The sequence below is a fragment of the Paraburkholderia tuberum STM678 genome (assembly GCF_902833905.1).
GTDB lineage: Bacteria > Pseudomonadota > Gammaproteobacteria > Burkholderiales > Burkholderiaceae > Paraburkholderia > Paraburkholderia tuberum.
The window spans coordinates 1-57671 of sequence record NZ_CADFGP010000015.1 but is presented as its reverse complement, the minus strand read 5'-3'; the positions used below and the strand labels follow the sequence as shown (position 1 = coordinate 57671).

Below are 57671 nucleotides of genomic sequence, written 5' to 3'. Positions count from 1 at the left end.
ACCCGTCACGCTGTAATTCGTGACAAAAATGCCACGTTCTATTGCAGCGCAATTAGCCGCATTTCTGCTTAAGAGTTCACGAAAAGTAACGATCCATACATAGCCTAAATTTTTTATATCGATGACAATGGATCTGCATGCCCTGACGCAATCGGGGCCTACGCTTCCGCTTAGGATAAGGTATTGAGTCAATTCGCTGTGAACTCGATCCGAATATCCGCCGCAAATCATTATTAACAGATATAAATCGTTAAATCCCGCTCTGCTAAATTCAATTTAAATCACATTTGTCAAATGCGTCCGGAGTACCGCATCTTTAACCAAATGCTTCGGCGAGCGCAGCAATTACGGCGCGAAACCGGCGCCGTGCCCGCGGACGTCGGCCCCGCGCTACGCGAAGACGCGGATGCTGCCGGCGTATCGCAGGGACGGCGGCGCGCGCTGAAAACGCTCTGGGGGCTTGCGATCGCCGCGCCCGCGGGCTGGCTCGCGAGCCGCTTGCCGTGGCAGATGTGGACCGCCGAATTCCACACCGCGACTGGCGAACTGGACGACGTGCTGCTGGCGGACGGCACTCATATCACGCTGGGCAGCGCGAGCGCGATCAACGCCGCGTTCGAGGCGAAGGTTCGGCGCGTCGATCTGCTCGGAGGGGAAATCATGGTGCGGCCCGTGAGCGATGTTGGCGGCGCACCGGGCGCCCGAACGACTCATGCGCCTTTGCTCGTGCAGACGGCCGAAGGCGTCGTCGAAGCGCGCGGCGCGCAGTTCAGCGTGAGGCAAGGGGATGGTTTCACACGCGTGGCCGCGTTTCGCGGCGACGCGCTGGTGAGGCCGGCATCAGGCGCGGCGCTGGTGCTGACGCAAGGCCAACGGTGCACGCTGACACGCTTCGGCGTCGCGGCGCCGCAAGCGCTCGACCCGCGCGAGGCGATGTGGACGCGTGGCCTGCTCTACGCGAACAACATGCGTATCGCGGATCTCGTCGACGAACTCGCGCGCTATCACGCCGGCGTATTGCGCTATGCCGACGACGTCGCCGATCTGCGCGTGTCGGGCATCTATCAGCTCACCGATACCGACGCGACGCTCGCGCTGCTGCAGCGGACCTACCCGATCCGCTTGCGCTCGATCACGCCTTACTGGACCCTCGTCGAAGCGCTCGACAGCGCGGGAATCTGACGCTCAGGCCGCGACGGCCTGCGGCAACGCGAACCCTTGCTCGCCCTGCTCGCCGCCCAGCGCATCGAGCAGATCGCGCAGCATGCGGTCGAGCTCGGCCGTCATCAGCGCGACGTCGGAATCGAAGCGCTCGTCGTCGTTCTGCGCGGTCGGGTCGCTCGCTTCCTTGAGCACGTCGAGCGGCGCGACGCGCTTGATCGTCAGCGACGGCGTCAGCACGAACGACACGCGATCGTTCCACGTCATCGCAAGCCGCATGCATTGCTTGCCCGCCTCGATGTGGCGGCGCATGTCTTCGGCGTCCAGCGCATGCCCGACATAGCGCACCGTCGCGTTGCCCTCGGCGGGCGAACGCAGCTCGGTGTCCTGATCGAGCGTGAAACCCGCCGGCGCGTCGCCGTCGAGCAGCCAGCCGGTCATCGCCGCGACCGGCGACTGCGCGACGCGCACCGTCATCAGCGGCAACTGGTCGATCGACTTCACGAGCAGACCGCGCACATCGTCGGCGACCGCCTGCGACGCCGCGTCGATCACGAGCCAGCCATTCGTGCAATCGATCCACACGCGCGTATCGCGGCGGATGCTGAACGCGCGCGGCCGCAGTTCGTCGGTGACCTGCTCCTTCAGATCGCGCATCTGCTTGCGGCCCGGCTTGAAGCCCTGCTGCTCCTCGAGCTCGGCCGCGCGCTCGCGCGTGACCTGGGTGACGACCGACGCGGGCAGCAGCTTCTTCTCGGCACGGAACGTCAGCAGCATCTGACCGTTCATTGCATAGACCAGCGAGTCGCCGTCGCGCGGCGGCGCCCAGCCTTGGGCCTGCATCTCGATGCTCTGGCCGGGCGCGAACGCGTACGGCGCGAGCCACTTCTGCATCTGTTCAGGGTTAACGGACCACGGCGCGGGCAGACGGTGCAGCTGAAGGTTTTTGAACCACATGAGCGAAGTCGGATTTAGGCAAAGCGCAACATTTTATCCGAGGAGAACCAGCCGGGGCGTTCTGGCGGACGCGATCCTGCAGACCGCCTAATTTCAAAAATTAAACGAAAATCTCTCCAACTGCGGCCCAATTATCAAAACGTCGCCGATCTCAGCAGAATGCGCTTCATCAACCCACTTCCCAGGAGCGCCTCACTTCCCAGGAGCGCCTCCATAGTCGAAGCCGTCATGGTTTGGCCGTAGCCGGCGGCCCGCGCGTTTTGGCGGCAAATCACCTAGACTTTTGGACAGGACAGACCCAGACGGAGGCGGTCATGGCCGACCAAACCGCAAGCTGGCAGACGGTGCAATACGAAGGCTTCGAGATACACGTGTCACCTGTCGCGAAGGATCCGCCCGACCCGGCGCATGCCGCCGATGCGGCCGCGAAAAACAGCCGCTACACGTATCTAGGCTACGTCTGCCATCCGGGCGCCAACCCCCAGCTTCCCGGCCATGCGGTGCCGTTTCACGCGGACGGCGAGGAGAGCTTCGCGAGCCTGGCCGACGCGCTCTCCGAAGCGGTGCACGTGGGACGCAGCATCGTCGACGGCACGCATCCGGATCTGACGGTGCTGCCGCTCGTAACGCGCGGCGTTTGACACACGCAGCGCGTCAAGCAGCCGTTTTCGGCTCGACGCCCGTCAGCCCAACGCGCGCTTGATGCGCGACTTCAGCAGCGCACGGCGCAGCCGGCCGGTGCGCTCGGGCTCGCTGACCGCGAGCGCGCCGTCGATGGCGGTGCCGCGGCGCAGGTAATAGCGGTCGAAGGTCGCCTGTGTCATCCCCCACTTGTTGAGGAACTGGCGACGCCCGTCGTTCTTCACGATCTTGCCGGTGCTCTTCTGCTGGAAGTGATAGACGAGACTGTCGCCGACGCCGACGAACACGCGGCAGCCCGCGTCCCACAGCTTCATCGAGAAATCGTTGTCGCTGCTCATGCCGGGACTCAGTTCGCTGCTGTAGCCGCCCACCTTGAACCACCAGTCCCGATGCACGAGCGTCGGCGGCCACGTCGCGCCGCGCCAGTCGGCGCGCACGAGACCGGCCGCGGCGGCGACCAGCTCGTCGACGCGAAACGCCTGCGCGTCGCGGCCGAAGTCGCGCACGACCACGCATGGATTGCCCGAATCGACCGGCTCGATCATCGTGCCCGACAACATGAACAGGTTGTCGGCCGGCATCTGCGCGAGACGCTTGACGAGCGCGTCGTCCCAGCCGGGGCAGCAGTACATGTCGTCGTTCATGTAGACGATGTAATCCTGCGTCGCGCGCGCCGCCGCGATATTGACCGCGTGGCAGATGCCGATATTGCCGGGCGACGCCGTGTGCTCGATGCCCTCGTCGCGCACCCACGCGAGCGTGCCGTCCGAACCGTCGTTCACGTGCACGATGAGCTGGTGCGGATGCGTCGAATGACGGCGCAGGCTTTTGATCACGAGGCGCAGATAAGGCAGGTTGTTCCAGGTCGGGATGATGATTGAGAACATCGAGTCGGTCCGTTGAGCTGGGCGCGGGGCGCGGCATGCGCCGCGCCCCGGCCATGAATGTCGCGCGATTGTACCGCCCCCGCCTGCTCGCACGACAGACGCCGCCCGCGCCCGCCCCACCCGCATGCCGCGGACCAGCGCAACCTCCCCGCGTTCGGCAGCAAGCATTTCGCAAGGAAGCGCATGGTTATAATCCGGATCGCTCTACCGTCTTGAGAAACTCAAATGGTCCGGCGTCCCCCTGCAATTTCACCACCGGAACGGTAGTGTTTTCATCGATAACGTAGACCTATGATTTTTGCTTCCAGTCTGGTCTGGCTCACGTCGGCTCTGCTGTTTCTCGCGCCGGCAGTCAATCTGGTGTGGCGCGGCGGCACCGGCTACTGCTTTTTCGCGCTCGTCGCGCTCGCGCTCGGCGCGGCCATCGTCAACCGGCGCATGCCGGGCTATTTCTCCGCGTTGCGGACCTACCGCTGGTTCACCATCGGCATGCTCGCGTTCGTCGTCGGGATCGGCGCGCAGCAGTTGGTGCTCGGCTACTGGCTGCCACGCGAGTTCGACAATGCGTCGCGTTTCGTGCTCGCGCTTCTGGTGTTCCTGCTGCTGCGGCAATTGCCGTCGCGCAATCTGCGCTTGATCGGCTGGGGCTGCGCGGCCGGCGCGCTCGCGGTCGGCGCATGGGCGTTCATCGATCAGCCGCCCGGCGGCTGGACCGACGCGAACCGGCTGAACAACTCGTACACGAACGCGATTCCGTTCGGCGATACCGCGCTGCTGCTCGGGTTCCTGTCGGTGTTCACGCTTGGCTGGGACAATCCGCGCGACTGGCGCGTGCTGGTGCCGCGCGTGCTCGCGCTGGTGTCGGGCGGCTATGCATCGTTTCTGTCGGGCTCGCGCGGCGGCTGGGTCGCCGTGCCGGTGTTCGTCGTGCTGCTCGGCATGCAGTACCACTGGTTCACGCACAAGAAGCGCCTGCTGATCGCGACGCTCGTCATCGTGATCGGGGCGGGCGGTCTGTTGTCGACCGAACGGGTTCAGAAGCGCTTTGCCGAGGTGCCGAACGACGTGTCGATGATGCGCAAGGGCGAGGACGACACGGCCACCGGCCTGCGCCTGCAACTGTGGAACGCGTCGCGGATGATGTTCGAGCGGCATCCGGTGTGGGGCGTCGGCAAAGGCCATCTGGTAGACGAGCTCGGCGTGATGGCGAAGCGCGGCGAAGTGAAGGCCGAGATCGTCAACGAGCGCGCGCATAGCGACTTTTTCTCGACGCTCGCCGAGATGGGCGCGGTCGGCGTGATCTGCCTGTTGCTGTTCTACTACGGGATCACGGTGTATTTCTGGCGACACCGGCATGCGACCGATCCGGCGATTCGCGCCGCGTCGTACGCGGGTCTCGCGGTCGCGGCGAGCACGGTGATCTTCGGGCTCACTATCGACGTGCTGGTGCCGATGATGGTGGCGGTGCTGCTCGCCTCGCTGGTGGCGACGCTGCTGGCGGTGATCGATGCACGCAAGCGCGAGTTGCGAAGCGATGCGCGGACCACGCCGGCGCCAGCCGCGCTCGTGCCCGAGACGCAGCCGCGCGATTGATTTTGATTTGACGAGAAGCGGCAACCCGAGCGCGGAGCGCCGCCCTCATCCCCGCGTGAACACCTCGTAAAGCGCCGCGACGTGCGCGTCGACGCTCGGGTCGTACACGAGGCTGTCGCGCGGCGTCGCGATGCGCGCGGCGCCGCTCTTCACGCGCTCGACCGCCTGCTCGATCGCGCGCTCGAAACTGCCCGCGGTCTGCCGCGAGAACTCGATCTTCGCGGCACCGGTCACCGTCTCCGCCGAGCCGACGTTGTCGGCGATCACGAGCGGCGTGCCGCACATCACCGACTCCACGCCGACGAGCCCGAACGGCTCGTACGCCGACGCGACGACCGTGAAATCGGCGGCCGCGAACAATTTCTCGATCTCCTTGCTGTAACCCGCGTAACGAATTGTGTCGCCGGTTTTCGGCACCGGGCGTCCCGCAACAACGAGGCAGACCGGCAGCGTCGTGCGCGAGAAAAACGCTTCGAGCAGCGGATAGCCCTTGCGCTCGTGACTCGTCGACGAGAACACGAACATCACGCGATCGTCGGGCACGCCGAGCTGGCGGCGCACGGCCGCGCGCGCGGCGGGGTCGAGCGGCCTGAAGCGTGCGGTATCGACCGGCGGATAAAGCACGTCGATCCGCGCGGCCGGCACGTCATAAAAACGCTGCAACTCGCGGCTCATCAATTGCGAATGCGCGACGATCGAGCGCGCCCGCGTGTAGACGCGCCGCTCGAGCTCGATCTGCCATTCGTCGCTGCGGCGCGGCGCGCGGCCCGCGGCTTCGAGCGAACCCGGATGCGTGCCGCCGCACAACGCGACGTCGGCATGCGTCGAGTGATTGATCGAGAACACGCACGCCGGACGATGCCGCTTCAACCGCTGCTTCAGACGCCAGTCGAACGCGAGGTTGCGCAGCTTGCGCGGCGCCCAGCGTACGTCGAGCGGCTGCGCATCGATCCACGCGGCCTCGGGCAGCGCGCGGTCGATCTCGCGCGCGAACAGCGTCGGGCGCAAACCCATGCGATGCAGGCCGGCGATCACGTCGCGCGTGTAACGCTCGGCGCCGCCGCTGTTCTTCAGCGCCTGGGCGGTCAGCGCGATGTCGGTGAGGGGGCGGCGGTTCGGGTCGAGGGCTGCGTCGCGGGTTGGCTCTGACAAGGATCGGTCTCGTTGAGGCGCACGCGCGGGCGAGGCCGTGGGTGCACAGTTTCGGGGCAGCGGCAATTGTAAAGGATGGGTTTCGCCGGGCTCAGCTCGGGGTGCCCGGGTTTGCCGCGTGCGTCGCGCGGCGCGGCCGTCAGCGGCTAGAATCTAGGCCAATCGCCTTCGTCCCGACTCCATGACCGATAGCCCGCCGTCCGCCGCAACCGCCGACACCACCCGCCCGCTCGTCTCGATGCTGCTGATCGCCTACAACCAGGCAGAGCAGATCGGCGACGCCGTGCGCAGCGCGCTCGCGCAAACCTACGAGCCGCTCGAAATCATCGTCTCCGACGACGCGTCCAGCGACGCCACCTACGCCGCGATCGAAGCGGCGCTCGCCGGCTACGCGGGCCCGCATCGCGTGATCGCACGGCGCAATACCGTGAACCAGGGCATCAGCGCGCACCTGTCGCAACTCGCGCAGCTCGCGCACGGCGAACTGCTGTTCGTCGCCGCCGGCGACGACATGTCGACGCCCGAGCGCTGCGAGCGCGTCGTCGACTGCTGGCTCGCGCATGGGCGCCGCCCCGACCTGATCGCCACCGATCTCGCCGACATGGACGAAGCGGGTCACGTGCACGAGCGCGTGAGCCCGACCGAGCTCGATCGCTATCGCAGCTTCGACGACTGGCTCGTCGAGCGTCCATGGCTGATCGGCGCGGCACATACGTGGTCGCGACGCCTGATCGAGCGCTTCGGGCCGATGCTGCCGGGCGCCGCGGCCGAGGATCAGATCATGGTGCTGCGCGCGATCCTGTCGGGCGGCGCGATCAGTCTGCGCGAGCCGCTGGTGCGCTATCGGCGCGGCGGACTTTCGCGCAAGCGCCGCTACCAGTCGGTCGACGAGCTGATCGCGCGGATGCGGCAAAGCAATCGCTACGGACTCGCGGAGCTCGCGCAACTGCAGCGCGACGCTCAGATCGCCGGTGTGGGCGAACGCATGCGCGCGGCGATGGCGCCGAAGCTCGCGCGCGAGCAGTTCATCCATGCGATGTTCGAAGCGGGCAGCCTCGGCGAACGCCTCGGGCTGGTGACGCGCAGCGCCGGCGTGAAGCTCGGGCTGCGGATTCGGATGTTCCTGTATGCGAGTTGCCCGATGGTCTACGCGCCGGGCATCTGGATCAAGCGGGTCGTGCGGGGCAGAAAGGCCTGAAGACGACGATACGGTCTCGCGGTGCCTGGCGACGCCACATCGGTCACGAAAGTCCGCGCGACGCACCCCGCCGCTGCCGCAAGCGTCGCGCGAGACTCGGCCTTCGCACCTCGACGCCGAAGCTCAGCACGCTCGCGCGCAAGCGCCGCAGGATCTTCACCGAGCGCACGAAGGTCTCGCCGGTGTGGCTGATCATCACGAACTCGAATGCGCCGCGCCAGCTCGCGACACCGCGCGAAAACGCATACATGTCGTGACGCGCATCGACGGGCAGCTCGGCGCCGAAGCGTCGCACGAACACCCGCACCTGATCCGCGATGGCTTCGATCTGCCGCTGCCGGCTCGCGCCGCGCCGTCGTGCCGCCTCGGCGCCGCATTCGTCGCGCGCCGGGCCGCGCTCGTTGGTCGCGCTTGCGCCGACCGCATTGCCGTCATGCTGCCGATACTTCAGATGCGGCGCCGCGACGTGGCGAATCTCGCCGAACGACGCGACCACCATCGCGAGCCACCAGTCGTGCATCACGATGCCGGGCGGGAACGGCAGCGCGCGTTCGAGCGTCGCGCGATTGACGAGCATCGCGCAGCCGGGCACATGGTTGCTCAGCAGAAAATCGCGCAGTCGCGTCGCGCAGCGCGACTTCGCGGTGATATCGAACAGCGAGCGTGACATACAGCACAGCGTCGAGTCGACGAGCTCGATGTCGCAGAACGCGAGCGCCGGCGTCGCGGCGGCGTCGCCCGCGCTTTCCACGCGCCGCAGCTCGCGCATCAGATCGGTGACCTTCTCGGGCGCCCAGACGTCGTCCTGGTCGGCGAGCGCGATGTAGTCGCCGCGGCAGCCGGCGAGCGCGCGCTCGAAATTGCCGACGATGCCGGCCCGCGTGCCATCGCCGACGAGCCGCACCGGCACGCGTCCCGTATGGGACGCGAGCAGTTCGCGGGTGCCGTCGCAGGAGGCGTCGTCGGATACCACGACTTCGAGATGGGGCCAGCTCTGCCCTTCGAGCGAAGCCAGCAGCTCGGGCAGATAAGTGCGGCCGTTGTACGTCGCGAGCGCGATGGAGACGAGCGGCTTGCTCGGATCGTCGTGAGACATGGGCAGTCGATTTCCGCGAGGCGGACCGTGATTGCCCGCCAGCATGCGATTAGCGCCGAAAAAGCGCAATAAATTGAGACTTAAACGCAACACCGGCCCGCGCTCCCGTTCGCAATGTGCCGGATCAAACCGGGCTTTGCTGGAACTGGATGCGATGCAGATGGGCGTACAAGCCGTCGTGCTCGAGCAGCTCGCGATGGCTGCCGCGCTCGACGATCCGCCCCGCCTCCATCACGAGGATGCGGTCGGCGCGCTCGATCGTCGACAGGCGGTGCGCGATCACGAGCGTGGTGCGGCCTTTCATCAGCGTTTCGAGCGCCGCCTGCACGTGGCGCTCGGACTCGGAATCGAGCGCCGACGTCGCTTCGTCGAGAATCAGGATCGGCGCGTTCTTGTAGATCGCGCGCGCGATCGCGAGACGCTGGCGTTGGCCGCCCGACAGCATCATGCCGTTGTCACCGACGAGCGTCTCGATGCCCTGCGGCATCGCCTGCACGGTGTCCCACAGGTTCGCCGCGCGCAACGCCGCCTTGACCTTCTCCGCATCGACTTCCTGACCGTACGCGACGTTGTGCGCGATGGTGTCGTTGAACAGCACGACGTCCTGGCTCACCATCGCGATCTGGCTGCGCAGCGCGTGCAGGTCGTACTCGGGCAGCGCGACGCCGTCGACCAGAATCGCGCCGCCGGTCGGATCGAAGAAGCGCGGCAACAGGTTCACGAGCGTGGTCTTGCCGCTGCCCGACGGCCCCGCGAGCGCGACCATCTCGCCCGGCGCGATCTTGAACGACACCTGGTCGAGCGTATGGCGGTTGTGCGTGGAGTTCGTGCCGTAGATGAACGACACGTCGCGGAACTCGACCTCGCCGCGCGCGTGAGCGAGCGGCTTGCCGCCGCCTTCCGGCTCGGCCGGCTCGTCGATCAGGCCGAAGATCAGCTCGGCCGCGGTCATGCCGCGCTGCAACGGCTGGTTCACGTCCATCAGATGCTTGAGCGGCGAGATGATCAGGAGCATCGACGTGACGAACGCGACGAAGCCGCCGACCGTCGTCTGATCCGACGACGACTGCACCACCGCGATCGTGATCACGACCGCGAGCGCGATCGACGCCAGGAACTGCGTCAACGGCTGCGCGAGGCCACCGGAGACCGTCATGCGCATCGCGTAGCCGCGCAGGCGCCGGCTCATCGCGGTGAAGCGGTCCGTCTCGTATTGCTCGCCGTTATGCACCTTGACGACCTTGTAGCCGCCCACCGTTTCTTCGACGATATACGACAGCTCGTTGGTGAGCAGCTGATGCTCGCGGTTCAGTCGCCGCAGCCGGCGATTGATCTTGCCGACCAGCCAGCCGATGCCTGGCAGCAGCACCGCGACGATCAACGTCAGGCGCCAGTTCAGATAGAACAGATAGCCGAGCAGGAAGATCACCGTCAGCGAGTCGCGCACGAGCGTGACCATCACGCTCAGCAGCACGTTCAGGATCTGATTGACCTCGAAGACGATCGCGTTGATCACCGTGCTCGCGGTTTCGCGCTGGAAGAACGCGACGCTCGTGTGGATCATGCGGTCGAACATCTTCAGACGCAGCTCGAGCAGGATCTTGTTCGACACGTACGCGAGCAGATAGCCGGACGCGTACTGCGACACGCCGCGAATCAGCGCGAGGCCGATCACCGCGATCGGCACGAGCCACTTGGTCTTGTCGACTGCGTGCGAGCCGAAGCCCTTGTCGAGCAGCGGCTTGAGCAGCGCGGGAATGGCGGCGTCGGTGCCGGCGCTCACCGCCATCGCGATGATCGCGCCGACCCCGACCCACAGCAGCGGCTTGATGAAAGGCCACAGGCGCCGCAGGACGACGGCCGGCGACGACGCATCGCCTGCCCCCATGGGTTTGCTTAACGTTGGCTTCGCGCTCAAGGAATCCTCTGGAAATGCGGAACGGCGAGCACGCGGCGCATGATCGGACGGCCGCGTGAAATATCAAAAAAGAGCATTGTAATCGGTTGCAGATGACGGCCGGCGCTCGGCGCGCGACGGCATGCGCGCAACGCCCGGCGGATCGGTGCCGTGGTGTGGGGACGGATGAGATGTGTATACTCGCTGCTCGATTGCCGGGTCGCGACCCGCTCCGTCACTTCGTCCTCCACGCAACTCAGGTATGCAAGAAACCACTCTTGGCGTTGCCATCATCACCCGGAACGCGGCGGCGCGGCTGGCCGAATGCCTGCAGGCCGTGGCCTTTGCCGATCAGATCGTCGTGATCGACGGCGGCAGCACCGACGGCACCGCCGACATCGCCCGCGCGCACGGCGCGCGTGTCATCGAACAGACGGACTGGCCGGGCTTCGGCCCGCAAAAGAACCGCGCGGTCGATGCACTGACCACCAGTTGGATCCTCTCGCTCGACGCCGACGAAATCGTCACGCCGGAACTTGCCGCATCGATTCGCGCGACGCTCGCCGCGCCCGCCGCCGACGTCTACGCGGTGGACCGTCTGTCGAGCTTCTGCGGCCACTGGGTTCATCACAGCGGCTGGTATCCCGACTGGATTCCGCGCCTCTTCAAACGCGGCACCGCGCGCTTCTCCGACGACCTCGTGCACGAGCGCCTCGTGTTCGACACGCCCGCGCAACGCCTGACCGGCAAGCTGATGCACTACTCGTACGAGGACTACGAGGGTGTGCTGCGCAAGCTCGACGCGTATTCGACGGCCGGCGCGCGGCAGCGTTACGAAGCCGGGCAGAAAGGCAGCATTCGCCTCGCGCTCGGGCGCGGCCTGTGGGCGTTCGTGCGGACTTATCTGCTGCGGCGCGGTTTTCTGGATGGCCGCACCGGGCTGATGATCGCGCTGTTCAATGCGGAGACGGTGTACTACCGGTTTCTGAAGCTGGCGCGCCTGGAAAAAACGGGCGGGCGGTAAGGCTAGCCGGTACACGCGGCACTGGCCCATCCACACCGCGGACCGCGCTCAATACACGATTTCGATCGAGCTTCCCGCAAACTCGCCGCGCAGCGCGGCGAGCAGTTCATCGGTCGGCTTCACGCGCCACGCGTCGCCCAGACGCATTTCGCCTTGCGCATGCTCGCTGCGATAAACGACCTGCACCGCGAGCCCGTTCGGAATCTGCACCGCTTGACGCTGACGGCCGCCGTCGCCGCCGAAGCCGCCACGCCCACCGCCATTGCCGCGCGGCGCGGCCGCCGGCGCGGCTGTGGCGGACGGCTCGTCCTTGCCGGCGGTGTGCGCTTCGAGCACCCGGCGCAATGCCTGCGCGTCCGCGTTGCCGTTCATCTGCACCTTCAGCGAATCCGCGTAACGGCAGCGCGCGCGGCCGAGATCCATCACCGTTTCGACCGTGAAGCGGATGCCGCCCGTGAACGCGTCGTTGCGCGCCTGGCCCTGCACGACCAGCAGCTCGTCTTCCTTGAACAACTGCTTGTGCTCTTCGAAGACCTCGTTGAACACCGTCACTTCGCACTGGCCGGTGCCGTCGTCGAGCAGCGCGATCAGCATCTTGCCGCGCTGGGTCATCTGCGTGCGCAGCGACACGATCACGCCCGCGACCAGCTTGTCGCGCCCTTCCTTCAGCTCGCCGATCTTCTGGCGCACGAAGCGACGCACTTCGTCCTTGTATGCATCGAACAGATGGCCCGACAGGTAGAAACCGAGCGCGGCCTTCTCTTCCTGCAGCTTGCGCTTTTCCGGCCACTCCGGTTCGTCGACGAGTTCGTGGCCTTGCGACGGCGCGTCGCCCATGTCGAACAGGCCGGCCTGCAGCGCATTGGCCGCCGCCTGCTCGGCCGCTTCCATCGCGAGCGACACCGACGCGATCAGCTGCGCGCGGTTCGGATGCAGCGTGTCGAACGCGCCGGCGCGAATCAGCGCCTCGATCGTGCGACGATTGACGATGCGCCGATCGACGCGGTTGCAGAAATCGAAGATGTCGATGAAGCGGCCTTCCTCGCGCGCGCGCAGGATTTCTTCGATCGCGTTCTGGCCGCTGCCCTTGATCGCGCCGAGACCGTAGCGGATCGTGCGCGAGCGCTTGCCGTCGGCTTCGGCGACCGGCTCGAAGCGATACGCGGACAGGTTCACGTCCGGCGGCAGCACGGCCATCTTGTTCGCGAGGCAGTCTTCGAACAGGATCTTGACCTTGTCCGTGTCGTCCATCGCGAGCGACATGTTGGCCGCCATGAATTCGGCCGGATGGTGCGCCTTCAACCACGCGGTGTAGTACGCAAGCAGCGCGTAGGCGGCCGCGTGCGACTTGTTGAAGCCGTAGCCCGCGAACTTCTCCATCAGGTCGAAGATTTCGTCGGACTTCTCGCGCGTGAGGCCGTTGGTGGCCGCGCCTTCCGCGAAAATTTCGCGGTGCTTGGCCATTTCCTCGGGCTTTTTCTTACCCATCGCGCGACGCAGCAGGTCGGCACCGCCCAGCGAGTAGCCGCCGATGATCTGCGCCATCTGCATCACCTGCTCCTGGTAGACCATGATGCCGTAGGTCTCTTTCAGAACAGGTTCGACGCGCGGGTCCGGATATTCCACCACCTCGCGGCCGTGCTTACGCGCACAGAAGCTCGGGATCAGGTCCATCGGACCCGGGCGGTACAACGCAACGAGCGCGATGATGTCTTCGAAGCGGTCGGGCTGCGCGTCCTTCAGCATGCCCTGCATGCCGCGGCTTTCCAGCTGGAACACGGCGACCGTATTCGCTTTCTTCAGGATCGAGAACGACGCCGGATCGTCGAGCGGCACCTGGGCGAGCGACCAGTCCTGCTTCGACGGATCGAGGCGGCGAATGTAGCGCTCGGCCCAATCCAGAATGGTCAGCGTGGTCAGGCCCAGAAAGTCGAACTTCACGAGGCCGACCGCTTCGACGTCGTCCTTGTCGTACTGGCTGACGACGCCGCTTTCGTCGCCCTGCGTGTACAAGGGGCAGAAATCGGTCAGCTTGCCCGGCGCGATCAGCACGCCGCCCGCGTGCATGCCGACGTTACGCGTCAAGCCTTCGACGCGCTGCGCGAGTTCGAGCAGCTGGTGCACTTCGTCTTCGTTGTCGAAGCGCTCCTGCAACAGCGGCTCTTCCTTCATCGCGTCGGCGATCGTCACGTGCTTGCCCGGCTTGAACGGGATCAACTTCGCGATGCCGTCCGTGAACATGTAGCCGAGATCGAGCACGCGGCCGATGTCGCGCACCGCCGCCTTCGCCGCCATCGTGCCGAACGTCGCGATCTGCGACACCGCGTTCGCGCCGTATTTCTCCTTCACGTACTGGATCACGCGATCGCGGCCGTGCTGGCAGAAGTCGATATCGAAGTCGGGCATCGACACCCGCTCCGGATTCAGGAAACGCTCGAACAGCAGGTTGTAGCGCAGCGGATCGAGATCGGTCACGCCGAGCGCATAGGCGACCAGCGAACCCGCGCCCGAACCCCGGCCCGGCCCGACCGGCACGCCGTTGTTCTTGGCCCAGTTGATGAAGTCCGCGACGATCAGGAAGTAGCCCGGAAAGCCCATCTTGATGATCGTGCCGCACTCGAATTCGAGGCGCTGGTAGTACGTCGGGCGTTGCGCGTCGCGCTCGGCCTCGTCCGGATACAACTGTTCGAGCCGCTTTTCGAGGCCCTCTTTCGATAGCTGCACCAGGTAGTCGTCGAGCGACATGCCGTCGGGCGTCGGAAAGAGCGGCAGCTTCGGCTTGCCGAGTTCGAGCGTCAGATTGCAGCGCTTGGCGATCTGCACCGTGTTCGCCAGCGCCGAAGGAATGTCCGCGAACAGCGTGGCCATTTCCTGTTGCGTGCGGAAATACTGCTCGGCCGTGAAGCGCTTCTGGCGACGCGGATTCGCCAGAATGTCGCCTTCGGAAATACACACGCGCGCTTCGTGCGCGGTGAAGTCGTCCGGCGTCATGAACTGCATCGGGTGCGTCGCGACGACCGGCAGTTTCAGCGATGCCGCGAGCGCGACCGCCTGCTGCACGTACTGCTCGCCGCCAGGCTGGCCGTAGCGCTGCAGCTCGATATAGAAGCCGCCTGGGAACACCTTCGCCCAATGCTGCGCGTGGCGCTTCGCCGCCTCTTCGTTGCCGGCCGCCAGCGCGAGACCGATGTCGCCCTGCTGCGCGCCCGACAGCGCGAGCAGCCCTTCGCCCAGACCGGATTCGAGCCAGCCGGCTTCGATTTCCGCGCGGCCGCGATACTGGTTCGTCAGCGAGGCCTTGCTGAGCAATTCGCAGAGGTTCAGGTAACCGCGGCGGTCCTTGACCAGCAGCAGCAGGCGGGAAGGCTTGTCGCGGTCGTCAGGATTGGTGATCCAGACGTCGCAGCCGGCAATGGGTTTGATCCCTTTGCCACGCGCTTCCTGGTAGAAACGGACGAGGCCGAACGCGTTGCCGAGGTCGGTAAGCGCGAGCGCGCCCTGACCGTCTTTGGCCGCCGCCGCGACGATGTCGTCGAGACGCACGATGCCGTCGGCAATCGAGAATTCGGAGTGAACGCGGAGATGAACGAAGCGGGGATCTGACATGGGCGACATTGTAACTCCACCCTTCCGCGGATTTCAGGTCAAAACGGCGCGTTGGCCATGCGGCCAGGACGAGGTCGGCGCGAGCGCTGTTTGCGCTAGCGCAACTCGTTAGCCATTCGGCCAGGTCGGGGAAAATGCCGGGTTGAGGGATAATAGGGATTTCGCCTCTCTCGACGTGGCCATTTAACCGGCAAACGCGCGGCAAACGCGAGGCAAACGCGCGGCAAACGCGCGCGAACCCGCGCGTCAAACCCCGGGTCTCCCCGGGTCTCATACGGGGCGCAACAGCGGCGGCACATCCCGCCGCCCCTCGCCACGCCGGCCATCTTTACCGCAGAACACACATGAGTATCGTCAATCTCGCCGCGTATCAATTCGCGACCATCGAAGACACCGCCGCCTGGCGCCCGTTCGTCACCGAACGCTGCAATGCGCTCGGCCTGCGCGGCACCATCCTGCTCGCGCCGGAAGGCATCAACCTGTTCATCGCCGGCACGCGCGAGAACACCGACGCATTCATCGACTACATTCGCCACGACGCGCTGTTCGAAGGCAAGTTCGCGAATCTGCAGTTCAAGGAAAGCCTGTCGGACAAGCAGCCCTTCACGCGCATGCTGGTCAAGCTCAAGCGCGAGATCATCACGATGAAAAAGCCGGCGATCCGCCCCGAGCTCGGCCGCGCACCGTTCGTCGACGCGCCGACGCTGAAGACCTGGCTCGACCGCGGTCACGACGACGAAGGCCGTCCGGTCGTGATGCTCGACACGCGCAACGCGTTCGAAGTCGACGTCGGCACGTTCGACAACGCGCTCGACTATCGGATCACGAAGTTCAGCGAATTCCCCGAGGTAATCGAGAACAACCGTGCCGATCTCCAAGACAAGACCGTGGTGTCGTTCTGCACGGGCGGCATCCGCTGCGAGAAGGCCGCGATCCATATGAAGGAGGTCGGCATCGAGAACGTGTACCAGCTCGAAGGCGGCATCCTCAAATACTTCGAGGAAGTGGGCGGCGCGCATTATCACGGCGACTGCTTCGTGTTCGACTACCGCACCGCGCTGAATCCGCAACTCGAACCGACCGCGACCGCGCAATGCTTCGGCTGCCGCGCGGTGGTCACGCCCGAGCAACAGCAATCGCCGATGTACGTCGCGGGCAAGACCTGTCCGGCGTGCCATCCGGACAGCAAGGCCGCGTGCGCCGCGTAATGACAGCCGGGGGGCTCCGTGACGCGGGCGCCGCACCTGTCGTCCCCAAACCATGACCTATCGCGGACGCTTCGCGCCGTCGCCGACCGGCCCGCTGCATTTCGGCTCGCTGGTCAGCGCGCTCACGAGCTGGCTCGACGCGCGCGCGCAGCGCGGCGCGTGGCTCGTGCGCGTCGAAGATATCGACGGACCGCGCACGGTGCCGGGTGCCGCCGAGGACATCCTCGCGACCCTCGAACGCTTCGGCATGCGCGCGGACGAAACGCCGGTCTGGCAAAGCCAGCGCATGGCGCGCTATCAGCACGCGCTGGAGCAGTTGAAATCGACCGGTCTCGTCTATCCGTGCGGCTGCACGCGCAAGGAAATCGCCGATTCGCTGCTGCACGCGCACGCGCGCAACACCACACTCGCCTACCCCGGCACCTGCCGCACGGGTCTGCATGGCAAGCCGGCGCGCGCGTGGCGCCTGCGCGTGCCCGACGGCGAGCCCGCCGTGATCACGTTCGACGACCGCTGGCAGGGTCCGCAGACGCAAAATCTCGCGACCGAGGTCGGCGATTTCGTGCTGCGCCGCGCGGACGATCAGTGGGCATATCAGCTGGCGGTGGTGGTGGACGATGCGGACGCGGGCATCACGCACATCGTGCGCGGCGAGGATCTGATGGATTCGACGGCGCGGCAGATTTATCTGCAGCGTTGTCTGGGTGTGGCAACGCCTGAGTATCTGCATGTGCCGGTCGTCACCAACGAGCACGGCGAGAAACTGAGCAAGCAGAACGGCGCGACCGCGCTCGATAGCGACAAGCCGCTCGAAGCACTAGGCGCGGCGGCACGGCATCTGGGACTGAAGTTGGGAAGCGAGCCGCCCACGACGCTGGAGCAGTTCTACAGCGCCGCGACCGCGGCCTGGGCAAAACGGATGAACATTCGCGCATCCCGATGATGCGCACGCGTGAAGCCTGCTGCGTTTTCCGAGACATCGAACCGCGCGGCCCCACCGTTTTTACGCTCGAGGCGTTGCACCCCGAGCTCTGAACCCGACAGCCCGTCTTACGACGACGAAGGCGTCTTCCTCGGCATTCCGAAGCCACCGAGCAACGCGGCCAGTTGCCGCTTCGGCGCCGTCTTTTGCGGCGCGGAGTTCGACGCGGCCGTCTCCTCGATCTTGAGCACCGATGCCGGCGACGGCTCGTACGGCTTCAGGAAGAAATCGTCGACCGGTTGCGCGCGATGATGATGCGCACGGTCATACGAACCCGACGCCCCGCCCGGGCGACGGCGGCTGCGCTCGTCGCGCGATTCGCTGCGCTCGCGGCGCGGCGGACGGTCCTCGTGATGATGGCGCACCGGCGCCTCGACGGTCAGGCGCTGCAAGTCGAGCGGACGCTTGATCAGCTTCTCGATGTCGGCCAGTTGCTTGCGCTCGTTCGGGCTGCACAGCGACAGCGCGTCGCCCGATGCGCCCGCGCGGCCCGTGCGGCCGATACGGTGCACGTAGTCTTCGGCGTTGAACGGCAGGTCGAAGTTGATCACGGTCGGCAGTTCGACGATGTCGAGACCGCGCGCGGCGACATCCGTCGCGACGAGCGCCTCGACTTCGCCGCGCTTGAACGCATCGAGCGCCTGCATGCGCTCGCTCTGCGTGCGGTCGCCGTGAATCGCGGTCGCGACCACGCCGTCGCGTTCGAGACTGCGCGCGAGCCGGCTCGCGCCGATCTTGCTGTTGCAGAACACGAGCACCTGCTTCAGGCCACGCTCGCGGATCAGCTGCACGACCGCGCCGGTCTTGTCGCCCTCGGCGACTTCGTAGACGATCTGGGTGACATTGGTCGCGGTCGAGTTGCTGCGCGCCACTTCGATGGTCTGCGGGTTGCGCAGATACGTCGCGGCGAGCTTCTTGATTTCGCCCGAGAACGTCGCGGAAAAGAGCAGCGTCTGGCGCTCTTTCGGCAGCAGGTTCAGGATGCGCTGCAGGTCGGGCAAGAAGCCCATGTCGAGCATGCGGTCGGCTTCGTCGAGCACGAGCATCTGCACCTGGCCCAGGTTCGCGGTTTTCTGCTGCACGTGATCGAGCAGACGGCCCGGCGTCGCGATCAGGATTTCGACGCCGCGGCGCAACTGGTCCGACTGCGGATTCATGTCGACGCCACCGAACACGACCGCGCTGCGCAGCGCCGTGTGCTTCGCGTACGCCTGCACATTCGCGGCGACCTGGTCGGCCAGTTCGCGGGTCGGCGTGAGGATCAGCGCACGGACCGGATGGCGCGCCGGCGACGCGCTCGTACTGGCCTGCGGCAGCAGACGCTGGATGATCGGCAGCGAGAAGCTCGCGGTCTTGCCGGTGCCGGTCTGCGCGGCGCCCATCACGTCACGGCCCGCCAGCACGACCGGGATCGCCTGCGCCTGGATCGGCGTGGGCGACGTGTAGCCCGATTCCTTGATGGCCTTCAGGATGTCGGGCGCGAGGCCGAATTGATCAAAAGTCTCGGTGCTGGGCGTGACGGCTGTGTCGGACATGGTGGCTTTCGCTAAAAAGGCGCGTGGCGCGATGCGCGCGGCAGCGGTCGGGACCGCGGAGGGCATCAGGATGAAGGCGGAGCCACGTCGTTCCGCGCGAGACCCGTCTGAGTTCGGATAATGCGGCCGGCTCCGGCTGGCGGAAGCATCCGCCGAAAGCCGAGTATTGTAGCACTTCAGCAAAAACGCTCGTGACGGCTGGCCGGCCGGCGGCTCGCGGCCGTTGCTTCGGTCGCAGCGTAGTGCGCACAGACGACAGTGGCGTGACAGCCGGGCACTTCGGCGGGCGGCACGCGGCGTTCGTCAGCCGTCCCCGCGCCCGCACCGGCCCCATTGCGAACGGTCGCCCGCCCCCGCTCACGTCAGCTCGCCCCTCACCACGTCTCGCGCATCACCATCAGCCGCATCTCGGTCATGTCCTCGATCGCGTAGCGCACGCCCTCGCGCCCGAGCCCCGAATCCTTGACGCCGCCATACGGCATGTTGTCGACGCGGAACGACGGCACGTCGTTGATCACGACCCCGCCCACTTCGAGCGCATCCCACGCGCGATGCGCATGCGCGAGCGAATCGGTGAACACGCCGGCCTGCAGGCCGAAGTCGCTGTCGTTGACCTGCGCGAGCGCCGCCTCGAAATCGTCGAAGCGCTCGAGTATCGCAACCGGTCCGAACGCCTCCTTGCGATACAGATCGGTGTCGCGCTTCACGCCTTCCAGCAGCGTCGCCTCGAACATCGCGCCGTCGACCTTGCCGCCCGCGACGATCTGCGCACCCGCCTGCACCGCCCCCTCCATCCAGCCAGCGAGCCGCTTCGCTTCCGATTCGGAGATCATCGGCCCGACGAAGGTCTTTTCGTTCTTCGGATCGCCCATCACGAGCGACTTCGTCTTCGCGATCAGCTTCTCGCGCAGCGCGTCGTAGACGCTCGTGTGCGCGAGAATCCGCTGCACGCCGATGCAGCTCTGCCCCGACTGATAGAACGCGCCGAACGCGAGCCGGTCGACCACGTAGTCGAGCTTGCCGCCCTGATCGCCATCGACGATCGCCGCCGCGTTGCCGCCCAGCTCCAGAATCACCTTCTTCTTGCCGGCTTTGCGCTTCAACTCCCAGCCAACCGCGGGCGACCCGGTGAACGACAGCAGCTTGAAGCGCTCGTCGGTCGTGAACAGGTCGGCGCCGTCGCGATGCGCGGGCAAAATCGAGAACGCGCCCTTCGGCAGATCGGTTTCCGCGAGAATTTCGCCCATGATCAGCGCACCGACCGGTGTGCGGCTCGCCGGTTTCAGCACGAACGGCACGCCGGCCGCGATCGCCGGCGCGACCTTGTGGGCGGTCAGGTTCAACGGAAAATTGAACGGCGAGATGAACGAGCACGGCCCGATCGGCACGCGCTTCACATAGCCGTGATACCCGTTCGCGCGCGGCGAAATCTGCAGATTGATGATCTCGCCGTCGATCCGCACGCTCTCCTCCGCGGCGACCTTGAACGTATCGATCAGGCGCGTGACTTCGCCCTTCGAATCGTTGATCGGCTTGCCCGCCTCGATGCACAGCGCGAGGGCGAGTTCGTCGTAGCGCTCGTGAAAGCGCTTCACGCAGTGCTCGAGCACCGCCTGGCGCTTGAACGGCGGGTAGGCGCGCATGGCGGGCATCGCATCGACCGCCAGGCCGATCGCCTTGTCGATCGCGGCCGCGTCGGCCATTGCGACGCGCGTGGCGACTTCGCCGCTGAATTTGTCGGTGACTTCGAGATCGGTGTTGGCGGCCACCGGCTCGTTGGCCAGGTAGTACGGATAGGTTTTCTGCAACATGTCGCACTCTCCTTGATTCGATGCACGGATGCTCAAAGCCGCGCGGACAGCCGCTTGATCTCGCGATTGAGCACGCGCTCGTTGTCCGAATAGTCGATCGGCACGTCGATCACGTGCACGCCCGGCGTCGCGAAGCACTCGCGCAACAGCGGCGCGAACTGCTCGGCCGCCTCGATCCTATGCCCCTGCGCGCCATAACTCTGCGCATAGGCGACGAAATCCGGGTTCGCAAGCGTCATGCCGTAGTCCGGGAAGTTCATGTTCTCCTGCTTCCAGCGGATCATGCCGAACGCGTCGTCGCGCAGAATCAGGATCACCAGATCGAGCTTCAGCCGCACCGCCGTTTCGAGTTCCTGCGAGTTCATCATGAAGCCGCCGTCGCCGCACACGGCGATCACCTTGCGCTCCGGATGCACGATCTTGCTCGCGATCGCCGACGGCAGCCCCGCGCCCATCGACGCCAGCGCGTTGTCGAGCAGCAGCGAATTCGGCTCGTGCGCGCGGTAGTAGCGCGCGAACCAGATCTTGTACATGCCGTTATCCAGACACACGATGCCGTCGACCGGCGTGGTCTCGTACACGTCGTTGACGATCCGCACCGGGTACATCGGAAAGCGGTCGTCGTGCTGGCCCTTCACCAGATGCGCCTCGAAGTGCTCCTTGATCTCCTTGAAACGCGTGAAGTCCCAATGCTCCTGACGCGTCTTCAGGCTCTCCTTGAGCTGCCACACCGCGTTGGCGATATCGCCGACCACTTCGATCTGCGGGAAATACACCGGATCGACTTCGGCGCCGAGGAAGTTCACGTGGATCACGGTCTTCTCGCCCGCCTCGCCGCTGCGCATGAAAAACGGCGGCTTTTCGATCACGTCGTGACCGACGTTGATGATGCAGTCGGCGTGCTCGATCGCTCGGTGCACGAAATCGCCGTCGGAGAGCGTCGCGTTGCCGAGCCACATCGGATGCGATTCGTCGATCACGCCCTTGCCCATCTGCGTGGTGAAAAACGGAATGCCGATCTGGTCGACGAACTCGCGCAGCATCTTCGTGGTGGTTTTGCGGTTGCCGCCCGCGCCGATCATCAGCAGCGGATGCTTCGCGGCGGTGATCGCCTCGACCGCGCGCGCGACCGCCCTTTCCTCGGCGACCGGACGGCGGCTGTAGCTCTTCGGAATCGGCTTGCCGTCGCCCTCTTCGTGCGCGACGTCCTCGGGCAATTCGAGGTGCGTGGCGCCCGGGCGTTCCTCCTCGGCGCGGCGCACCGCCTCGCGCACCGTCGCCGGAATGTTGCCGATCGACACGATCTGCCGTGTGTACTTGGTGAGCGGCTCCATCATCCGCACCACGTCGACGATCTGGAAGTGCCCCTGCTTGCTCGATTTGATCGGCTTCTGGCCCGTGACCATCAGCATCGGCATGCCGCCCAGCTGCGCGTAGGCGGCCGCGGTCACGAAGTTGGTCGCGCCGGGGCCGAGCGTCGCCAGACATACTCCCGTGCGGCCGGTGAGCCGCCCGTAGGTGGCGGCCATGAAGCCGGCCGCCTGCTCGTGGCGCGTGAGGATCAGACGGATTTTCGAGCGGCGCAGCGACTCCAGCAGATCGAGATTTTCTTCACCGGGGATGCCAAACACATACTCGACACCTTCGGCTTCCAGCGATTTGACGAACAGGTCCGATGCTTTCATTGAGGGGCTCGCTTGATGACTCGGGGAACGGACAATCGAAGACGACAACGACGGCTGCGCGCGAAACACCGCTCCGCGCGCGCGGCATGGCAAACGGCATGGCGAACGCCATGCCGGACAGCTTACTACTCGAACGGAAACGATGCGCGCGAGCGCACGAGGCGGCGCGGGACAGGAAGCCAGGCGCGAGAAGAAGAGGCGGCGGTAGGGAATGAAGCCGCCGCATGCGGTGCATGTGTCCGCCGATCAGCAAATCAGCGAATCACGGTCACGCAGTCGGAGAGAATCGGCGGCGCGTTCTCGCCGCTCGTCAGGTCATATAGATTGGCGCGCGGACCCTTGGTCCACCAGGTGTAGCTGCCGGCCTGGTACTTCGCACCGGACGCCGAGATCGTGTTGACGAACAGCATCGACGCGCCTTTCACCGGCAGCACGGCGAAGCTCTGGCCGTTCTGCGCGTTCCAGTAGGTGACTTGCAGGATCTTGCCGGTCGCGCAGGTGTATTTGCGCGTCTGATGGTTCTTGCCCTCGATGTGCTTGAATTGCAATGGCGCGGCCGATGCGCCGCCGGAAGATGCCGCCAGCCAGGCCACCGTCCATGCTGCCGTCGAGAGGATTGCAACACGCCATGTCTTCATCGAACACCTCGATTGTTGCGGGGGTCAGGCAGGGAGGGCAACACCGGCCGCGACGCCGGTCACAGCCGAGTCACGGCCGAGTCACGGCCGAGTCACAGACAGCTCATGGGCGATTCACGGACAGCTCAACGACGCTTCAAGGATCGATCACGCCGGCACACGCATCGGTCGGCGCAGCGGCGACGTGGCCGACCACCGGCACGATCTTCAGTCCCGCCGAAGCGATCCGGCACGGCGCGGCCGCGAGCCCGCAGCCGCTGATGCCGGCGCACAGCGCGAACGCCACGCCGAGTGCGCCGACCCGGCGAAGCGCGCCGCGCCATGGATTGCTGCGAGATTCAAGCGCCATACGATCCTCCTCCGATCTCTTTGCTTCGATAAGCCAGAAACGAATGCGGTGGGCTCTTTCGTGTGCGTCCCGCACACTTTTGCGCCGCGCCTCGCCGCCTGCCCGTTACTTCGCCGACACCGGCCGCACCGCTGCCGCCGCCTGCCTGGCACGCGAGCGCGCTTGCCCGATGTTCTCGCCGGTCGCGAGCGCGACGCCCATGCGACGTTTGACGAAGCTTTCCGGCTTTCCGAACAGGCGCAGATCCGCATTGGGCACCGCAAGTGCGGCCGCGACGCCTTCGAACGCGATGCCGGCCTCGTCGCGACCGCCGTAGATCACCGCCGACGCGCCCGCCGCACGCAGCGACGTATCGACCGGCAGGCCGAGGATCGCGCGCGCATGCAGTTCGAACTCCGAGAAGCGCTGCGAGCACAGCGTGACGAGCCCCGTGTCGTGCGGACGCGGGCTGACTTCCGAAAACCATACGTCGTCGCCGCGCACGAAAAGTTCCACGCCAAACAGGCCGCGGCCGCCGAGCGCCGCCGTCACCTTGTGCGCGATCTCGCGCGAACGCTCGAGCGCGAGCGGGCTCATCGGCTGCGGCTGCCACGATTCGACATAGTCGCCCGCGACCTGCACGTGGCCGATCGGATCGCAGAAGTACGTGCCGACCGCACCGCTCGCCGGGTCGATCGCGCGCACGGTGAGCTGCGTGATTTCGTATTCGAAGTCGATGAAACCCTCGACGATCACGCGCCCGAAATTCACGCGGCCGCCCGCCATCGCGTACTGCCAGGCGGGTTCGACGTCGGCGTCGCCGCGCAGCACCGACTGCCCCTTGCCCGACGACGACATCACCGGTTTCACGACGCACGGATAGCCGACCTTCGCGATGCCCGCGCGCAGCTCGTCGAGCGAATCGGCGAATGCGTACGGCGAGGTCGCGAGGCCAAGCTCCTCCGCAGCGAGGCGGCGGATGCCTTCGCGGTTCATCGTCAATTGGGTGGCACGCGCGGTCGGGATCACCTCGGCGAGCGCCTCGGTTTCGATCGCGGCGAGCTCGTCGGTGGCGATCGCCTCGATTTCGGGGACGATCAGATGCGGGCGCTCCTGCTCGACCAGCGCGCGCAGCGCGGCGCGGTCGGTCATGTCGATCACATGCGCGCGATGCGCGACCTGATGGCCCGGCGCGTTCGGGTAACGGTCGACGGCGATCACTTCGACGCCCAGCCGTTGCAGCGCGATGATCACTTCCTTGCCGAGTTCGCCGGCGCCGAGCAGCATCACGCGCGTCGCGGATTCAGAAAGGGGCGTGCCGATCCGTTGGCCGATCTGCATGGGAACTCCAGATAAAAGTCGGGATGAGGGTGGGATTGGACAGACCGCGATGTTAACATGCGGGCCCCTTGCCGCGCGGCGCTCAGGGTGCGCTTTGGGTGCGCTCGCGAGGCCGTGGCGGTCGAGCGGAACCGTGCCGCCGCGTCGACGTTCGCAGCCGCGATCACGTCACCGCGAGCATCGCTCGCGCACGACAAGCTTAGGGTCTGTTTACATATGGAACGCACGTGCGAATGCCCGCTATCGGCCGTCCCCCAAGGGGACTTCCTTCGGGGCGCAGGGCAAGGAGTAAGGAGCGCTGCGTGGCCGCGCCACGTGAGCGACGCACGACGCCGCCATGCGGCCGATAGCGGGCATTCCCCTGGAATGAAATTCAGAACTGGGGTTGCCGCGAGAAGGGCCGCTCGCAAGGATTGCGACGCCGCGAATACTCGACGTATTCGCAAGGAGCATGACGCAGCGAGCGGCCCTTCTCGCGGCAACGCACGTGCGTTCCATATGTAAACAGACCCTAGTACGTTACCCTTACGCCTTCGCCAGTTTGAACAGGAACGACGCCATGCTCATCCGCTCCCGCCCGCGACCTCTTGCGCGCATCATTCCGTGCCTGCGCACGGCCGTCGCCGCGTTGAGCATCGCCGCGCTGCTCGGTGCCTGCGCGATCCCGAAGCATCCGGACTCGTCGGCGCCGCCGCCTGATCCGTTCAATCCCGCCGCCGTGCAACTGCTCGACGACACCAGCTGGGTGCTGAGCTCGTGGAAGAACGCCGACGGCACGGCGCGCGCGGTGCCGTCGAAGGATCAGAAGCCGCTCACGCTGACGTTGTCGACGGAAGGCGGCCGGCGTCACGCGAGCGGCTTTTCCGGCTGCAACCGCTTCATGGGTTCGTACATGCTGAAGGACGGCAAGCTGAGCTTCGGTTCCCTCGCCGGCACACGCATGGCGTGCGTCTCGCCGGGCGGCGACATCGAGAAGCCGTTCCTCGATGCACTCGAGCGCATCGATCGCACCGGCGTGCAGATGCGAGCGCCGCAGCAGATGCAGCTAATCCTCGACAACGGCGACACCCTGATTTTCGATCGCAGCGACAAGTGATGCGAGTTTGCGCCGCGTTCGGGATTTGCGCCGGCCTTCGAAGCCGTGCGCTGCGCCGTTTAAACTCGACGGATTGCGCTTCTCGCGCGCTCCGTCATTCGTAGATGTCTGGTATGCACACGGTAGTTTTCGGCTGGTTCGGCGGGTCGGCCGTCTGGTTCATTCCTCTTTTGTGGCGCCTCGTGAAGTCGATGCTGCCGGGCGGCGCGGGTCTGCGCGGCCCCGGCACGATCCGGCTGTGGCTCGGCTTCGTCTGCGTGCTGATCGCGAGTTGCACGCTCGAGGGCTCGCTGATCGGCGTTGCCGGCATCAATGGTTTCGGTCATGCGCTCGCCGCGGGGCTTGGACATCTGCTCGGCCATGTCGGCACGCCGCTCGCGGCGCTCGCGCTGCTCGTGATCAGCCTGCCGTGGCTCGTCGACTTCCGCTGGAGCGACGTCGCCGTTTGGGCCGACGGCGCGTTCGGCCTCGGTCTGTCGCGGGGACTCGCGAAGCGCGACGAGGATGCGCGCCGCCACCGCAGCGTCGACGACGGCGCGCCGTCGCATGTGTCGCCTGCTACCAACACGATGGCGCCACGCAATAACAAGGGTCGCTACGCGCGGCCGACGGTGTGGCGTCCGCCCGCGAGCGGGCGCGGCGCGGGCTCCGCCGCTGCTGCCGGCACCGCGGCGGCTGGCATCGCGGTTAGCAAGGACGCTTCCGCCCGTGGCGCCGGCGCAAGCGGGCGAGCCGGTGCGGCCGCTGACGCGGCGCGCGGGCCGGTCAAGCAGACCGAGCCGGTGCTACGCACGGGGTCGAGCGCGTCGCCGCGCCCGGCAACGTCGACGGCAACGCAGGCGCTGCATGCGGACAAGGCTGCGGACAGATCCGCCGCACCATTCGTGCCGGCCGAGCCGGTCGCGCCGGCCGGCTGGTTGCGCACCACGGAGCCGCGCGCGGCGACGGCGGCGGCATCGCTGGGTGCGGCGGGTGCATCGGGCATGTCGGCTCGTGATGGCGCTGCGCAGGTCGGGCGGCGTTCGGTCGGAGATCAGCGTGCGGCCGCGTCGTTCGGCTCCAGTGCCGCGTTGGCGGCGACGGCCGCCAACGCGGCCGGCGTGTCGGCGCGAGCGGCACAGGCAATGGCGGGCCGCGCCGCCGCCTCGGGCGCCGGTATCGGCATCACAGCGGGATCGATGAATGCCGCGGGCCGCGCAAGCCGCCCGTCGTCGCTGCCACGTCCGGCCGACGGCAGCGCGCCGCTCAATCGCGGCGCGACCCCTCGTCAACCGTTCCCGGCCGCTTCGCGCGCCAATAGCGTCACCTCGCCGTCGACGGTGCGCCGGCCTACACCGAACTTCACCGGAACGATGACGAACGCGTCGACGGTCGCGCCGCCCGCGAGCGTCGAGGAAACGCTGCGCAGCATCGCGGAAAACGCCGCGCGCTGGACCGACATGGCCGGCGTGAGCCTGGCGCGCAGCCGTGGCGCCGATAGCACGAAGATTGGCGATGCAGAGCGTGCGTCGACGACGTTCGATGTGCCGCCGGCGCAGCGGGACGTGCTACCTGTCGAAAACGGCGAGACGGTTGCGGCGCCGCAGGCGCAGAGCGTGGAGAGTTCGGCGCGGATGGTGTCGCCGGCGCAGTCGCAGCAAGAAACCGCATCGGTCGAGTTGCCGGCTGAGCGTGCGGTGGCCGAGTCCGAGAGGTCGGTCGAGGGCGGCAACGAAGCGGTTGCGCAATGGCCGACCGAACCGCCCGTCATTCATGCGCCGCTTACGGCTGCGCCGCAGACGACGACTGCAACCGAGTCGGTGGCCGACGTGGCTGCTGCGGCTGTCGAATCCGCGGTTGTCGAGCCATCGGCATCCGCTGTGGCTGAGCCTGCCGCCACCGAACCCGCCGCAAGCGCGCCGCAACATGAGTCGCCGACGGCGACGCCATTCGAGCGCTTCGCAGCCAGCCTACGGGACGATGCTTCGCAAGAAGACGCACCGGCGGTTCAAAACGATTCGACGCAGACAGCAACAAACACCAGCGTCCCGGCATCGCAGGGGGAGGAATCCGCGCGAACCGTCGAACCGGCCACCGCCGACACCGCGACGCCTCCGCGAGCGCGGGCTCCGGCAGCCGAAATCGTCATCGACAAGACGCTCGTGCCTTGGGAGAGCAAGCTCGGCCCCGCCGCGGCTCAACGCGCGGCCGCGTCAGCGGACTCGCCGCAGACGGAGGCCGCCGCGCCGTCGAGCGCAAGCGTGCCGCCGTGGTCCGGCGCGACGGTCTCGGAACTCGCCAGCGAAAGTGCGCAGTCAGGTGAGCCCGCGACGTCGCACGCCCCTGCCCTGCCCGCTGTGAACGAGCCCGCGAACACCACCGCAAACGACTCGCCGTCGTCGACTTCGACGAGTGCGGCGAATCTCGCTATGCCGGCAACCGCACCGGCCGTCGTCTCGAACGTAGTCCGTTTCCCGGGCTTCGCCGCGCCGGCGACCAGCATCGAGCCTTCGGTCGGCGCAAGCGCAACGCCTGCCGCGAACACGCCGGCCGCCGAACCGTCGCCGGCTCCGTCGCCGGCTCCGTCGTCTTCGCCCGCGCTAACACCGCAACCGCAGGTCCAATCCGCCGACCAACCCACTGCCGAGCCCGCCGCCCGCCCGCCGCTGCCCGGCCACGCGCCGGTCAACGGCTTCGAGTTCCATGCGCCGGCCGCATCGATGGTCGAACTGCCGACGCTCGATCTGCTCGCCCCCGCCGATGCCGACATCGAACCGATCCCGGATGAAAAGCTCCGCGAAACCGGCCTGCTGATCGAGCAGCGCCTGCAGGAATTCAAGGTGCCGGTGATGGTGGTCGGCGCATCGGCGGGTCCGGTCATCACACGCTTCGAAGTCGAACCGGCGCTCGGCGTGCGCGGCAGCCAGATCGTCGGTCTGATGAAGGACCTGTCGCGCGGTCTCGGTCTCACGTCGATCCGCGTGGTCGAAACGATTCCGGGCAAGACCTGCATGGGCCTCGAACTGCCGAACGCGAAGCGCCAAACGATCCGCCTCTCGGAAATTCTCGAGGCGAGCGTCTACCAGAACTCGCACTCGCGACTCACGCTTGCGATGGGCAAGGACATCACCGGCCATCCCGTCGTCGCCGATCTCGCGAAGGCGCCGCACATGCTGGTGGCCGGCACGACCGGCTCGGGCAAATCGGTCGCGATCAACGCGATGATCTGCTCGCTGCTGTTCAAGGCGACGCCAGAGGAAGTGCGCCTGATCATGATCGACCCGAAGATGCTCGAACTTTCGGTCTACGAAGGCATTCCGCATCTGCTCGCGCCGGTCGTCACCGACATGAAGCTCGCGGCCAACGCGCTGAACTGGTGCGTCGGCGAAATGGAAAAGCGCTACCGGCTGATGTCGGCCGTCGGCGTGCGCAATCTCGCCGGCTTCAACCAGAAGATCCGCGACACCGAGGCGAAGGGCAAGAAGCTCGGCAACCCGTTCTCGCTGACGCCCGATGCGCCCGAGCCGCTGGCGCCGCTGCCGCTGATCGTCGTCGTCATCGACGAGCTCGCCGACCTGATGATGGTCGCCGGCAAGAAGATCGAGGAGCTGATCGCGCGGCTCGCGCAGAAGGCGCGCGCGGCCGGCATCCACCTGATCCTCGCGACGCAGCGGCCGTCCGTCGACGTCATCACCGGTCTCATCAAGGCGAACATTCCGACGCGCGTCGCGTTCCAGGTGTCGTCGAAGATCGACTCGCGCACGATTCTCGACCAGATGGGCGCCGAGTCGCTGCTCGGCCAGGGCGACATGCTGTTTTTGCCGCCGGGCACCGGCTACCCGCAGCGCGTGCACGGCGCGTTCGTCGCCGACGAGGAAGTGCATGCGATCGTCGAATATCTGAAGCAGTTCGGCGAGCCACAATACGAGGAAGGCATTCTCGACGGCCCGGCCGCCGATGGCGGCGCGGCCCAGGACCTGTTCGGCGAAGCGCCGGATGCGGAAGCCGATCCGCTGTATGACGAAGCAGTCGCGTTCGTCGTACGCACGCGGCGCGCCTCGATCTCGTCGGTGCAGCGGCAGTTGCGCATCGGCTATAACCGCGCGGCGCGGCTCGTCGAGCAGATGGAGACGGCCGGCCTCGTGTCGGCGATGAGCATCAACGGCAGCCGCGAAGTGCTGGCGCCGGGGCCGGCGGAATGAGCGCCCGGTGAATCGCTAACCGGGTCGGCGATGATCCGGAAGAAAAAACGGACAGCCTCAGGATGTGAGCTGTCCGTTTTTCATTTACCCGCGCGTGCCGCGCATCACGACGGTGATACCAGCTTGAAGTCGACCGGCGAGCCGAGATCGAAATGCTGCTTCGGGTTCGGATCGAGCAGCCCCGTCTGCGGATCGCGCTTGAACACATAGACCGTGTCGCTCAGCTGATTGCCGACGATCAGCCAGTTGCCGGTCGGATCGATGGTGAACTCGCGCGGCGATTTGCCGAGGCTCGACTGCCGACCGATCTGCTTCAGGTGTCCAGTGGCGGGATCGATCGAGAAGATCACGATCTCGTTCGCGTCGCCGCGATTGGATGCATACACGAAGCGTCCGTCCGGCGACATATGGATCGCCGCCGCGCCCACCTTCCCCTTGAAGTCAGGCTCGCTCAATGGCAGCGTCTGCACGAGCTTCAGCCTGCCGTCGTGGTAGTCGAACGTGCTGACGGTCGCCGCGAGTTCGCTCGTCAGATACGCGTGCTTGCCGTCCGCGCCAAAGATCAGATGGCGCGGACCCGTGCCGGCCTTCTGCTGCGTGTAGCCCCAGTTCGTCGCGATGAATGGACCCGCGCCGGCGCTGCTCTGCGGCGCGTAGCGGTACGAGTACAGCTTGTCGGCGCCGAGGTCCTGCGCGAACAGATAGCGGCCGTCAGGCGAGAACACGGTCGAATGCACGTGCGAGTTGTCCTGCCGCCCTTTCACCGGACCGCCGCCCTCGTGATGCACGGTCTGCACCGAGGTGCCGACCTGGCCGTTCGCCTGCAGCGGAAACACCGCGAAACTGCCGCCCGGATCGGGCGCGACCGAATAGTTCGCGCCCAGCAGATACTTGCCGTCCGCCGAGATGCTCAGATAGCACGGATCATTGCCGTCCGACGACACCTTGTTCAGAAACGTCAGTTGCCCGCGCGCGGCATCGAAGCCGAACGCGCTGATCCCGCCGCGCTGCGTGGCCGGGCCGTTGTCACCGGGCAATTCGTTGACCGAATAGACGAAGCGGCGGTCGCGGCTCACGACCAGAAACGACGGATTGACCGTCTGCGCGACCGACACCTGGGTCGCCGCGCCGGTCTTCGTATCGAAGCGAAAGACGTAGATGCCCTCGCTCCTGCCGCTGGTGTAAGTACCGACCAGCAGCGTATAGACGCCGTCCGCGGGGACCGGGCCAGAATCTTGCGCATACGCGTGCGAAGCAACAATCGAAACCATGAGCGCGAAACCTCTTATTATCGAACGGGCGGCCCGCAACGGCGTTGGCCGCGTTGCGCGCCGGGCGGTGCTTTCCGCCGTGCAATCCACGGCAGATGGAGCGGCGCGGTCAGCGCCACGCGGACGGGAACCCTGAAAGGCAACACTGGCAAGAACAGAAGTAAAAACGGAAGTCGGAACTGGGCGCACGGCAATACGCCCGACGGCACGGCGACTGTGAAGCATGAGACCTCCTCGACATCGGTTGTCTGGTACGGGCTCGCGTATGAGCCGGGGTACGAGCGGTTGTAACGGTGTCTGGTCTGCCGCGCCGCGAATCGAGCGTCGTTCCACGTTGTTGTTGTCGAAGTCAGTATAAGAGCGTCAGGTCGGATCATGCAGTGAATCCATCGCTGCGGCACGGTCTGCGCCAGCGGCTTGGGTCCCGCGCGGCGGGACGTTTTTCAATCGTTTCCTCAATCGCGCATCACGCGTCTCAACCACGGAGTCTCCATGAACGTCACTCTCAGCCTGGGCCCGCTCGTTTCGCTGATCGCCGGCATCCTGATCCTGATCATGCCGCGCCTGTTGAACTACATCGTCGCGCTTTACCTGATCATCATCGGCATCATCGGGATCTTCGGCGTGGGCTCGTCGCATCTGTGAGCGACAGGTGCCACGACGCCGGGCGCGAGATTTGCGTCCGGTATCGAGGTGGTTTCGCACGAAGGGAAGGTTCGCTGGGCGCCAGCGCCACTCGCCAGTGTGAGAGCGCGGCAAATGTCACGCCGTGACATATGCGGGAAGCGGGTATCGCGCGCAAGATTGACGCGCGCGATACCCGCGCCACGCGAACGATCGACCTGACGCGACGCGGCGTGAAGATACGGATAGGAAATGGGAAGGCGCGGTACGAAGGGATGCGGCGAATGGCCGGCGCGGATACGCCACGAACCTGCGCTACGAACGCTCGGCCCTACCGCTCAACCGTTCGCCAGCTGTTCGAGCCGCAGGCGCCCCTGCAACGACAGCGCGCCGACCGCATAATGATCGGCATCCTGCTGATAGCGCCGGAAGCAGGCCCGCTCGACCAGGAAGGAGGCGGCAGCCAGCATGCCGTTGCGGCTCAGGCCGAGCCGGCCATGATCGAGTGGCAACATGGAGTCGCCGGCAAGCTGGCTGGCGGCCGAGAGAATTGTGATGCAATCGGATTTCGAAGGGTTCAGCATGGCTTTCGTCCTCGGAAACGGCGTCTGCAACCGCCATGAGCAAGGCCGATTCGCAGTCCGGCAGGTCGCCGAACATCGGCATGAAATTTAATTGTATGCATGGATTTGACAATTTTCCAACCCGCGTTTTGCCGCACTGTGCGGTGAACCAAACACTGCCGATCGTGGTCCGGTAATAACGCCCACTCGAAGCGCGGCTGCTGTGGCCGTCCGTAATAACGACTCGTTTTCCGACACGCTTTCCATGCCTGCACACATCGAAGACTACGCACTCATCGGCGACGGCCATACCGCCGCGCTCATCTCCCGCGAGGGTTCCGTCGACTGGCTCTGCTGGCCGCGCTTCGACTCGGGCGCCTGCTTCGCCGCGCTGCTCGGCTCGCCCGACAACGGCCGTTGGCTGATCGCCCCCGCCACCGAGGGCGAGCACGGCGCGCCGACCATCACGCGGCGCTATCGCGGCGAAACGCTGATCCTCGAAACCGACTTCGAAACGCCCGAGGGCGCCGTCACGCTGATCGATTTCATGCCGCCCGGCAACGGCTGGTCGGAGCTGATCCGCATCGTCGTCGGCAAGCGCGGCACCGTGCGCATGAAGATGGAACTCGTGCTGCGCTTCGACTACGGCTTCTCGATTCCATGGGTCGACAAGCTCAAGCACGACAGCGGCATCAAGGCGATCGTCGGCCCCGACAACGCGGTGCTGCGCACGCCGGTCGAACTGCACGGCGAAGACATGAAGACCGTCGCGGAATTCACGGTAACCGAGGGCGAGCGCGTGCCGTTCTCGCTCGCGTACGCGGCGTCGCATCTGCGCATTCCGCCCGCGCGCGATCCGCACACGTCGCTCGCGCGCACCGAGAACCACTGGCTCGAATGGGCGGCGCGCGGCACCGTCGAAGGACGCTGGGCCGGGCCGATCCGCCGCTCGCTGATCACGCTGCGCGCGCTCGCCTACGAGCCGACCGGCGGCATCGTCGCGGCGCCGACCACGTCGCTGCCCGAGCGGCTCGGCGGCACGCGCAACTGGGACTACCGCTACTGCTGGCTGCGCGACGCGACCATCACGCTGCTCGCGATGATGCGCGGCGGCTACTACGACGAAGCGCGCGCCTGGCGCAGCTGGCTCGGCCGCGTGATGGCGGGCGCGCCGGACCAGTTGCAGATCATGTACGGCATCGGCGGCGAGCGGCGCCTGCCCGAATCCGAAATCGACTGGCTGCCCGGCTACGAGGGCGCGAAACCGGTGCGCATCGGCAACAATGCGGTCGGGCAGCGTCAGCTCGACGTCTACGGCGAGGTGATGAACGCGCTGCATCTGGCGCGCGTCGGCGGCCTGCAGGCGGACGTCACCGCGTGGAGCGTGCAGCGCGCGCTGCTCGAGCACCTGAGCACGATCTGGCGCGAACCCGACGAAGGCATCTGGGAGACGCGCGGCGGCCCCGAGCATTTCACGTTCTCGAAGGTGATGGCGTGGGTCGCGTTCGACCGCGCGATCCGCTCGGCCGAAATGTTCAAGCTCGACGGCCCCCTCGACGAATGGCGCGCGACGCGTGACACGATCCACGCCGAGGTCTGCGAGAAGGCGTGGAATCCGCAGCTCAACGCGTTCTCGCAGTACTACGGCAGCGATCAGCTCGACGCGAGCGTGCTGCTGATGCCGCTGGTCGCCTTCCTGCCGCCGCAGGATCCGCGCATCAAGGGCACGGTCGAGGCGATCGAGCGGGACCTGATGCACGGCGGCTTCGTGCTGCGCTACCGCACCACGGAATACGACGACGGCTTGCCACCGGGGGAAGGCACCTTTCTTGCGTGTTCGTTCTGGATGGTGGATAACCTTGCGCTGCAGGGACGCGTGCAGGAAGCAACCGAGATGTACGAGCGGCTGCTCGCGCTGTGCAACGACGTCGGCCTGCTGTCCGAGGAGTACGACCCGGTCGATAAACGTCTCGTCGGCAATTTTCCGCAGGCGTTCTCCCACGTTGCGCTCGTGAACACCGGACTGAACCTGATGAAGCACGAGCAGGAGATGGCGCAGGCGACCGGCCATCCGGCGCGCGCGATGGAGCTTGAGGTTCAGGCAAGCCCTGATAGCGGCGGAGCAGCATCGCCATTAGCATGACGCAGTGACAATTTGCGTACACTGAATGCGAATATTGTTGCATTGCACAAATTTACCTTATTCGATATTATCGATCTGACTGTCGGCCGACAATAATGTGCCTACAACCACAATGGCCCGCCGCAACGCCTCACGCGTGTTTGCGAAGCCCCATGCGAACCGCTTAAAACGGAGCAAACATGCTCTATCAATTTCATGAATTCCAGCGGGCGATGTTGAGCCCCCTCACCGCCTGGGCTCAGGCCGCATCGAAATCATTTGCGAATCCGGCCAGTCCGCTAGCGTATGTTCCGGGCGCCACGCGCCTTTCCGCCGGCTACGAACTGCTTTACCGGCTCGGCAAGGACTACGAAAAGCCCGAGTTCAATATTCACCAGATTGTCAAAGACGGCCATAACATTCCGATCGTCGAGCAGACGTTCATCGAAAAGCCGTTCTGCCGTCTGATGCGCTTCAAGCGCTTCGCGGACGACAGCGAAGCTGTCAGCCAATTGAAAGACGAACCGGTCGTGCTCGTCTGCGCACCGTTGTCAGGACACCACGCCACACTGCTACGCGATACCGTGCGCACGTTGCTGCAAGACCACAAGGTCTACATCACCGACTGGCTCGACGCGCGCATGGTGCCGCTAGAAGCCGGCTGGTTCGGTCTGAACGACTACATCGCGTATATCCAGGAATTCATTCGCCATATCGGCGCGAAGAATCTGCACGTGATCTCGGTGTGCCAGCCGACCGTGCCGGTGCTCGCCGCCATTTCGCTGATGGCGAGCCGCGGCGAGGACACGCCGCGCACGATGACCATGATGGGTGGCCCGATCGACGCACGAAAGAGCCCGACCTCGGTCAATTCGCTGGCCACGCAGCACTCGTACGAGTGGTTCGAGAACAACGTGATCTTCACGGTGCCGCCGAACTATCCCGGCGCGGGCCGCAAGGTCTATCCCGGCTTCCTGCAGCACACCGGTTTCGTCGCGATGAATCCGGAGCGTCACGCGGCGTCGCACTGGGATTTCTACCAGAGCCTGCTGCGCGGCGACGAGGACGACGCCGAAGCGCACCGCCGCTTCTACGACGAGTACAACGCGGTGCTCGACATGGATGCCGATTATTACCTCGACACGATCCGCGTCGTGTTCCAGGAGTTCCGTCTTGCCGAGGGCACGTGGGTCGTCAACGGCGAACCGGTGCGGCCGCAGGACATCACGACGACCGCGCTGTTTACGATCGAAGGTGAACTCGACGACATTTCCGGCGACGGCCAGACTTACGCGGCGCACGACTTGTGCAGCGGCATTCCGGCGAAGAACAAGCGTCACTTCACTGCGGAGAAATGCGGCCACTACGGCATTTTCTCGGGCCGCCGCTGGCGCACGATCATTTACCCGCAATTGCGCGACTTCATTCTCGAGCACAACAAGGCAGCAAAAACGGCGAAAGAAAAAGTCGAAGCCTGAGCATCAAACTTGCACTGGCATATAAAAAGCCAACGGTCCCGTTCGAGGCCGTTGGCTTTTTTATCGCGCTTTGTTCGTGATACTGATTTTTTGCCACGGCCATGATCACCGCGGCACTGCCCGTTACTTTCTCAACAAATACGCGAGCAGCAGTTCGGTATTCATCTGAATCACCTCGCTGCGTTCGGCGGCGCTGCTGAAATCGCGGCCGAGCGTCGCCTCGAGCGTGAAACGGTTCGACACGATGTAGTAGCCCATGCCCGAGAGCGTCACGTAAAAGCGCAGCGGGTCGATGTTCGTGCGAAACAGTCCCGCGCGCTGCCCACGTTCGAGAATGCCGCCGAGCGTGGCGACGATCGGCGAGATCATTTCGCGTATGCGCGTGGACTTCTGCATATAGCGTGCTTCATGCAGATTCTCGTTGTTGATGAGCCTCAACAACTCGGGATGATCGCGGTAGTAGTCCCACACGAAATGCGCGAGGCGCGTAACCGCCTCGACCGGCGCGATTCCGTTGAGTTCGAGCGTGCGTTCCGCTTCGTTGAGCGCGCTGAACGCGTGCTCGAGTACCGCGGTGAATAGCTGCTCCTTGCTACCGAAGTAGTAATAGAGCATTCGTTCATTGGTTTCCGCGCGGCGAGCGATCTGATCGACCCGCGCGCCGAACAGCCCTCCATTTGCAAACTCTTCCGCCGCCGCGAGCAAGATGCGGCGCCTCGTGCCTTCAGGATCTCTTTTGATTTTCGGCTGATTCATGGTGGCATCGTCTTCGTGAGCCGCGTTCTCCGGATTGCGCCGCCGGCCTCTCCTCGAGCCTTTTTGTGGCGGCGTTTAGCGGGCGCGTCATGGTTGGGAAACACACCCTTTTCTGCGGTCTTTCGAATGAAGCGCTTCGATTATGGCACATGGATTGCGAATGGCAATCCGGGAAATCGGCGATAATGTGCTATTTAGTTCAGGTCGTGCGATCGCACGGCAAACCCCCGCGCCGCAACCGTGACAGACGTCAAAACACTCGCGGATCGCATCGAAGATCTGCTGCCCCAAACGCAATGCACGAAGTGCGGTTATCCCGCATGCCGTCCGTATGCCGAAGCCGTCGCCAATGGCGAGGCGAACTATAACCAGTGCCCGCCCGGCGGCGCCGAGGGCATCGCGCGCCTCGCCGCGCTGCTCGGCAAACCGGTGATTCCGCTCAATTCGGCCAATGGCGTCGAACGTCCGCGTCCGTTGGCGGTTATCGACGAACAGGTGTGCATCGGCTGCACGCTGTGCATGCAGGCGTGTCCGGTCGACGCGATAGTTGGCGCACCGAAACAGATGCACTCCGTGGTCGCCGAGCTATGCACCGGCTGCGACCTGTGCGTGCCGCCCTGCCCGGTCGACTGCATCACGATGCTCCCCGTGACCGGCGAGGCCACCGGCTGGGATGCATGGAGCCAAAGCCACGCGGACGCGGCGCGGGCGCGTCATAACCGCCACGAGACCCGTCTCGCGCGCGAGCGCGACGCCGCCGAAGCGCGCGCTGCGGCGCGGCGAGCCGCAAGCGCGCCGCCGGCTGCGCCGGACGCGGTTGCGGCAAACGCCGCGACAGTGCCGTCCGAGGCTCCCGCCGCCCCGATTGCGGACGACGCGGAAGCGAAGAAACGCGCGATCATCCAGGCCGCGCTCGAACGCGCGCGCAAGAAGAAGGAAGACTTGGCCGCGAAAGGCGAGGGACCGCTGAACACCGAGAACGTCAGCGCCGACGTGCAGGCACAGATCGACGCCGCCGAAGCGCGCCGCCGCCGTCTCGGTCTTGCCAGCGGTGGCGACACGCCCGGCTCGGAGCAGCAGTCCGACGAGTCAAATGAGTCCAATCCACCGTCCAACTCACCGCCAACCGCGCGCTGACCACGCCGACGCAACCAGGCCCACTCACACGGACCCGCTCCGCATGAACGCGAACAAACGCCGCGCGATCTACGAAACGCTTCAGAGCCTCAATCCGCATCCGACCACCGAGCTCGAGTACACGACGCCGTTCGAACTGCTGATCGCGGTGCTGTTGTCGGCGCAGGCGACCGACGTGTCGGTCAACAAGGCGATGCGCAGGATGTTTCCGGTCGCGAACACGCCGCAGAAGGTGTTCGACCTCGGCGAGGAAGGTGTCGCGAGCTATATCAGGACGATCGGTCTGTATCGCACGAAGGCGAAGAACGTAATCGCGACCTGCCGCATTCTGCTCGACCAGTATGGCGGCGAGGTGCCGGAGGATCGCGAGGCACTCGAAGGGCTGCCCGGTGTCGGCCGCAAAACGGCCAACGTGATCCTGAACACCGCATTCGGCCATCCGACCATCGCGGTCGACACGCACATTTTCCGCGTCGCCAACCGCACCGGCCTCGCGCCCGGCAAGGACGTGCGCGCGGTCGAAGCGGCACTCGAAAAATTCACGCCCGCCGAATTCAGGCAGGATGCGCACCACTGGCTGATCCTGCATGGACGCTACGTGTGCAAGGCGCGCCGCCCCGAATGCTGGCATTGCGCGATCGAGCCGCTGTGCGAGTTCCGGCCGAAGACCCCGCCACCCGATCTATAAGGCCGGCCCAGCTCGAAACCCGAGGCCGTGCAGCGCGCCTGCAGCCCACGCGGCCGCCGCGTAAAATAGTGCCTTACGCGCAGCGCGCACTGCGGACCCGCACCGTCGCGCTCCGCGTCTCCACTCCCACGCACCGGTTCCACGATGTTCAATCCCAGCCGCGACGAAGTTCGCCTCTTTTTCACCGACACCTGGCGCAAACAACGCCAGGGCGAGATTTTGACGCCGCTCGAGGCGATCGCCGCCGACTGGATCGTCGAGCATCCCGAATATCACGCCGATCTCGCCGATGGTCCCGCCGCCCAGGCGCAGGACTATTCGCCGGAGCGCGGCCAGACCAATCCGTTCCTGCACCTGTCGATGCACCTGGCGATCTCCGAGCAGTTGTCGATCGATCAGCCGCCCGGCATTCGAGCCGCGCATGAGCGGCTCGCCGCGCGCCTCGGCTCGACGCACGAGGCGCAGCACGCGATCATGGACTGCCTCGGCGAAACCATCTGGGAAGCGCAGCGCACCGGCACGCCGCCGGACACGGACGCGTATCTGCAGCGCATCGAACGGCGCGCGACGCGCGACTGAGGCGACTGGAAACGCCGGCGCGGCACGACGCCAGCACGCCGAGGTACGACGCCCTCAAAGCAAAACACCCCGCCAAGGCGGGGTGTTTTGCTTTTGAAGCTTCGGCGCGAAACCGGCGCCTGACGCTTACTTTTTCTGCACGAGGTCGCCTTTTAGCGATTCGACGTAAGCGGCGATGTCCTTCATGTCACTTAGCGACAGGCTCTGCACCTGTGCCTGCATGATCGCGTTGTTGCGGCCGAGGTGTGGATTGGCAGTACCCATCTGGTACTGACGCAGCGCCCAGAAGACATAGTCGGCGTACTGACCGGCCAGCTTCGGATACTCCGGGCTCACCGGCTTGTTCAGGTTGGGACCGTGGCAGGCCGCGCAGTTGTGGCTGGCGGCGAGCACCTTACCGTTGCCGGCGTCGGCAGCGTGTGCTGCGTTCGCTGCGGCCAGACCGATGACCGCCGCCGCGCCGACCGCCTTGAATACCGTGTGGAGTGCCTGTTGGGGCTTGATCATGAAATCTCCTATCCCGCGAATTGGATGTGCTGGTGACCGACGCCGATCACTTGTCGGGATTGTTTTTCGAAGCGGCAGTTTGCGCTGCGTAGTACGCGGCGACATCGGCAATGTCCTGATCCGACAGCGTCACCGCGATCGCATGCATCGTGGCGAAATGGCGGTCGCCCTTCTTGTAGGCGCGCAGCGCGTTTTCGAGGTACGCCTGATTCTGGCCACCAAGCTTCGGCACGCGGAAAACCTCTGGATAAGCCGTGCGGTATTCGGGGATGCCGTGGCAGCCGCTACACATCGCGACCTTGTCCTGGCCCGCCTTGGCATTGCCTACGACATCCGCTGCCTGCGCATTGGCCGCATACCCCGCGAGCACCGACAGCGCTGCGATCACGACGTGTTTGCCGACGAATTTATTCATAGATGTAACCTGGCTTGAGGGGAAACGGGTGCCCACAAAGGCAGCGGTCCGCGCCGTTCTTCTTGTAGGGTAGCCACGCAGGCCAAAAAAATCGGGCTCATTGTACCGCGCCGCCGCGCCGAACGTCCACCAGACACGGGGGCCGCGCAACGCCCGCCGGGACGGGCGCCACGCCATGACCGCAGCGGCTTCGCAACGACGCCACAGCGGCACCGCCGCCGCGTCACTGCGCGGCTGACACCATACGTGAGCCGGTTTCAGGCCAACAGGCCTTCTGACTTATACTGGGTTTTTTCCCGCACAAGAGCATCTCGTCATGCGTTTCGAAGGCTCATCGCAGTACGTCGCCACCGACGACCTCAAGCTCGCGGTCAACGCCGCGATGACGCTCAAGCGCCCGCTGTTGATCAAGGGCGAACCCGGCACCGGCAAGACCATGCTCGCCGAGGAAGTCGCCGCCGCGCTCGGCATGCCGCTCTTGCAATGGCACATCAAGTCGACCACCAAGGCACAGCAGGGGCTGTACGAATACGACGCGGTGTCGCGTCTGCGCGATTCGCAGCTCGGCGACGAGCGCGTGAAGGACATCCGCAACTACATCGTCAAGGGCGTGCTGTGGCAGGCGTTCGAATCGGACGAGCAGAGCGTGCTGCTGATCGACGAGATCGACAAGGCCGACATCGAATTCCCGAACGACCTGCTGCGCGAACTCGACCGCATGGAGTTCTACGTGTACGAGACGCGCGAGCTGGTGCGCGCCAGACATCGCCCGCTCGTGATCATTACGTCGAACAACGAGAAGGAGTTGCCCGACGCGTTCCTGCGCCGCTGCTTCTTCCACTACATCAGGTTTCCGGATGCGACGACGATGCAGCAGATCGTCGACGTGCATTACCCCGGCATCAAGAAGGATCTGCTCGCCGCGGCGCTGCAGAGCTTCTTCGAGCTGCGCAACGTCGCGGGGCTGAAGAAGAAGCCGTCCACCTCCGAACTGCTCGACTGGCTCAAGCTGCTGCTCGCCGAAGACATTCCGCCCGAAGCACTGCGCTCGGCCGATCAGAAGCAGATCGTGCCGCCCCTGCACGGCGCGCTGCTGAAGAACGAACAGGACGTGAGCCTGTTCGAGCGGCTGCTGTTCATGAACCGCAACAACCGTTGAGCGGGCGCCGCGCCGCAGGACATCCAGCATGCTGATCGACTTTTTCTACTCGCTGCGCGCCGCCCGCCTGCCGGTCTCGGTGAAGGAATACCTGACGCTGCTCGAAGCGCTGAAGGCCAACGTGATCGCGCCGTCGCTCGACGAGTTCTACTACCTCTCGCGCATCACGCTCGTGAAGGACGAGCAGTACTTCGACAAGTTCGACCAGGCGTTCGGCGCCTTTTTCAACGGTGTCGCGGCGACCTCGGAGCTCGCGTTCGAGATTCCGCCCGACTGGCTGAAGAAGAAGCTGCAACGCGATCTATCGCCCGAGGAAAAGGCGCAGATCGAGGCGATGGGCGGCATCGACAAGCTGATGGAGCGCCTGAAGGAACTGTTCGACGAGCAGAAAGAGCGCCACGAGGGCGGCAACAAGTGGATCGGGACGGGCGGCACGTCGCCGTTCGGTCACGGCGGCTATAACCCCGAAGGCGTGCGCATCGGCGGCGACGCGGCCGGCAATCGCACGGCCGTCAAGGTATGGGAAGCGCGCGCGTATCGCGACTACGACGACCAGGTCGAAATCGGCACGCGCAACATCAAGGTCGCGCTGCGACGGTTGCGCCGGTTCGCCCGCGAAGGCGCCGCGGAAGAACTCGACCTGCCCGACACGATCCGCAGCACCGCCGCGAACGCCGGCTGGCTCGATCTGAAGATGGTGCCCGAGCGGCACAACAGCGTGAAGGTGCTGATGCTGCTCGACGTCGGCGGCTCGATGGACGATCACGTGAAGCGCACCGAGGAGCTGTTCTCCGCCGCGAAGGCCGAGTTCAAGCACCTCGAGTTCTACTACTTCCACAACTGCGTGTACGACTTCCTGTGGAAGCACAACCGCCGCCGCCACGCCGAGCGCACACCGACGTGGGACGTGCTGCACAAGTTCACGCCCGACTACAAGCTGATCTTCGTCGGCGACGCGACGATGAGCCCGTACGAAGTGTTGCAGCCCGGCGGCTCGGTCGAGTACAACAACGCCGAGGCCGGCGCGGTGTGGTTGCGCCGGCTCGCCGATCACTTCCCGCACTTCGCGTGGCTGAACCCGGAGCCGGAAGCGCTGTGGCCGTACCGGCAGTCGGTCAGCGCGATCCGCGAAGTGCTGGGCCACCGCATGTATCCGCTGACGCTCGCGGGCCTCGAGACGGCCATGCGGGTGCTGAGCAAGTAACGCCCGCCCAAGTAACGCCCGCCATTCCAGAATCCACGTCCCGACGCTTCAACTTCCACAACAAGAAAGCCTTCGCATGAGTTCGTCCCCCTCGCCCCAGCTGTCCCCCGCCGCCACGTTGCCCAGGCGCTTCAATCCGCTCGCCGATACGTCGCTGTCGACGATCGTCGCGGGCTTCGTCGCGGCGATGACCGGTTACACGAGCTCGCTCGTGCTGATGTTTCAGGCGGGCCAGGCCGCGCATCTGAGCGACGCGCAGATTTCGTCGTGGATCTGGGCGCTGTCGATCGGCATGGGCCTGTGCACGATCGGCCTGTCGCTGCGCTTTCGTGCGCCGATCGTGATCGCGTGGTCGACGCCGGGCGCGGCGCTGCTGGTGTCGTCGCTGCCGCATGTCGAGTATGCGCAGGCGATCGGCGCATTCATCTTCTGCGCGGCGCTGCTGACGCTGGTCGGCGTCACCGGCTGGTTCGACGCGCTGATGAAGCGGATTCCGTCCGGCCTTGCGGCAGCGCTGCTCGCGGGCATCCTGTTCGAGATCGGCATCGAGATTTTCCGTGCCGCGCAGTACCAGACCGCGCTCGTGCTGACGATGTTCTTTACCTACCTGATCGTCAAACGGTTCGTGCCGCGTTATGCGATTCCGACCACGCTCGTGGCAGGCACCGCAGCCGCCGGCGGCCTCGGGCTGCTCGACTTCAGCCACTTTCACGTCGCGCTCGCGCACCCGGTGCTGACGATCCCGTCGTTTTCGGTGGCGGCTTGCGTGAGCATCGGCATTCCGCTGTTCGTGGTCGCGATGGCCTCGCAGAACGTGCCGGGCATCGCGGTGCTGCGCGCCGACGGCTATACCACCCCGTCCGCGCCGCTGATCGCGACGACCGGCGTCGCGTCGCTGCTACTCGCGCCGTTCGGTTCTCACGGCATCAATCTTGCCGCGATCACGGCGGCGATCTGCACCGGCCCCGAAGCGCACGAAAACTCCGCCAGGCGCTACACAGCGGCCGTATGGGGCGGCATTTTCTATCTGCTCGCGGGCGTGTTCGGCGCGACGATCGCCGCGCTGTTCGCGGCGTTCCCGAAGGAGTTGGTCGTGTCGGTCGCGGCCCTCGCGCTGTTCGGCTCGATCATGAGCGGGCTCGCCAACGCGATGCAGGATACGAGGCAGCGCGAGGCGGCGCTCGTCACGTTCATGGTGACCGCCTCGGGACTCACGCTGCTGTCGATCGGCTCGGCGTTCTGGGGGCTCGTCGCGGGCGTGGTGACGCAAGTCGTGCTGAACGCGCGCCGCGTGTGAACGGATCGCCACGCCCGGCTGTCCATACGCGGTATTCATACCGTCCTCGGCGATCCGCCATAGAATAGATGTATCCGGCAGCGTTTCCCAAGCCATCGTGGGACGCGCTGCGGCTTGACCCGCGGCCGCCGGCGCCGGCTGATTCCTCCTGCCGGCGCGGCGGCGTCCTCATTTCTCCTGAACCATGGCGCACACGCGCCCTGAAGGCCCGAACATGACAACCGCACTCGACCAACTCAAGCAATACACCACCGTGGTGGCCGACACCGGCGACTTCCAGCAGCTCGCGCAGTACAAGCCGCGCGATGCGACCACCAATCCGTCGCTGATTCTGAAGGCCGTGCAGAAAGACGACTACCGGCCGCTGCTCGAAAAGACCGTGAAGGCGCATGCGTCGAAGCCGCCCGGCGCGATCATCGACCAGTTGCTGATCGCCTTCGGCACCGAAATCCTGAAGATCATCCCGGGGCGGGTGTCGACCGAAGTCGACGCGCGCCTGTCGTTCGACGTCGAAGGCTCGATCGCGAAAGGCCGCGAGCTGATCGCGCTGTACAAGGAACACGGCATCGAGCGCGATCGCGTGCTGATCAAGCTCGCGTCGACGTGGGAAGGCGTGCGCGCGGCCGAGGTGCTGCAGAAGGAAGGCATCCACTGCAACATGACGCTGCTGTTCTCGCTCGTGCAGGCCGCCGCCGCCGCGGAAGCTGGCGCGCAGCTGATCTCGCCGTTCGTCGGCCGCATCTACGACTGGTACAAGAAGAACGCCGGCAGCGCGTGGGACGAAGCGAAAGACGGCGGCGCCAACGATCCGGGCGTCAAGTCGGTGCGCCACATCTACGCGTACTACAAGAAGTTCGGCTACAAGACCGAGGTGATGGGCGCGAGCTTTCGCACGACCTCGCAGATTCTGGAACTGGCCGGCTGCGATCTGTTGACGATCAGCCCCGACCTGCTGCAGAAACTGCACGAGAGCACCGACAAGGTCGAACGCAAGCTGTCGCCGGAGACATCGCACGACGCGGACATCGAGCGCGTGCCGGTCGACGAGAAGTCGTTCCGCTTCCTCCTCAACGACGAAGCGATGGCGACCGAGAAGCTCTCCGAAGGCATCCGCACGTTCGCCGCGGACGCGGTGAAGCTGGAAAAGCTGATCGACACGATGCGCTGAGGCGCCGGAGGCGGCGGGCGTGGCTGGCTGAGTGGCGCTCACGCTCGCCGCGCGGCTCCGCGCGAGTCCCATCCATGACAGGCGGCGCTGGACCTCACGGTTCAGCGCCGCTTCTCGTTTACGCTGCATCGCCACCGGCGACATAGCATCACAATCGACGCGCCGCCACCGACTACAATCGACTCCACGCCCCTCCCCACCGCCGCTGGCGAGGAACGACGGCGCCCGCCCAACGCCTGACCATGGAGACGATCATGTACGTTCAGCCCTATGTGTTCTTCAACGGCCGTTGCCAGGAAGCGCTCGATTACTACACCGACAAGCTCGGCGCCCAGGTGACCTTCAAGATGCTGTTCAAGGAAGCGCCGCCGGACGCGCACAATCCGCCACGCCCCGAACTCGCCGACAAGATCATGCACGCGAGCGTGCAGCTGGGCTCGAGCACGTGGATGGCTTCCGACGGCAACTGCGATCCGGCGGCCGGCCCGTTCAATGGCTTCAGTCTGTCGCTGACCGTCGATGACGGCGCGTCGGCGGAAAAATGCTTCAACGCGCTCGCCGATGGCGGCCAGGTCGTGATGCCGTTCCAGCAAACGTTCTGGAGCAAGGGCTTCGGAATGGTGGTGGACCGCTTCGGCATGATGTGGATGGTCACACTGCCGCCGCAGGTTTGAGGCTTAGGGGCAGGCCAGCGCTAGCACCTACCTACCACGCGTCGCCCGCTCGTGCCGCTCGATGTTCCAGTTCGGCTCGGTCTCCAGCAATAGCGCGCGCAACCGGTCTACCTGCTCCGCGAGCCGCTGACCGAGCCAGTACGGCCCTTGCCAGTCGGGCGGCAACGCGGTGGCCACGTCGCCGTGCCCCTTCCCGAGCGGCGCCGCGGCCGGAATGCCAAAGCGCGACGGACGGCCGAAACGCAGCCCGCGCGCGGTGGACAACAGGATCGCCCGCACGGCGCGCACCTCGGCGCCGCAATGCGCTGCGTAGGCGGTGCGCGCGGCGGCATCGGCGTTCATCAGCGGCCCCGTGGCAAGCAGTTCCAGCGAGCTGAGCACCGAGCGATGCAGCCGCTGGATCTCCTCGAGCCTCGACTGCGGCACGTCGATTTCCTTCGCGACCGACGGCATCAGCGAGCGCAGTTGCACGAGCCGCTTGTTGATCCGCAGGAAGCGCTTGATCTGCTCCTCCTCGGTGATCGTTTCGCCGTCGAGCAGCCGCGCGTAGATGCCCGCGCATTCGCGCAGATTGGCGGCGAGGCCGTAGCGCCACGAATACGTCGCGTGCAGCGGAAACGCGAACGAAAACGCCAGCGCGATGACGATACCGATCAGCACGTTCAGCGTGCGCCACAGGCCGACGTCGATCAGATTGTCGCCGTGGCCCGCGACGATGCACATCGTGATGGCGGTCAGGAGCCCGATATAGCCGGACGAGCCAATCGCGAACCACGCGCAGATCGACGCGATGATCGCCTCCAGCACATAGGTGAGCGGCAGCGAACCGATGAAGTGCTGTTGCACGATCAGCAGGAGCCCGATCGATGCGCCGAGCAGCGTACCGGCCGCGCGTTCGGCCGCTTTCTTGCGGATATTGCCGTGATGCTGCAAGCCGCCGATCACGACCAGCAGCGTTACCGACGACCAGATGCCGTGCGGAATATCGATGCCGGTCGTCGCGAGAATCGACACCAGCATCGCGAGGCCGACGCGCAGGCTATGCAGCACCTTGGCGTGCCGGTAGCGGTAGTACGGCGACGTGACCGCGCGCACCATCCGGCTGAGCGCCGCGCGGCGGGAAATCAAAGTGGGAGTATCGGCAGCAGCCATGGCGGCGCGCGGCGAACGCGTGAAAGGACGGTTCCGCTATCCTGCCCTGGAGTGCCCCGCAAACACAAACGCCCGCCAACTTCCGTCGGCGGGCGTTGCGTGTTTCAGAACGTGATTTGCAGCTGGAATCAGCCTTCGACGATGTCCAGGTAGTCCTCCGGATGCGTACGGTCCTCGGCGCGCTGCATGCCCACCGCGCGCACGATCAGGCTCACGACGACCGACACCACGAGGTTCACGACCAGCGACCACACCGCCGCATAGCCCGGAATCGCCATGCCGAACAGATGGATCGTGAAGATCGAGCTCGCGAGGTTCAACGAAATCGCCATCCACGTGCCGGTCGCGATACCTGCCGCCCAGCCGAGCAACAGACCCCGGTAGTCGAGCACGCGCGTGTAGAGACCCAGCACGATCGCCGGCAGCGTCTGGATGATCCAGATCCCGCCGAGCAGTTGCAACTGGATCGCGTACGTGAGCGGCAGACCGAGAATGAACGCCACCGCGCCGACCTTGACGATCAGCGACACCAGCTTCGCGACGTTGGTCTCCTGCTCGTGCGTCATGTTGCGGTTGACGAACTCCTTGTGCACGTTGCGCGTGTACAGATTCGCCGCCGCGATCGACATGATCGCCGCCGGCACCAGCGCGCCGATACCGATCGCCGCGAACGCGACGCCGACGAACCACGACGGGAAGAAGTGCAGGAACAGCGCCGGCACCGCGAAGTTCGGGCCGAAGGCCTTGAAGTACGGCGCGAACTCCGGCATGTCCTTCACGCCTGCCGCGAGCGCCATGAAGCCGAGCAGCGCGAGCAGGCCGAGCACCAGCGAATACGCCGGCAGCAACGCCATGTTGCGGCGGATCGTGTTGCCCGACTTCGACGACAGCACCGCGGTGATCGAGTGCGGATACAGGAACAGCGCGAGCGCCGAACCCACCGCGAGCGTCGCGTACGCGCTATAGCCGTTCAGGCTCGACACGTCCGGCGACTTCAGCAGCAGCTTGGCCGGCGGGACCGCGCCGAAGATATGGCCGAAGCCGCCCAGCTGCGGCGGAATCACGATGATCGCGGCGAAGATCGTCACGTAGATCAGGATGTCCTTGACGACCGCGATCATGGCCGGCGCGCGCAGGCCCGACGTGTACGTGTAGGCCGCGAGGATCGCGAATGCGATGATCAGCGGCAGATCGCCGACGAAGCCGGTCGTGTCGAAACCGAGCGCGCCGATCACCACTTCGATACCGACCAGTTGCAGCGCGATGTACGGCATCGTCGCGACGATGCCGGTCACCGCGACCGCGAGCGCGAGCATGCGGCTGCCGTAGCGGGCCGACACGAAGTCCGCCGAGGTCACGTAGCCGTGCCGCTTCGCGACGCTCCACAGCTTCGGGAACACGACGAACGCGAACGGATAGATCAGGATCGTGTACGGCAGCGCGAAGAAGCCCGTTGCGCCCGCACCGAACACGAGCGCCGGCACCGCGATGAACGTGTAGGCGGTGTACAGGTCGCCGCCGAGCAGGAACCACGTGACGATCGTGCCGAAGCGCCGCCCGCCCAGACCCCACTCTTCGATATGCGCGAGATCGCCGCGCCGCCAGTGGGCCGCGACGAAGCCGAGAATCGTGACGCCGATGAAAAACAGAACGAAGACGAAAGTTGCAATGGGGTTCATCGTTGCGCGCCCCCGTTCGTGCGACCCGTATAGCGGGACCTGGTCTTCGAATAGACGAACGCGGTGATGACCGCGCTGATCAGCACCCACAGCAGCTGATACCAGTAGAAGAACGGGAAATCGAACAGCTGCGGCTCGATCCGGTTGTAGGACGGCACCCAGATCATCGCGATCCACGGTAGCAGCAATAGCCAGAGCCAGTGCTTGCTGGCTTTCTTCACGTCGGGGTCGTGAGCCATGACGTCTCCTGTTTCCTATTTAGAATTTATCTGCCCGCGGTCGACGGGAGGTGGGACTCTGCGGGTGGTCGTCCCGCGGTCAGCCACGGGCTCCCCGAAAGCTTCGAAAGAGTATAGGAGTGGCGAACTCCCGGTCAAGCAGGGACGACCCGAGGCGCGTCGGCGTCCAACAACGCGACGAAGCGCCAACGATGCAGTCTGGATGACGTTGCGGCGTAGACGTGAAAAAAATACCGGAAGCAAAGCGGCCGTGCCGACCGCTACGCCGGTACGGCCGCTTCATTCTCCGTGCGCTGATCAGATCGCAAACGATGCGCCCGTCTGCCCCGTCGATTCGCGCAGGCCCTTGATCCATTTGCGCGCCGGCAAGCCGAGCTCGGCTTCGATCAGCTTCGCGCGCGCCTCTAGCGCGGTGAACGGCACGTCGAGCGCGGGGCCCGAGAACGCGATCGCGATACGGTTGCCGTCGTGCACTTCGGGCAGCGCGACGACGCGACCGTCGAAGGCTTCGTTCAGACGCTTCATGTTGCGCACGAAGCTCGGATGATCGCCGAACAGATTCACCGTGACGATGCCCGCGTCGGTCAGACACGCACGTGCCGCACGGTAAAAGCCGACGCTGTCGAGTACTGGGCCGCGCGCGGTCGCGTCGTAGACGTCGATCTGCAGCGCGCCGATGGTGCCGTGGTTCGCGCTCTCGTTGACGAAGTCCCACGCGTCGCTTTCATGCACGCTCAGACGCGCGTCGTCGGGCGGCAGTTCGAACATCGTGCGCGCGGCCACGACGACCGCCGGATTCAGTTCGACGGCCTCGACCTTCGCGCTCTTCAGGAAGCGGTGCGCGAACTTGGTCAGCGACGCGGCGCCGAGCCCGAGCTGCACGATGCGCTTCGGCGTTTCGAGGAATAGCAGCCAGGCCATCATCTGCTGCGCGTATTCGAGTTCGATGTGATCGGGCTTGCGCAGACGCATCGCGCCTTGCACCCATTCCGTGCCGAAATGCAGGTAGCGCACGCCGCCCTCTTCGGAGAACGTCACCGGTGCGAAGCGCGGCTTGCGCGGCGCTTCGATTTGCGGCGCATCGTGTGCGTCGTGCTCGACGGTGCCGCTCGCGTTGCGCGTGGATTTGGGCGCCTTTTTGTGGGCCATTTGCTGTTTACCGCCGATGGCTTGGGCGTCGCGGTTACGGAAAGCGCGCGCCTCGGCCGAAGCGCGCTTGATCAGATTCGTCATGTAGGGATGTCGCGCGACAGGCGCAATATTTTTGGTCGAACGAGAGCATAGCATTCGCTGCGGTTCGCTCATTCAAATCAACCGCTCACAAACTGCTTTCAACGAACTCACAACACGCCCACGACGAAGCCGACTTTAGTTCGGCATCCTCGAAGAACCAAAAATTTTTGCGGCCGCTGGGTCGCGACCAACCTACGCCATTACGCCACGCGCAAACGATTCACGTGGCGCTTTATCGCCGTTTTCCGTCACCAGCCGCAGCTTGCAGCGCATTTCCTGCTGGTGCGGCCCTCTCCCGCCGGTTAAAGAGTCCCCTGCCCAATGTCGTAAACGGGCGTACGAGGAATGGCTGTCGACCCGTGCGATGCAACGCATCGCGTCGCACGGCCGCGACTACAAATCAGCGCTGCAGGGGAATTACTTTGAATCGTCAACAGTCCTGGACGCGCACAGCAGCGCCCGGCGAGATCATCTATTCCGAGGGCTACTCGGGTGAGGCCGTGGTCTTTCTGATCACGGAGGGCAAGGTCGAACTTTCTACTCGCTGCGACGACAAGAAGGTCGTCGTCGCGACGCTGGGCCGTGGCGAATTCTTCGGCGAGGCCGCGTTGCTCGCTGCCGAGCCACGCAGCAACACGGCGAAGGCGCTGACCTTCTGTCAACTGACCGTCGTGCCGGCCGGCATGCTCGACGACGAGATCGAGCGCGTGTCGCCGTTGCTGCGTCATATCACGCGCACGCTGATTCGTCGCGTCAAGCGCAAGGACGATCTGCTTGCGACCTACACCCACGCCGACTTTCTGCCGGGCGTACTCTCGTACGCGCACGTGCTGACGCTGATGTCGAACGGCGAACGGCGCGATGGGAACGACAGCTGGGGACGCCGGCCGCTGCAATCGCACGCCGAGGAGATCTCGGTGCCGCTCGTCGAAGTGATCAAGAAGTGTCGCGCGATTGCCGGCCATTCGCGTCCGCACGTGATGGCGATGCTCAAGCGGATGGAGAAGCTCAACCTCGTTACGATCGAGGCCGCGCAGCCCGGACAGCCGACTAATGCGTCGACCGAATACTCGGCGTATGACGGCGCGGCCGCGCGCCAGGTCGTCACGTTCGACGCCGCGCGCATCGTCGATCGCGCGCAGCAGGTCGCGGACGGCGACCTCGATATCGCGGTGAACAGCGAGCTCGAACTGATCGAGCTGACCGATCTGGAAGCGTTGATCGGTGTCGACAAGACGCTGATTCTGAACAAGCTGTCGCACGGCGAAATCGCCGACGAAGTGTTCGCGTTCCGCAAATCGAAGGTACTAACCTATGTCGAGCAGCAAGGCGTCGCCTATTTCTCGCGACGCAATACGCACCAGAGCGGCGCACTGAATTCGCTCGACGATCTCGCCTTCGTCGACCAGCGCACGCTGTTCGAAGCCGTCAGCGGCTTCGATACGTACGATCTCGCGAAGCTGCTCGTCGCCGTCGACGGGCAGCCAGTGGCCGAGCGCCTGCTGGCGGTGATGACCGAAGTGCGTCGCAACGAAGTGTCGTGGGTGATGCGGCGCGATATCAAGATCGATGCGATCGAAGTCGGCGACATCGAGCAACGGCTGCTCGACGCGGTGAAGACACTGAAGGCACCGGCGGCGCCGCGCGCGGCGCTGCAGGACGCCGCGCGCCAAGCGGTTTGACGGCGCGCCGTCGCTCATGCGCGCAGCGTGAGCGCGGCGCCGAGCGAGGAAAAGCATGGATCTGTTGACGTTGTTTGGTGTGCTGTTCGGTGGAGCGGCAATCGTTTTTGGCTTCGCGCTCGAAGGCGGGCATTTTCTGACGCTGTTCCAGTACGAGGCGTTCGTCATCGTGCTCGGCGGCACGTTCGGCGCGGTGATGATTCAGAACACGTGGGCGCGCTTCTTCGATGCGCTGAAGCTGCTCGGTCTCGCGTTCACGCGCGCGCGACGGGTCGACCAGAACAGCCTCTCCGAGCTCCTCGAATGGGGTGACCAGGCGAAGCTCAACGGTCTGCTCGCGTTCGAATCGATGGACCTCAGCGGCATTCATCCGTTCGCCAGACGCGGGCTCGAACTGCTCGCGAACGGCGTGTCGACCGCCGTGCTCGAAGATGCGCTGCAGCGCGAACTCGATGCGTACGCGCGCAACCACATGGCGGCGGCGCGCGTGTGGCAACAGGCGGGCGGCTACGCGCCGACGTTCGGTATCCTCGGCTCGGTGCTCGGGCTGATCCAGGTCACCAATCACATTCTCGACCCGGCGCAACTCGGCTCGGGGATCGCGACGGCGTTCGTCGCGACGCTGTATGGTCTCGCGCTCGCGAATCTGGTGTTTCTGCCGCTGTACGGCAAGCTGCAGGCGCAGGTCGACAGCGAGGTGCGGTTTCGCCGCCTCTATCTCGACGGGCTGCTCGCGATTTCACGCAAGGAGTCGCCGCATACGATCGCAACGCGCCTGACGGGCGAGGTGCGCGGGCGCGCGGCGGAGTCGCTGGCCTGAGCCTGCCATCGAGCGCGTTCTCATTGGAAACGGATCAATCACCTATGCAAACGACGGCTGGTGGCAAGGGCGCGCCAGGCGGCGCGGACGATCGCGCCGAACAGGGCGGCGAAGGCACCGAGGGCGGCCGCTGGCTGATCTCGTACGCGGACCTCATCACGACGATGATGGTGCTGTTCCTCGCGCTATATGTATTGCAGTTGGCGAAATCGAAGCAACTCGAACTCAGGTATCAGACGCTCGAAACGAAAACGTCGCAGCAGAGCGCGCCCGCGCCAGCAGGCGGCACGCAACAGGAGGCGCGCAAGCAGTTGAGCGCATGGCTCGATGCGCTGCGCGAGAAAGGGCTGATCACGGTGACCGACGTGCCGCACGGCGTCGAAATCGGCGTCAACGCGAAGATCCTGTTCAACGCCGGCGATGCGCGGCTGCTGCCCGATTCGTTCGATGTACTCAATCAGATCGCGCAGGGACTGCAACAGGATGCGACGGGGAATGTGCTCGTCGAGGGGCATACCGACAGTGTGCCGATTTCGACCGCGAAGTATGCGTCCAACTGGGAGCTGTCGTCGGCTCGCGCGGGCGCCGTGGTCAGGTATCTGGTCGAGCGCGGGATCGAGCCGCATCGGCTGGCCGCGATCGGACGGGCGGACAATTTTCCGCTGGTCGCCGGCAATGACGCGGCGGCAAGAGCGGCCAACCGGCGGGTCGCGATCGTCGTGCAGTATTGAACGCGTTCGCCGGTGGCATTGGCCGCCCTTCCCTGCTACGAGCCGCCCGCCGGCGGTTCGTCTTCACATCACATCACCTCACTTCACGCATCACGTCATTCGACGCGTACCGCCCCAAGCGCCTCGTTCAGCGTACGGCTCGGCCGCATCACCTCTTCGAGCTTGTTGAAGTCCGGCTTGTAATAGCCGCCGATGTCCGCCGGCGCGCCCTGCACCGACGCGAGCTCCGCCACGATCACCTGCTCGTTGGCGGTCAGCTGCGTCGCGAGCGGCGCGAACTGCGCGGCGAGCGCGGCGTCGTCCGTTTGCGCGGCCAGCTCCTGCGCCCAGTACATCGCCAGATAGAACTGGCTGCCGCGATTGTCGAGCTCGCCCGTCTTCGGGCTCGGGCTGCGATTGTTGTCGAGCAGCTTGCCGGTTGCGGTGTCGAGCGTCTTCGCGAGGATCTTCGCCCGGTTGTTGCCGGTCTTGATGCCCAGTTCTTCGAGCGACGCCGCGAGCGCGAGGAACTCGCCGAGCGAGTCCCAACGCAGATGGTTCTCTTCGACGAGCTGCTTCACATGCTTCGGCGCCGAACCACCCGCGCCGGTCTCGTACATGCCGCCGCCCGCCATCAACGGCACGATCGACAGCATCTTCGCGCTCGTGCCCAGCTCCATGATCGGGAACAGGTCGGTCAGATAATCGCGCAGGATGTTGCCGGTGACCGAGATAGTATCGAGCCCGCGCACGACGCGCTCGAGCGTGTAACGCATCGCGCGCACCTGCGACATGATCTGAATGTCGAGGCCGGTGGTGTCGTAATCCTTCAGGTAGGCCTCGACCTTCCTGATCAGCTCCGCTTCGTGCGGGCGATACGGGTCGAGCCAGAACACCGCGGGCATGCCGGAATTGCGCACGCGCGTGACCGCGAGCTTGACCCAATCGCGGATCGCCGCGTCCTTCACCTCGCACATGCGCCAGATGTCGCCCTGCTCGACGTTCTGCGTGAGCAGCACCTCGCCGCTGGCTAGATCGACGATGCGCGCCTCGCCGTCTTCCGGCACTTCGAAGGTCTTGTCGTGCGAGCCGTATTCTTCCGCCTTCTGCGCCATCAGGCCGACGTTCGGCACGGTGCCCATCGTGACCGGATCGAACGCGCCGTTGGTCTTGCAGAAGTTGATGATCTCCTGGTAGATGCGCGCGAACGTGCTCTCCGGGATCACCGCCTTGGTGTCTTTCGGACGACCGTCGGCGCCCCACATCTTGCCGCCGAGGCGAATCATCGCCGGCATCGACGCATCGACGATCACGTCGTTCGGCGCGTGCAGGTTCGAGATGCCCTTCGCCGAATCGACCATCGCCAGTTCCGGACGATGTTCGTGGCACGCGTGCAGGTCGCGGATCACCTCTTCGCGCTGCGATTCCGGCAGCGTCTCGAGCTTCTCGTACAGATTGACGAGGCCGTTGTTGACGTTCACGCCAAGTTCCTCGAACAGCTTGCCGTGCTTCGCGAACGCGTCCTTGTAGAACACCTTCACCGCGTGGCCGAAGACGATCGGGTGCGAGATCTTCATCATCGTCGCCTTCACGTGCAGCGACAGCATCATGCCGGTCTTGCGCGCATCTTCCATCTGGTCTTCATAGAACGCTAGCAGCGCCTTCCTGCTCATGAACATGCTGTCGATGATCTCGCCGTCCTGCAGCGCGACCTTCGGCTTCAGCACGATCGTCTTGCCGTTCTTCGTGACGAGTTCCATCTTCACGTCGCGCGCGCGATCGAGCGTCATCGATTTTTCGCCGTGATAGAAGTCGCCGTGCCGCATGTGCGCGACGTGCGTGCGCGACGCCATGCTCCATTCGGCCATGCTGTGCGGATGCTTGCGGGCGTAGTTCTTCACCGCGGCCGGCGCGCGACGGTCCGAGTTGCCCTCGCGCAGCACCGGGTTCACCGCGCTGCCGAGACACTTCGAGTAGCGCTGACGGATCGCCTTCTGTTCGTCGGTCTTCGGATCTTCCGGATAGTCGGGCACCTTGTAGCCCTTCGCCTGCAGTTCCCTGATCACGCTCGTCAGTTGCGGCACCGATGCGCTGATGTTGGGCAGCTTGATGATGTTGGTGTCGGGTAACGAGGTCAGGCGACCGAGTTCCGCGAGGTTGTCGGGCACCCGCTGCGCTTCGGTCAGAAACTCGGGAAACTCACCGAGGATGCGGCCCGCGACCGAGATGTCGCTGGTCTCGACCTCGATGCCGGCCGGCCTGGTGAAGGTCCGGATGATCGGCAGGAACGCGGCCGTCGCAAGCAGCGGCGCCTCGTCGGTGAGGGTGTAGATGATGGTCGGTTGCTGGGTCGTCATTGCTAGGCTCTGGGCGGGCGGTTGAGAGGCATCTCGCACGTGATACGGGCAGGATGCGCAAACGTCGATCAGGAAAACGACAACGCTAGGACACAAACGCTGTGCGTGGCGGATGGCGACGCGGGGCCCTGGAACGCCAAAGCGGAACGATTAAGCGAACACGGCGGACTGCGTCGCGCAGCGGGTCGCACGGTTGGATTCTGCCTCATTTTTGGGCTGCCAGGAGAATTCGGAATGTGAACAACGGGAGCACGCATGGACACGGCAAAGCAAGTGACGATCGCGGCTGACTGGATACGCGAAGCCGACGGCATTCTGATCACGGCGGGCGCAGGCATGGGCGTCGATTCCGGACTACCCGACTTCGCGGCGATCACGGATTCTGGGCGGCTTATCCGGCGTTGAAGACCGGCGGAATCAATTTCCATGACATTGCCAATGGAACAGCCTTCCTGCGTGATCCGGTCCGCGCATGGGGTTTCTACGGCCATCGGCTCAACCTGTACCGGCGCACCGTCCCGCACGCGGGTTCCGAGATCTTGCGCCGCTGGGCATCGGCGAAAAGAAGCGGCGAGTTCGTATTCACCAGCAATGTGGATGGCCAGTTCCAGAAGGCCGGTTTCGCCGACGATCGCCTGTTCGAATGTCACGGATCGATCCATTTCCTGCAATGCGGACAGTCCTGCAGTACGCCTGGATACATCAGAACCCGAATTTTCATCCGTCGCCCATTCCTCTCCCTGTTGTCGCCTGCTAGCGTGGCAGTCCCGACAGCTACGGAGAGGTTCGGAATGTCGTATCAACAGGATGCGGACGGCGTGCGCGTGGTGCTCAGCGCGCCGCAACTGGCGGCGGTACTGGCAAGGCAGTCAATCACCCAGACCGAAACGCTTTCCAACCGGCTATGGGGCGGGTTGCAAATCGTCGGTGGCGTGCTGGAAATGGTCGGCGCAAGTGCGTTGTGTGTGATCCCGGAACCGACCATGCTCACCAAGGCAGGGTGTGTCGTGTTCGGCGTACATGGTTCTGATACGGCGACGGCTGGTTTGCGTCAGGTCTGGACGGGCCAGGACACGGCCACATTGACCCAGCAGGGCACGACGAAGCTGGCCGAGGCAATGAAGGCAAGTCCTGACATGGCCAACAATATCGGCCTGTCACTTGACATGGTCGTGCCGTTCAGCTTTGCCGGGTCAATCAAGGCGGTGCGGGCTGCGCGTATCACGATGGGCGAGATCAACCTGAACATGCATGAAGCGAAGACGCTTCGCGGGGTTGGCGGGCATACACTTTTGAAGCATGTGGGAAAGGATGAGGCCTGGTTGCGACAAAGACTGAAAGATGAGCCACGGATAAAAGCGGCGACATCATTTAAAGACCAGAAGACTGCCGAGAAAGCCATTTCGGAAGTGATGATGGGCGAAACTTCCCGCATCAGATCTTGGTCCCAGTCTACGACGAGTGCTCCGTTGCGTTTAACAAGGCACATATCTGGGGACGTGGGTTACGGGGTTGTCAGGAAGACAGGACAATTTGCGAAAGGAAACAAGGTTTTGGTGGTACTTAAGCGGGAGATATACAATGGAATGCCCTATTACGTCCTGACGGCATTCATCGACTTATGAGACGCAGTTATGAATGAAAATCCGCTGTACCCCGAACTAAACCAGCTCTTTGGTGTGTACCTTAACGAGGATTTTTCGTACTGGGGTAACACCATCAAAGTGATCGTAGGTTGCTACAGAAGAGATAGTTCACAAGAGAGTTTAAAGAACATACTTGCTGAAATTGGAAACTTCGAGAGAGAGAACTTTAGCAATCTGGACGATGCATTCGAAGAGGCGTATGGCTCCCAGTTCGGCCCGGAGTTGTGGGGTTACACCACTGCTTCCTTCCTTGACGAATTGAAGCGGCTACTGAGTGAGTAGGCAATTGCTCGGGACAGACTATAAAGAAGGCCCGCCATTGTCGCGGGCATTTTCACGCACGCGCCCCTCAACACGCAGACAGGGAGTGAAGGCCATAGCGTTATACACATCTCGCTGCGGCAGCCGCCCGCGCCAGCAAGCCGTTTACATTCAATGACTTGAAAGCCGTGCTTGTAAACTTTGGCCGGATCGCGTCTACTCTCGTAATTTG

Annotated in this window: 47 protein-coding genes and 1 pseudogene; 26 read left to right on the top strand and 22 right to left on the bottom strand. The window is 65.0% G+C overall.

Annotated elements, in window-relative coordinates; genetic code table 11:
- The first annotated feature begins 324 nt into the window (after positions 1–324).
- Entirely contained in the window at positions 325–1182 is an 858-nt protein-coding gene (locus HWY30_RS15310; RefSeq protein WP_244144918.1) for a FecR family protein, read from the top strand.
- A 3-nt stretch (positions 1183–1185) separates the two neighbouring features.
- Here HWY30_RS15310 and HWY30_RS15305 read toward each other — a convergent pair whose 3' ends face one another.
- Complete coding sequence (locus HWY30_RS15305; RefSeq protein WP_090803682.1) at positions 1186–2118, bottom strand: recombination-associated protein RdgC; 933 nt, start codon at positions 2116–2118, stop codon at positions 1186–1188.
- Positions 2119–2432: 314 nt separating this feature from the next.
- Between HWY30_RS15305 and HWY30_RS15300 the strand changes: the two genes are divergently transcribed.
- The gene (locus HWY30_RS15300; RefSeq protein WP_090803681.1) at positions 2433–2759 is read left to right on the top strand and encodes a hypothetical protein; all 327 of its coding nucleotides are present in this window, start codon (positions 2433–2435) and stop codon (positions 2757–2759) included.
- Between the two features lie 42 nt (positions 2760–2801).
- On the opposite strand, the gene HWY30_RS15295 is transcribed toward HWY30_RS15300, so the two are convergent.
- A complete protein-coding gene (locus HWY30_RS15295; protein ID WP_090803679.1) occupies positions 2802–3647 on the bottom strand; it encodes a glycosyltransferase family 2 protein in 846 nt (281 codons plus the stop codon).
- A 291-nt stretch (positions 3648–3938) separates the two neighbouring features.
- Here HWY30_RS15295 and HWY30_RS15290 point away from each other — a divergent pair, with 291 nt between their 5' ends.
- Entirely contained in the window at positions 3939–5240 is a 1302-nt protein-coding gene (locus HWY30_RS15290; RefSeq protein WP_090803677.1) for an O-antigen ligase family protein, read from the top strand.
- Positions 5241–5285: 45 nt separating this feature from the next.
- Here the strand turns inward: HWY30_RS15290 and HWY30_RS15285 are convergent, their stop codons facing one another.
- Positions 5286–6392: a glycosyltransferase family 4 protein gene (locus HWY30_RS15285; protein ID WP_090803675.1), complete on the bottom strand. Its 1107-nt coding sequence runs from the start codon at positions 6390–6392 to the stop codon at positions 5286–5288.
- Between the two features lie 181 nt (positions 6393–6573).
- Between HWY30_RS15285 and HWY30_RS15280 the strand changes: the two genes are divergently transcribed.
- Entirely contained in the window at positions 6574–7590 is a 1017-nt protein-coding gene (locus tag HWY30_RS15280) for a glycosyltransferase family 2 protein (RefSeq protein ID WP_090803673.1), read from the top strand.
- 43 nt (positions 7591–7633) lie between these two features.
- On the opposite strand, the gene HWY30_RS15275 is transcribed toward HWY30_RS15280, so the two are convergent.
- A complete protein-coding gene (locus HWY30_RS15275; protein ID WP_090803672.1) occupies positions 7634–8686 on the bottom strand; it encodes a glycosyltransferase family 2 protein in 1053 nt (350 codons plus the stop codon).
- A 124-nt stretch (positions 8687–8810) separates the two neighbouring features.
- Positions 8811–10604, bottom strand: a complete 1794-nt coding sequence (gene msbA / locus HWY30_RS15270) for a lipid A export permease/ATP-binding protein MsbA (protein WP_090803670.1) — start codon at positions 10602–10604, stop codon at positions 8811–8813.
- 241 nt (positions 10605–10845) lie between these two features.
- On the opposite strand from msbA, the gene HWY30_RS15265 reads away from it, so the two are divergent.
- Positions 10846–11607, top strand: a complete 762-nt coding sequence (locus HWY30_RS15265; RefSeq protein WP_090803668.1) for a glycosyltransferase family 2 protein — start codon at positions 10846–10848, stop codon at positions 11605–11607.
- A 48-nt stretch (positions 11608–11655) separates the two neighbouring features.
- On the opposite strand, the gene dnaE is transcribed toward HWY30_RS15265, so the two are convergent.
- Positions 11656–15222: a DNA polymerase III subunit alpha gene (dnaE, locus tag HWY30_RS15260; protein ID WP_090803667.1), complete on the bottom strand. Its 3567-nt coding sequence runs from the start codon at positions 15220–15222 to the stop codon at positions 11656–11658.
- Positions 15223–15557: 335 nt separating this feature from the next.
- On the opposite strand from dnaE, the gene HWY30_RS15255 reads away from it, so the two are divergent.
- Together HWY30_RS15255 and gluQRS are read left to right on the top strand one after the other, a co-directional pair.
- A complete protein-coding gene (locus tag HWY30_RS15255) occupies positions 15558–16421 on the top strand; it encodes a sulfurtransferase (protein WP_090803666.1) in 864 nt (287 codons plus the stop codon).
- Between the two features lie 52 nt (positions 16422–16473).
- The gene (gene gluQRS, locus HWY30_RS15250) at positions 16474–17364 is read left to right on the top strand and encodes a tRNA glutamyl-Q(34) synthetase GluQRS (RefSeq protein ID WP_090803664.1); all 891 of its coding nucleotides are present in this window, start codon (positions 16474–16476) and stop codon (positions 17362–17364) included.
- 107 nt (positions 17365–17471) lie between these two features.
- Here gluQRS and HWY30_RS15245 read toward each other — a convergent pair whose 3' ends face one another.
- From HWY30_RS15245 to purT, 6 genes are all read right to left on the bottom strand, one after another.
- Complete coding sequence (locus HWY30_RS15245) at positions 17472–18938, bottom strand: DEAD/DEAH box helicase (RefSeq protein ID WP_090805645.1); 1467 nt, start codon at positions 18936–18938, stop codon at positions 17472–17474.
- A 374-nt stretch (positions 18939–19312) separates the two neighbouring features.
- Positions 19313–20749, bottom strand: a complete 1437-nt coding sequence (locus tag HWY30_RS15240) for an aldehyde dehydrogenase family protein (RefSeq protein ID WP_090803662.1) — start codon at positions 20747–20749, stop codon at positions 19313–19315.
- 32 nt (positions 20750–20781) lie between these two features.
- Positions 20782–22434, bottom strand: a complete 1653-nt coding sequence (locus HWY30_RS15235) for an acetolactate synthase large subunit (RefSeq protein ID WP_090803661.1) — start codon at positions 22432–22434, stop codon at positions 20782–20784.
- 254 nt (positions 22435–22688) lie between these two features.
- Positions 22689–23072: an MliC family protein gene (locus HWY30_RS15230; RefSeq protein ID WP_090803659.1), complete on the bottom strand. Its 384-nt coding sequence runs from the start codon at positions 23070–23072 to the stop codon at positions 22689–22691.
- Between the two features lie 136 nt (positions 23073–23208).
- On the bottom strand, positions 23209–23421 hold the full coding sequence (locus tag HWY30_RS15225; RefSeq protein WP_090803657.1) for a DUF6726 family protein: 213 nt from the start codon (positions 23419–23421) through the stop codon (positions 23209–23211).
- Positions 23422–23526: 105 nt separating this feature from the next.
- Entirely contained in the window at positions 23527–24741 is a 1215-nt protein-coding gene (gene purT / locus HWY30_RS15220) for a formate-dependent phosphoribosylglycinamide formyltransferase (RefSeq protein ID WP_090803655.1), read from the bottom strand.
- A gap of 559 nt (positions 24742–25300) precedes the next feature.
- On the opposite strand from purT, the gene HWY30_RS15215 reads away from it, so the two are divergent.
- A complete protein-coding gene (locus tag HWY30_RS15215) occupies positions 25301–25837 on the top strand; it encodes an META domain-containing protein (protein ID WP_090803653.1) in 537 nt (178 codons plus the stop codon).
- Positions 25838–25950: 113 nt separating this feature from the next.
- Positions 25951–30018 (top strand): FtsK/SpoIIIE family DNA translocase, encoded by a 4068-nt coding sequence (locus tag HWY30_RS15210; RefSeq protein WP_090803651.1) that lies wholly within the window; start codon positions 25951–25953, stop codon positions 30016–30018.
- A 104-nt stretch (positions 30019–30122) separates the two neighbouring features.
- Here the strand turns inward: HWY30_RS15210 and HWY30_RS15205 are convergent, their stop codons facing one another.
- Entirely contained in the window at positions 30123–31514 is a 1392-nt protein-coding gene (locus HWY30_RS15205) for a lactonase family protein (protein WP_244144917.1), read from the bottom strand.
- A 267-nt stretch (positions 31515–31781) separates the two neighbouring features.
- On the opposite strand from HWY30_RS15205, the gene HWY30_RS15200 reads away from it, so the two are divergent.
- Positions 31782–31934, top strand: coding sequence for a DUF3096 domain-containing protein (locus tag HWY30_RS15200; protein WP_013088853.1), 153 nt, complete (start codon positions 31782–31784; stop codon positions 31932–31934).
- Positions 31935–32251: 317 nt separating this feature from the next.
- On the opposite strand, the gene HWY30_RS15195 is transcribed toward HWY30_RS15200, so the two are convergent.
- Positions 32252–32497 carry a hypothetical protein gene (locus HWY30_RS15195; protein ID WP_090803648.1) on the bottom strand — a complete coding sequence of 82 codons (246 nt, stop codon included), beginning with the start codon at positions 32495–32497 and terminating at the stop codon, positions 32252–32254.
- Between the two features lie 244 nt (positions 32498–32741).
- Between HWY30_RS15195 and HWY30_RS15190 the strand changes: the two genes are divergently transcribed.
- Both HWY30_RS15190 and HWY30_RS15185 read left to right on the top strand, forming a co-directional pair.
- Positions 32742–34619, top strand: a complete 1878-nt coding sequence (locus HWY30_RS15190; RefSeq protein ID WP_090803647.1) for a glycoside hydrolase family 15 protein — start codon at positions 32742–32744, stop codon at positions 34617–34619.
- 179 nt (positions 34620–34798) lie between these two features.
- The gene (locus HWY30_RS15185) at positions 34799–36076 is read left to right on the top strand and encodes a polyhydroxyalkanoate depolymerase (RefSeq protein ID WP_090803645.1); all 1278 of its coding nucleotides are present in this window, start codon (positions 34799–34801) and stop codon (positions 36074–36076) included.
- 123 nt (positions 36077–36199) lie between these two features.
- On the opposite strand, the gene HWY30_RS15180 is transcribed toward HWY30_RS15185, so the two are convergent.
- The gene (locus tag HWY30_RS15180) at positions 36200–36832 is read right to left on the bottom strand and encodes a TetR/AcrR family transcriptional regulator (protein WP_013088849.1); all 633 of its coding nucleotides are present in this window, start codon (positions 36830–36832) and stop codon (positions 36200–36202) included.
- A gap of 240 nt (positions 36833–37072) precedes the next feature.
- On the opposite strand from HWY30_RS15180, the gene rsxB reads away from it, so the two are divergent.
- The 3 genes from rsxB (at position 37073) to HWY30_RS15165 (ending at position 39236) form a co-directional block, all read left to right on the top strand.
- Positions 37073–37969 (top strand): electron transport complex subunit RsxB, encoded by an 897-nt coding sequence (gene rsxB / locus HWY30_RS15175; protein ID WP_090803644.1) that lies wholly within the window; start codon positions 37073–37075, stop codon positions 37967–37969.
- Positions 37970–38012: 43 nt separating this feature from the next.
- Positions 38013–38657, top strand: a complete 645-nt coding sequence (gene nth, locus HWY30_RS15170; RefSeq protein WP_090803642.1) for an endonuclease III — start codon at positions 38013–38015, stop codon at positions 38655–38657.
- A gap of 144 nt (positions 38658–38801) precedes the next feature.
- Positions 38802–39236 (top strand): DUF1841 family protein, encoded by a 435-nt coding sequence (locus HWY30_RS15165; RefSeq protein WP_018419890.1) that lies wholly within the window; start codon positions 38802–38804, stop codon positions 39234–39236.
- 126 nt (positions 39237–39362) lie between these two features.
- Here the strand turns inward: HWY30_RS15165 and HWY30_RS15160 are convergent, their stop codons facing one another.
- A complete protein-coding gene (locus HWY30_RS15160; protein WP_090803640.1) occupies positions 39363–39743 on the bottom strand; it encodes a c-type cytochrome in 381 nt (126 codons plus the stop codon).
- A 46-nt stretch (positions 39744–39789) separates the two neighbouring features.
- Positions 39790–40158, bottom strand: a complete 369-nt coding sequence (locus HWY30_RS15155; protein ID WP_090803639.1) for a c-type cytochrome — start codon at positions 40156–40158, stop codon at positions 39790–39792.
- 316 nt (positions 40159–40474) lie between these two features.
- On the opposite strand from HWY30_RS15155, the gene HWY30_RS15150 reads away from it, so the two are divergent.
- From HWY30_RS15150 to HWY30_RS15130, 5 genes are all read left to right on the top strand, one after another.
- Positions 40475–41317, top strand: a complete 843-nt coding sequence (locus HWY30_RS15150) for an AAA family ATPase (RefSeq protein ID WP_090803635.1) — start codon at positions 40475–40477, stop codon at positions 41315–41317.
- Between the two features lie 28 nt (positions 41318–41345).
- Positions 41346–42521 (top strand): vWA domain-containing protein, encoded by a 1176-nt coding sequence (locus HWY30_RS15145; protein WP_090803634.1) that lies wholly within the window; start codon positions 41346–41348, stop codon positions 42519–42521.
- A gap of 76 nt (positions 42522–42597) precedes the next feature.
- Complete coding sequence (locus HWY30_RS15140) at positions 42598–43818, top strand: benzoate/H(+) symporter BenE family transporter (protein ID WP_090803632.1); 1221 nt, start codon at positions 42598–42600, stop codon at positions 43816–43818.
- A 214-nt stretch (positions 43819–44032) separates the two neighbouring features.
- Complete coding sequence (tal, locus tag HWY30_RS15135) at positions 44033–44986, top strand: transaldolase (RefSeq protein WP_090805643.1); 954 nt, start codon at positions 44033–44035, stop codon at positions 44984–44986.
- 254 nt (positions 44987–45240) lie between these two features.
- Positions 45241–45660, top strand: a complete 420-nt coding sequence (locus tag HWY30_RS15130) for a VOC family protein (protein WP_090805641.1) — start codon at positions 45241–45243, stop codon at positions 45658–45660.
- A 27-nt stretch (positions 45661–45687) separates the two neighbouring features.
- Here HWY30_RS15130 and HWY30_RS15125 read toward each other — a convergent pair whose 3' ends face one another.
- The 4 genes from HWY30_RS15125 to HWY30_RS15110 form a co-directional block, all read right to left on the bottom strand.
- Complete coding sequence (locus tag HWY30_RS15125; protein WP_176078895.1) at positions 45688–46812, bottom strand: FUSC family protein; 1125 nt, start codon at positions 46810–46812, stop codon at positions 45688–45690.
- 128 nt (positions 46813–46940) lie between these two features.
- Complete coding sequence (gene mctP / locus HWY30_RS15120) at positions 46941–48491, bottom strand: monocarboxylate uptake permease MctP (RefSeq protein ID WP_090803629.1); 1551 nt, start codon at positions 48489–48491, stop codon at positions 46941–46943.
- Positions 48488–48730 carry a DUF3311 domain-containing protein gene (locus HWY30_RS15115; RefSeq protein ID WP_090803628.1) on the bottom strand — a complete coding sequence of 81 codons (243 nt, stop codon included), beginning with the start codon at positions 48728–48730 and terminating at the stop codon, positions 48488–48490. The genes mctP and HWY30_RS15115 overlap by 4 nt, the downstream gene beginning before the upstream one ends.
- A gap of 297 nt (positions 48731–49027) precedes the next feature.
- Positions 49028–49963, bottom strand: a complete 936-nt coding sequence (locus HWY30_RS15110) for a class I SAM-dependent methyltransferase (protein WP_090803626.1) — start codon at positions 49961–49963, stop codon at positions 49028–49030.
- A gap of 422 nt (positions 49964–50385) precedes the next feature.
- Between HWY30_RS15110 and HWY30_RS15105 the strand changes: the two genes are divergently transcribed.
- Genes HWY30_RS15105 through HWY30_RS15095 form a run of 3 tightly spaced genes read left to right on the top strand, consistent with a single transcriptional unit; the run spans position 50386 to position 53196 of the window.
- Positions 50386–51645 carry a cyclic nucleotide-binding domain-containing protein gene (locus tag HWY30_RS15105; protein ID WP_090803624.1) on the top strand — a complete coding sequence of 420 codons (1260 nt, stop codon included), beginning with the start codon at positions 50386–50388 and terminating at the stop codon, positions 51643–51645.
- 55 nt (positions 51646–51700) lie between these two features.
- Positions 51701–52465, top strand: a complete 765-nt coding sequence (locus HWY30_RS15100; protein ID WP_090803623.1) for a flagellar motor protein — start codon at positions 51701–51703, stop codon at positions 52463–52465.
- 44 nt (positions 52466–52509) lie between these two features.
- Complete coding sequence (locus HWY30_RS15095; RefSeq protein WP_090803621.1) at positions 52510–53196, top strand: OmpA family protein; 687 nt, start codon at positions 52510–52512, stop codon at positions 53194–53196.
- A 95-nt stretch (positions 53197–53291) separates the two neighbouring features.
- Here the strand turns inward: HWY30_RS15095 and HWY30_RS15090 are convergent, their stop codons facing one another.
- Entirely contained in the window at positions 53292–55532 is a 2241-nt protein-coding gene (locus HWY30_RS15090) for an NADP-dependent isocitrate dehydrogenase (RefSeq protein ID WP_090803620.1), read from the bottom strand.
- Positions 55533–55787: 255 nt separating this feature from the next.
- Between HWY30_RS15090 and HWY30_RS15085 the strand changes: the two are divergent.
- From HWY30_RS15085 to HWY30_RS15075, 3 genes and pseudogenes are all read left to right on the top strand, one after another.
- Positions 55788–56218: pseudogene (locus HWY30_RS15085) on the top strand (SIR2 family NAD-dependent protein deacylase); the annotation flags it as partial.
- A 105-nt stretch (positions 56219–56323) separates the two neighbouring features.
- Complete coding sequence (locus tag HWY30_RS15080) at positions 56324–57157, top strand: RNase A-like domain-containing protein (protein ID WP_090805640.1); 834 nt, start codon at positions 56324–56326, stop codon at positions 57155–57157.
- Between the two features lie 9 nt (positions 57158–57166).
- Positions 57167–57460: a contact-dependent growth inhibition system immunity protein gene (locus tag HWY30_RS15075; RefSeq protein WP_090803618.1), complete on the top strand. Its 294-nt coding sequence runs from the start codon at positions 57167–57169 to the stop codon at positions 57458–57460.
- Positions 57461–57671 lie beyond the last annotated feature (211 nt).

Bases quoted from the DNA above. Each gene is read 5' to 3' on its own strand.
- HWY30_RS15100 (WP_090803623.1), top strand. From the start codon at position 51,701: ATGGATCTGTTGACGTTGTTTGGTGTGCTGTTCGGTGGAGCGGCAATC.
- HWY30_RS15295 (WP_090803679.1), bottom strand. From the start codon at position 3,647: ATGTTCTCAATCATCATCCCGACCTGGAACAACCTGCCTTATCTGCGC.
- HWY30_RS15180 (WP_013088849.1), bottom strand. From the start codon at position 36,832: ATGAATCAGCCGAAAATCAAAAGAGATCCTGAAGGCACGAGGCGCCGC.
- purT (WP_090803655.1), bottom strand. From the start codon at position 24,741: ATGCAGATCGGCCAACGGATCGGCACGCCCCTTTCTGAATCCGCGACG.
- HWY30_RS15115 (WP_090803628.1), bottom strand. From the start codon at position 48,730: ATGGCTCACGACCCCGACGTGAAGAAAGCCAGCAAGCACTGGCTCTGG.
- HWY30_RS15185 (WP_090803645.1), top strand. From the start codon at position 34,799: ATGCTCTATCAATTTCATGAATTCCAGCGGGCGATGTTGAGCCCCCTC.
- HWY30_RS15140 (WP_090803632.1), top strand. From the start codon at position 42,598: ATGAGTTCGTCCCCCTCGCCCCAGCTGTCCCCCGCCGCCACGTTGCCC.
- HWY30_RS15235 (WP_090803661.1), bottom strand. From the start codon at position 22,434: ATGAAAGCATCGGACCTGTTCGTCAAATCGCTGGAAGCCGAAGGTGTC.
- HWY30_RS15190 (WP_090803647.1), top strand. From the start codon at position 32,742: ATGCCTGCACACATCGAAGACTACGCACTCATCGGCGACGGCCATACC.
- HWY30_RS15245 (WP_090805645.1), bottom strand. From the start codon at position 18,938: ATGTCCGACACAGCCGTCACGCCCAGCACCGAGACTTTTGATCAATTC.
- HWY30_RS15110 (WP_090803626.1), bottom strand. From the start codon at position 49,963: ATGACGAATCTGATCAAGCGCGCTTCGGCCGAGGCGCGCGCTTTCCGT.
- mctP (WP_090803629.1), bottom strand. From the start codon at position 48,491: ATGAACCCCATTGCAACTTTCGTCTTCGTTCTGTTTTTCATCGGCGTC.
- HWY30_RS15280 (WP_090803673.1), top strand. From the start codon at position 6,574: ATGACCGATAGCCCGCCGTCCGCCGCAACCGCCGACACCACCCGCCCG.
- nth (WP_090803642.1), top strand. From the start codon at position 38,013: ATGAACGCGAACAAACGCCGCGCGATCTACGAAACGCTTCAGAGCCTC.
- HWY30_RS15305 (WP_090803682.1), bottom strand. From the start codon at position 2,118: ATGTGGTTCAAAAACCTTCAGCTGCACCGTCTGCCCGCGCCGTGGTCC.
- HWY30_RS15230 (WP_090803659.1), bottom strand. From the start codon at position 23,072: ATGAAGACATGGCGTGTTGCAATCCTCTCGACGGCAGCATGGACGGTG.
- HWY30_RS15240 (WP_090803662.1), bottom strand. From the start codon at position 20,749: ATGTTGCAGAAAACCTATCCGTACTACCTGGCCAACGAGCCGGTGGCC.
- HWY30_RS15095 (WP_090803621.1), top strand. From the start codon at position 52,510: ATGCAAACGACGGCTGGTGGCAAGGGCGCGCCAGGCGGCGCGGACGAT.
- gluQRS (WP_090803664.1), top strand. From the start codon at position 16,474: ATGACCTATCGCGGACGCTTCGCGCCGTCGCCGACCGGCCCGCTGCAT.
- HWY30_RS15265 (WP_090803668.1), top strand. From the start codon at position 10,846: ATGCAAGAAACCACTCTTGGCGTTGCCATCATCACCCGGAACGCGGCG.
- HWY30_RS15090 (WP_090803620.1), bottom strand. From the start codon at position 55,532: ATGACGACCCAGCAACCGACCATCATCTACACCCTCACCGACGAGGCG.
- HWY30_RS15200 (WP_013088853.1), top strand. From the start codon at position 31,782: ATGAACGTCACTCTCAGCCTGGGCCCGCTCGTTTCGCTGATCGCCGGC.
- HWY30_RS15150 (WP_090803635.1), top strand. From the start codon at position 40,475: ATGCGTTTCGAAGGCTCATCGCAGTACGTCGCCACCGACGACCTCAAG.
- HWY30_RS15290 (WP_090803677.1), top strand. From the start codon at position 3,939: ATGATTTTTGCTTCCAGTCTGGTCTGGCTCACGTCGGCTCTGCTGTTT.
- HWY30_RS15310 (WP_244144918.1), top strand. From the start codon at position 325: ATGCTTCGGCGAGCGCAGCAATTACGGCGCGAAACCGGCGCCGTGCCC.
- HWY30_RS15195 (WP_090803648.1), bottom strand. From the start codon at position 32,497: ATGCTGAACCCTTCGAAATCCGATTGCATCACAATTCTCTCGGCCGCC.
- HWY30_RS15145 (WP_090803634.1), top strand. From the start codon at position 41,346: ATGCTGATCGACTTTTTCTACTCGCTGCGCGCCGCCCGCCTGCCGGTC.
- HWY30_RS15300 (WP_090803681.1), top strand. From the start codon at position 2,433: ATGGCCGACCAAACCGCAAGCTGGCAGACGGTGCAATACGAAGGCTTC.
- HWY30_RS15080 (WP_090805640.1), top strand. From the start codon at position 56,324: ATGTCGTATCAACAGGATGCGGACGGCGTGCGCGTGGTGCTCAGCGCG.
- HWY30_RS15130 (WP_090805641.1), top strand. From the start codon at position 45,241: ATGTACGTTCAGCCCTATGTGTTCTTCAACGGCCGTTGCCAGGAAGCG.
- HWY30_RS15225 (WP_090803657.1), bottom strand. From the start codon at position 23,421: ATGGCGCTTGAATCTCGCAGCAATCCATGGCGCGGCGCGCTTCGCCGG.
- HWY30_RS15210 (WP_090803651.1), top strand. From the start codon at position 25,951: ATGCACACGGTAGTTTTCGGCTGGTTCGGCGGGTCGGCCGTCTGGTTC.
- HWY30_RS15255 (WP_090803666.1), top strand. From the start codon at position 15,558: ATGAGTATCGTCAATCTCGCCGCGTATCAATTCGCGACCATCGAAGAC.
- dnaE (WP_090803667.1), bottom strand. From the start codon at position 15,222: ATGTCGCCCATGTCAGATCCCCGCTTCGTTCATCTCCGCGTTCACTCC.
- HWY30_RS15165 (WP_018419890.1), top strand. From the start codon at position 38,802: ATGTTCAATCCCAGCCGCGACGAAGTTCGCCTCTTTTTCACCGACACC.
- HWY30_RS15160 (WP_090803640.1), bottom strand. From the start codon at position 39,743: ATGATCAAGCCCCAACAGGCACTCCACACGGTATTCAAGGCGGTCGGC.
- HWY30_RS15075 (WP_090803618.1), top strand. From the start codon at position 57,167: ATGAATGAAAATCCGCTGTACCCCGAACTAAACCAGCTCTTTGGTGTG.
- HWY30_RS15205 (WP_244144917.1), bottom strand. From the start codon at position 31,514: ATGCTTCACAGTCGCCGTGCCGTCGGGCGTATTGCCGTGCGCCCAGTT.
- HWY30_RS15125 (WP_176078895.1), bottom strand. From the start codon at position 46,812: ATGGCTGCTGCCGATACTCCCACTTTGATTTCCCGCCGCGCGGCGCTC.
- HWY30_RS15275 (WP_090803672.1), bottom strand. From the start codon at position 8,686: ATGTCTCACGACGATCCGAGCAAGCCGCTCGTCTCCATCGCGCTCGCG.
- tal (WP_090805643.1), top strand. From the start codon at position 44,033: ATGACAACCGCACTCGACCAACTCAAGCAATACACCACCGTGGTGGCC.
- HWY30_RS15215 (WP_090803653.1), top strand. From the start codon at position 25,301: ATGCTCATCCGCTCCCGCCCGCGACCTCTTGCGCGCATCATTCCGTGC.
- HWY30_RS15155 (WP_090803639.1), bottom strand. From the start codon at position 40,158: ATGAATAAATTCGTCGGCAAACACGTCGTGATCGCAGCGCTGTCGGTG.